The 52,680-nt window shown below is 54.2% G+C and carries 33 protein-coding genes and 1 pseudogene; 21 read left to right on the top strand and 13 right to left on the bottom strand.

Translation table 11 applies throughout. The features are described 5' to 3' along the window. Positions 1-439 precede the first annotated feature (439 nt). Complete coding sequence (locus NATTI_RS0124870; RefSeq protein WP_006093006.1) at positions 440-1,747, bottom strand: tyrosine-type recombinase/integrase; 1,308 nt, start codon at positions 1,745-1,747, stop codon at positions 440-442. Positions 1,748-2,262: 515 nt separating this feature from the next. On the opposite strand from NATTI_RS0124870, the gene NATTI_RS0124865 reads away from it, so the two are divergent. Beyond that, complete coding sequence (locus NATTI_RS0124865; RefSeq protein ID WP_006093007.1) at positions 2,263-3,204, top strand: nucleotidyltransferase domain-containing protein; 942 nt, start codon at positions 2,263-2,265, stop codon at positions 3,202-3,204. Positions 3,205-3,304: 100 nt separating this feature from the next. After that, positions 3,305-3,802, top strand: a complete 498-nt coding sequence (locus tag NATTI_RS0124860; protein WP_006093008.1) for a Cap15 family cyclic dinucleotide receptor domain-containing protein — start codon at positions 3,305-3,307, stop codon at positions 3,800-3,802. Between the two features lie 4 nt (positions 3,803-3,806). On the opposite strand, the gene NATTI_RS27595 is transcribed toward NATTI_RS0124860, so the two are convergent. After that, on the bottom strand, positions 3,807-4,118 hold the full coding sequence (locus NATTI_RS27595; RefSeq protein ID WP_006093009.1) for a Cap15 family cyclic dinucleotide receptor domain-containing protein: 312 nt from the start codon (positions 4,116-4,118) through the stop codon (positions 3,807-3,809). Positions 4,119-4,455: 337 nt separating this feature from the next. Then, on the bottom strand, positions 4,456-5,352 hold the full coding sequence (locus tag NATTI_RS0124855) for a hypothetical protein (protein ID WP_241434436.1): 897 nt from the start codon (positions 5,350-5,352) through the stop codon (positions 4,456-4,458). 92 nt (positions 5,353-5,444) lie between these two features. On the opposite strand from NATTI_RS0124855, the gene NATTI_RS0124845 reads away from it, so the two are divergent. Then, positions 5,445-8,033 carry a PD-(D/E)XK nuclease family protein gene (locus NATTI_RS0124845; protein WP_006093011.1) on the top strand — a complete coding sequence of 863 codons (2,589 nt, stop codon included), beginning with the start codon at positions 5,445-5,447 and terminating at the stop codon, positions 8,031-8,033. Continuing rightward, entirely contained in the window at positions 8,030-10,891 is a 2,862-nt protein-coding gene (locus tag NATTI_RS0124840; protein ID WP_006093012.1) for a UvrD-helicase domain-containing protein, read from the top strand. Before NATTI_RS0124845 ends, NATTI_RS0124840 begins: the two co-directional genes overlap by 4 nt. Before the next feature lie 325 nt (positions 10,892-11,216). Here the strand turns inward: NATTI_RS0124840 and NATTI_RS0124835 are convergent, their stop codons facing one another. From NATTI_RS0124835 to NATTI_RS0124810, 6 genes are all read right to left on the bottom strand, one after another. Then, on the bottom strand, positions 11,217-12,092 hold the full coding sequence (locus NATTI_RS0124835) for a hypothetical protein (RefSeq protein ID WP_006093014.1): 876 nt from the start codon (positions 12,090-12,092) through the stop codon (positions 11,217-11,219). Positions 12,093-12,156: 64 nt separating this feature from the next. Next, positions 12,157-14,283 (bottom strand): BREX-5 system phosphatase PglZ, encoded by a 2,127-nt coding sequence (gene pglZ, locus NATTI_RS0124830; RefSeq protein ID WP_006093015.1) that lies wholly within the window; start codon positions 14,281-14,283, stop codon positions 12,157-12,159. After that, on the bottom strand, positions 14,280-17,975 hold the full coding sequence (locus NATTI_RS0124825; protein WP_006093016.1) for a hypothetical protein: 3,696 nt from the start codon (positions 17,973-17,975) through the stop codon (positions 14,280-14,282). Before NATTI_RS0124825 ends, pglZ begins: the two co-directional genes overlap by 4 nt. After that, on the bottom strand, positions 17,968-18,594 hold the full coding sequence (locus tag NATTI_RS27585) for a BREX protein BrxB domain-containing protein (protein ID WP_006093017.1): 627 nt from the start codon (positions 18,592-18,594) through the stop codon (positions 17,968-17,970). The genes NATTI_RS0124825 and NATTI_RS27585 overlap by 8 nt, the downstream gene beginning before the upstream one ends. Further along, entirely contained in the window at positions 18,591-22,292 is a 3,702-nt protein-coding gene (locus NATTI_RS0124815) for a hypothetical protein (protein WP_006093018.1), read from the bottom strand. The genes NATTI_RS27585 and NATTI_RS0124815 overlap by 4 nt, the downstream gene beginning before the upstream one ends. Next, positions 22,289-23,128, bottom strand: coding sequence for a BrxA family protein (locus tag NATTI_RS0124810; protein ID WP_241434437.1), 840 nt, complete (start codon positions 23,126-23,128; stop codon positions 22,289-22,291). Before NATTI_RS0124810 ends, NATTI_RS0124815 begins: the two co-directional genes overlap by 4 nt. 384 nt (positions 23,129-23,512) lie before the next feature. Here NATTI_RS0124810 and pglX point away from each other — a divergent pair, with 384 nt between their 5' ends. From pglX to NATTI_RS0124785, 3 genes are all read left to right on the top strand, one after another. Further along, positions 23,513-27,742, top strand: coding sequence for a BREX-5 system adenine-specific DNA-methyltransferase PglX (pglX, locus tag NATTI_RS26335; RefSeq protein ID WP_152423986.1), 4,230 nt, complete (start codon positions 23,513-23,515; stop codon positions 27,740-27,742). Between the two features lie 96 nt (positions 27,743-27,838). Further along, complete coding sequence (locus NATTI_RS26330; RefSeq protein ID WP_019992262.1) at positions 27,839-28,360, top strand: hypothetical protein; 522 nt, start codon at positions 27,839-27,841, stop codon at positions 28,358-28,360. Next, positions 28,353-31,262: a helicase-related protein gene (locus NATTI_RS0124785; RefSeq protein WP_006093023.1), complete on the top strand. Its 2,910-nt coding sequence runs from the start codon at positions 28,353-28,355 to the stop codon at positions 31,260-31,262. The genes NATTI_RS26330 and NATTI_RS0124785 overlap by 8 nt, the downstream gene beginning before the upstream one ends. A 234-nt stretch (positions 31,263-31,496) precedes the next feature. Here the strand turns inward: NATTI_RS0124785 and NATTI_RS0124780 are convergent, their stop codons facing one another. Continuing rightward, positions 31,497-32,402, bottom strand: coding sequence for a hypothetical protein (locus NATTI_RS0124780; RefSeq protein WP_006093024.1), 906 nt, complete (start codon positions 32,400-32,402; stop codon positions 31,497-31,499). 120 nt (positions 32,403-32,522) lie between these two features. Here NATTI_RS0124780 and NATTI_RS0124770 point away from each other — a divergent pair, with 120 nt between their 5' ends. Together NATTI_RS0124770 and NATTI_RS0124765 are read left to right on the top strand one after the other, a co-directional pair. Continuing rightward, entirely contained in the window at positions 32,523-33,629 is a 1,107-nt protein-coding gene (locus NATTI_RS0124770) for a competence protein CoiA family protein (RefSeq protein WP_152423987.1), read from the top strand. Between the two features lie 77 nt (positions 33,630-33,706). Further along, positions 33,707-34,600: a hypothetical protein gene (locus NATTI_RS0124765; RefSeq protein ID WP_241434439.1), complete on the top strand. Its 894-nt coding sequence runs from the start codon at positions 33,707-33,709 to the stop codon at positions 34,598-34,600. 294 nt (positions 34,601-34,894) lie between these two features. On the opposite strand, the pseudogene NATTI_RS25915 reads toward NATTI_RS0124765, so the two are convergent. After that, positions 34,895-35,023, bottom strand: a pseudogene (locus NATTI_RS25915) (IS5/IS1182 family transposase); the annotation flags it as partial. A 414-nt stretch (positions 35,024-35,437) separates the two neighbouring features. Here NATTI_RS25915 and NATTI_RS27465 point away from each other — a divergent pair. The 9 genes from NATTI_RS27465 (at position 35,438) to NATTI_RS0124710 (ending at position 48,812) form a co-directional block, all read left to right on the top strand. Then, the gene (locus NATTI_RS27465; protein WP_027119308.1) at positions 35,438-35,848 is read left to right on the top strand and encodes a hypothetical protein; all 411 of its coding nucleotides are present in this window, start codon (positions 35,438-35,440) and stop codon (positions 35,846-35,848) included. A 62-nt stretch (positions 35,849-35,910) separates the two neighbouring features. Continuing rightward, the gene (locus NATTI_RS0124750; protein ID WP_006093028.1) at positions 35,911-37,587 is read left to right on the top strand and encodes a hypothetical protein; all 1,677 of its coding nucleotides are present in this window, start codon (positions 35,911-35,913) and stop codon (positions 37,585-37,587) included. After that, complete coding sequence (locus NATTI_RS0124740) at positions 37,584-38,420, top strand: hypothetical protein (protein ID WP_241434440.1); 837 nt, start codon at positions 37,584-37,586, stop codon at positions 38,418-38,420. The genes NATTI_RS0124750 and NATTI_RS0124740 overlap by 4 nt, the downstream gene beginning before the upstream one ends. Continuing rightward, positions 38,420-39,559 carry a hypothetical protein gene (locus NATTI_RS0124735; protein WP_006065918.1) on the top strand — a complete coding sequence of 380 codons (1,140 nt, stop codon included), beginning with the start codon at positions 38,420-38,422 and terminating at the stop codon, positions 39,557-39,559. The genes NATTI_RS0124740 and NATTI_RS0124735 overlap by 1 nt, the downstream gene beginning before the upstream one ends. Continuing rightward, positions 39,560-40,660 (top strand): hypothetical protein, encoded by a 1,101-nt coding sequence (locus NATTI_RS0124730; protein WP_006065919.1) that lies wholly within the window; start codon positions 39,560-39,562, stop codon positions 40,658-40,660. Then, positions 40,657-42,795, top strand: coding sequence for a VirB4 family type IV secretion system protein (locus NATTI_RS0124725; RefSeq protein WP_006093030.1), 2,139 nt, complete (start codon positions 40,657-40,659; stop codon positions 42,793-42,795). The genes NATTI_RS0124730 and NATTI_RS0124725 overlap by 4 nt, the downstream gene beginning before the upstream one ends. Further along, on the top strand, positions 42,788-46,423 hold the full coding sequence (locus tag NATTI_RS0124720; RefSeq protein ID WP_027119307.1) for an ATP-binding protein: 3,636 nt from the start codon (positions 42,788-42,790) through the stop codon (positions 46,421-46,423). Before NATTI_RS0124725 ends, NATTI_RS0124720 begins: the two co-directional genes overlap by 8 nt. After that, positions 46,420-47,304: a bifunctional DNA primase/polymerase gene (locus NATTI_RS0124715; protein WP_006093032.1), complete on the top strand. Its 885-nt coding sequence runs from the start codon at positions 46,420-46,422 to the stop codon at positions 47,302-47,304. The genes NATTI_RS0124720 and NATTI_RS0124715 overlap by 4 nt, the downstream gene beginning before the upstream one ends. Then, the gene (locus NATTI_RS0124710; protein ID WP_006093033.1) at positions 47,301-48,812 is read left to right on the top strand and encodes a primase-associated protein; all 1,512 of its coding nucleotides are present in this window, start codon (positions 47,301-47,303) and stop codon (positions 48,810-48,812) included. The genes NATTI_RS0124715 and NATTI_RS0124710 overlap by 4 nt, the downstream gene beginning before the upstream one ends. An 82-nt stretch (positions 48,813-48,894) precedes the next feature. Here the strand turns inward: NATTI_RS0124710 and NATTI_RS0124705 are convergent, their stop codons facing one another. Both NATTI_RS0124705 and NATTI_RS0124700 read right to left on the bottom strand, forming a co-directional pair. Continuing rightward, positions 48,895-49,593: a helix-hairpin-helix domain-containing protein gene (locus tag NATTI_RS0124705; protein WP_019992259.1), complete on the bottom strand. Its 699-nt coding sequence runs from the start codon at positions 49,591-49,593 to the stop codon at positions 48,895-48,897. Positions 49,594-49,654: 61 nt separating this feature from the next. After that, positions 49,655-50,098, bottom strand: a complete 444-nt coding sequence (locus tag NATTI_RS0124700) for a hypothetical protein (RefSeq protein ID WP_006093035.1) — start codon at positions 50,096-50,098, stop codon at positions 49,655-49,657. A gap of 1,299 nt (positions 50,099-51,397) precedes the next feature. On the opposite strand from NATTI_RS0124700, the gene NATTI_RS27580 reads away from it, so the two are divergent. From NATTI_RS27580 to NATTI_RS26730, 3 genes are all read left to right on the top strand, one after another. Further along, entirely contained in the window at positions 51,398-51,841 is a 444-nt protein-coding gene (locus NATTI_RS27580; protein WP_081603700.1) for a hypothetical protein, read from the top strand. Positions 51,842-52,095: 254 nt separating this feature from the next. Further along, positions 52,096-52,260, top strand: a complete 165-nt coding sequence (locus tag NATTI_RS26735) for a hypothetical protein (protein WP_162832112.1) — start codon at positions 52,096-52,098, stop codon at positions 52,258-52,260. Positions 52,261-52,313: 53 nt separating this feature from the next. Further along, positions 52,314-52,484 (top strand): hypothetical protein, encoded by a 171-nt coding sequence (locus NATTI_RS26730; RefSeq protein ID WP_006093036.1) that lies wholly within the window; start codon positions 52,314-52,316, stop codon positions 52,482-52,484. Positions 52,485-52,680 lie beyond the last annotated feature (196 nt).

Below are 52,680 nucleotides of genomic sequence, written 5' to 3'. Positions count from 1 at the left end.
CGTGTTCCTGAGTCCTCAATTCAATACTTCAAACACTCACTGATTCAATGACTCAATGAATCTATGAGTCAGCGACTCTTCGCTCTCCATAACACCAAGCAACTCAATGAATCTATGAGTCAGCGACTCTTCACTCTCCATAACACCAAGCAACTCAATGAATCTATGAGTCAGCGACTCTTCACTCTCCATAACACCAAGCAACTCAATGAATCTATGAGTTAGCGACTCTTCACTCTCCATAACACCAAGCAACTCAATGAATCTATGAGTTAGCGACTCTTCACTCTCCATAACACCAAGCAACTCAATGAATCATGGACTCTTTGATTCTTAACTTCCAGAAGTCAATACTTCATTGAACCTTGACTCTGTGACTCATTGACTCAGTCATCAACCGAGGACAGACATTTGGAATGGCTCGACAGATGGGTTGATGTTACGTTCTCTCTCCGAAAGCTGCGTTGAGTTGGTCTCGCATGAACTCTCGTCGGACTCGACGAGAACGCGAGTCAGACAGGTAATTTTGCATCACTACCTGAGGATCGCTACTACCTTGCTCTGCAGCGATTTCGTCGACACCTTCGAGAACGCCTTCGAGGACTGCTGTATAGGTATCATACCAGAATCGACGACAGAGCTGTGGACTTGGTCGTTCACCCTCGATCCGCTCGGGGAGATCTGCTTCCAATGCAAGATTTTGGAACCAATTCCGGATTGTATCTCGGGTCACGTACGGCGTTTCTCCCTGAGGGGAGGGAAACAAGTATCCAGTCCACGTATCGTCTTCCGCTAGCTCGTCGATTCGGGAGTCGAGCACGTCCATTCCGTACAGGAGAGACACCTCACCGGGCCCGTTCTTGCGGCTCTCGAACGTGATGAAGCGGATGTCGTCTTCGGGAACGTCACGGTGGAACTGCGATACATGGAGTGCGGCGACCTCACTCGCTCGAAGTCCCCAGCCAGCTAACGCCACCACGAGCAGCTGTTCTCGCGTTGTCTCCGACGCCTGCATCAGTTTCCGAATCTGATTCGCTGAAAGCGAAGGTGTGGGTGAATCTTCGACTTCCCACTTGAATTCGTCGTAGAGGCCGCTCGCAGGGTTCATCGAGGCGACCCGTCGACCGACCAGATGCTGATACCAGGCGTCGACGACGCGCCGCACACGCTGGAGGGTCTGGGCGCTGTATTCGCGTTTAGTTCCCTCATTCAACCAGTCGAATGCTGCATAGCACGCGTCAACGGCTTCGTAGTCTGGATTCTCTTGATCTCGTTGAATCGGTGTAAGGAGGTCATCTGTCCCGTTTGCCTCTCGATAAGCACGGACGTAGAGGTTCAGTCGCGTTCGGAGCGCGTCGACGGACGACGTCGCAAGGCTATATCGTGATTTCCGCCGGTTGAGGAACTGTTCGAGGGCGTCGATTGTTCCATTATCCATTGTTGCCCATGTGTAGCCCTCTTCATCATCACCGAGCTCGAGGTCCTCGTTCCAGAACTCCCCGAATGAGCGATCGTGATGCCGACGGAGAGCCGCGAGGAATGACCGCGCATCGTGATCCCGAAACCACTGGTGGGTCGGCTTCTCGTCTCTCGGATCGATACCCTCTGCTTCGAGACAGGGGGCAATCTTGTCCCAGTACAGGTCCGTGAAGTCCTTGAGCGAGCACGAGGTCCATCGGACACCATCGAATGATGGCACCCGCTCAGCGTCGGTCTTGCCCTCCTGCTCGGCATCCGATCGACTCATTGTAGCGATCTCTGGGGGATTTGATCGTCTGAAATTGGATTGGTGCAGAATTCGGTTAGAAGCCTAGTCGCGGCCCAGTATGGCGATTCTAAGAGTGGCATATTCGAGTCGTTCAGCGTTTCAATCGGATTCCTTATCAGTGTGTGGGTTGGGCAGACCAATTCAGTTTGCTAAACCCACGATAGATTTGGCGATAAAATGCGCCATACGAATAAACCGTATACTGCGATATGATTCTCTCAAAAATTCCGACTGGAATCGCGAAGGTGATATGCATTCTACCTATTCTGAGGAAAACCGTGCCGAGAGGATTCAATGGGCATGTTATCACTTTCACTCTGTTTCGCTAATATTTAACTATCAAGCATTCGTACCTATCCTTGTCTCCCACTAGAACCCACCTGGAGATAGAATACAGATGATTCCAGACGACATAATACACCGCGCGGATGCCGTCATCCGCAGTCGAGTCGTGACTACACCGTACCTATCGAGTTTAATGGGCAACTGCTAAAATGCCGATTCCTGAAAGCAAATTTAACGACTGGCATGGTACCGGAGCTGACAAGGGATCGGCTGATGCACGGGATAAGACTCGCCGTGCCCTGATGAGCGAACGCTCCCCCCTGGAACAAGCGGACGAAGATTACGAAGTCTATTTACAGGGCTCATATGCGAACACAACTCACACACGGGGATCGAGCGACGTAGACGTCGTCGCGAAAATCACGTCCGCATGGCGCTCTGACCTTGAGGAGCTAACCGATGAGGAGGAGGAACGATACAACGAAGACCACGATGACGCCGATTATGACCACCGTGATTTCTACGATGACGTGTTGACGGCACTCAGGATCAAGTTTGGTCGTTCAGCTGTCACTCCCGGTAATAAGGCAATCAAAATCGACAAGGAGACTACATCATTACTTGATGTCGACGTTGATGTGGTCGCGTGCGGTGAATACCGTGTTTACCAGACGTATCCCGAAGGCGGCGATGAGGACGCGGAAATCGACAAGGGAATGCACTTCATGCCGCAGAACGGCAACGATCGTGTAATCAACTTCCCTACGATTCACCGCGAGAACGGACGGGAAATGCATTCGAACTACAAGGAGACCGTCCGTATATTCAAGAACGCACGCTATTACTACAACAACCATTTCGATACTCTTTGGACGATTAATGCTCACTCGTACGGGATCGAGTGTCTCATCTACAACGTTCCAGAGAGTATCCTAAAGCGGACCAGCCGGTCAGATCGATTCGATGAAACGCTATCGTACTTAGACAATACGGACTTTTCGACCTTTGATCAGGTTTCCGAAATGGAATCTCTATTTGGCGATAGCAACACGCAGTGGAGTACTGACGAAGCAGACGAACTCATAACCCGTCTCCAAGAAATGTGGGACGACTGGTACAGCAAACGGAAGAATGCACAACTTTTCCACTGACCAACCGAATCGCCATCAGCGATACATCGTAATCGGTATCGCTACTGCAGTAATTTACCTTGGAGGAATCAGCGTTTTTGGTCCTGTACTCGGACTTTCGATGGGCGTTGTCTCATCCGCACTCTACTTCGGTTTCACGAGATATCTCTGGAAGTGGGAGTGGTTACACGATAAGGGATTGGTCGCTGTTCCGAACTTGAATGGTACATGGGAAGGACATCTGTACACTTCCGTCGACGCGGACCTCATCCCCGACGAGCAGATCGTCGACAAGGGACGTCAGATTGAGGGACTGACAAAACAGGAAACCAGTATTGAGATTAAACAGACCTGGGATAAGATACGTGTATCATTGGATGGGCCAGAATCCCCCTCACATAGCCGAGCAGCGACGATTTTGGTCAAAGAAAAAGCCTGGCCGACACTCTCGTATAACTACTGGAATGATGGGAGTACCACCAACGAAGAGCTTGACCCACATTACGGGACTGCTATTTTAGAATACGATGAGCACGAAGACAAACTCGAAGGAAAGTACTACAACCGCCCTGATCAGCGGGGAACCCATGGGATACTGGAACTGTACAGAGTGAACTGAGCATTCACTCCGATTTCACGAAGTACATTTCTCCGTAGTTCTCACGGCCAGGACCTGTGTAATAGAATCCCTCTAGTACTGTTTCGTCAGAGTCTGTCTTTAAAGCTAAGTCCGCAGTTCCGTAGTGTCTTGTCATCGAAGACGCTGAATCTGGGTCTGGATCGTTCTCATACTGGTAATTAAGGCTCGGCCAACGCCCATCTTCAGTCAATACGGTTGCGCCAGTACTGTCTGACTCGGAATTGTCGGTCTCCAGGTGGATGCTAATTTTCCGCCATGTCTGAGTGATTCGTAGCGTCGCTGCGACCCGCTGCATTCCGCGTTGGGTCGTTCGACGCGTGAAGCGCCTCATCCAGAATGACGCCCTCATACGAGGTTTTCACATATCCCGTCCACTCGCCGCTGAAATCAGGAACTTTTGACGCTCCTGTTACGCGGGCGATTCTTGTTTTCCAGATGAACCGACTAAACGTCGCTGTAAGAAGAGTAAATCCCACTCCCCAGGAGATCGATACCTGCGACTGCCGGTATGACTGCACTGAGCATTGTTGAAAGCCATCCCACGGCAAGGGCAGCTGCATAGGCTGCGAATCCAAGAATGCCGTATACAGTCGGCCTATTGTCGTTGTCTGTTGAGTAGGTATGCATCCCTACTAATCCTCTTCATAGAAGCGTCTGGCCTCGGTGACGAATGCTCTGGCGTGTTCGACATCCCACTGGGTCGTCTCGTCACCAAACAACGGTTGCATCCCATGCTGTACAGTATAGTCCGGGAACTCTTCTGCAGCGTCGGCTTCGAGTTCGTCGAGAATTCCTTCCACTCGATCGCGAATGTCATCCTTTGCGATTGTGGCAGTCTCGACGTTTGAGAGGAGACACTCGATGAAGTATGACGCAGCGTTTTCTTTCTCAATAGCGCCGTTCTCTGCGAGTGTATTCCTGAAGTTCTTGAAAATACGAACCGTTGGTTTGTAGTTCCCGTTTGTATATTCGTTGTACCTGATGCCCATGATCCGATGACGGCGTGGGAAATTGATGATCTTCGTCCCGTCTGGAGTCCAGAATACAATTCCTTTCATATGGTTTCCTGGCTGGCGTGACCAAAATCGTCGATACTGGAGACAGGGAACGACATCGGCTCCAAGGGGCAACTCATCACTGTCCACTTCGATTGCCTTCTCACCACGTTCGACGTTGCGTGTCCCGTATTGGGCTTGGAGGGTTCGATACACGCCTTCGGCATGCTCCTCGAACATTTGCTGTGGATTTCGACCAGGGGCATGGCTGGCGGCGTGATCAGGGACGTGAGAAAAATCCGCATGGAAGGTGTCTGTCCGAATGACAAGAATGTCTACGTCACCGGAATTGTACACCATGGTCGTGTTCCGGTACGAACCTTGAAGGAGGGTGGCGAATTCTAACCCTTCACTGACACCCTGGAGGCCACCTTCTTCTAGATCATCCCGGAGTTCGCGGTTGGTATCTCGAGCTTCTTCTTGATTTGCAGTTTCTGAATGTGTCCAACGGTTCAGTTTTGCACGAGATATCATCTGTTGTGTAGTCCGATGTGCCTGGTTGTTATCATACTCCCGAATGTCTGCCCAGCGATACATATTTACAATCCACTTGAGTTCGCTAGTCTGTGTCAATTACACGAGCGAAGTCTATCGATTCTCTCTACGAGGAATGCAAGGATTTCGACCTTGTGCTCGTGCCGGATGCGCCGATGGCGAGTGCCCTGAACCGGCGTCTTGATCAACCTCACTTCGGGCCATTCGCGATCACACCACGGCGCCTGGCTGCCCGACGCCGAGAACAGGCCGAAGACCGACTCGCGTTCCTCGAAATCATTCAGACGACTGACCTCAACTGGAAGGAGACATCCTATGCGGTCGGGAACATCCTACAGTGCTGGGAGTATCAGGGGACGGCTGACGCTATTCTGGACTACGAGCAGTTCGCGACGACGGCAACGCACACCGCTGTCGACTGCATAGCAGAGATGGACACGACGTCTAAACGTCTCACTGAGTACAGTATTGAAGCCGACACGTCGGTCGCTGTCGTCGGCTTCAAGCAATTTACCGAACTCGAACGCTCGATCCTTCCCCCAGACTACGAGACGGTCGACCCGTTCACCGAGGAGTCATTCGATCATCCACCCTTCCGAATTCTCGACTCACCGGCTGCAATCGTCGACGCGGTCCTCGATACGGTCACACCGGAGAACGCCGACGACGTGGCTGTCGTCCTCGATGCAGTTAGTCAGTATTCCTCGCTCATTGAGTCGGCGCTGGAAGCTGCAGAGAGTCCATATTACGGTGGTCCGGGGTTCAATGACGATGCTCGTCACCGAGCATTCCTGCAACTCCTTCGAAGTGCCCACGCTGGCCGGGATACGCGAGTAGGAGACGTTCGACCACTCCTGACCCAGCTCGGGATGCCCGTCGACATTGAGCACGACGAGAAGCGTCTCTACGACCTTGATCGTCCGGAAGTAGACTGGATCCTTGAGTTCCGTGATGAGATTCGTTCCCGCACATTCGAGGAGGCCATCGACGAATACGAAGCAGTCACGGACGCCTCTATCGACGCCTTCAGAGAGGAACTCGCGACGCTCGGCCTCCTTGACGACGCCGTCACCGAACCGGCAGTTGACCGTCTCGAGTTCTATCTACAGTCGTACGAAGTGCCTGTGGATCGGGAGAACGAAGGTGTCCTATTGGCAGATGCAAAATCGGCTGCTCACGTCGACCGCGCCGTCGTGTTCTATCTCGCCCTTGACGAAGGTTGGACACATTCGTCGCCTCGCCGCCCGTGGGTCGACCGAGATCAGGAGTTCGAGCGGAACATCCGGCAGTTCCAACTCCTCCTGCAGAACGGCGTCGACCAGTACTACCTCGTGCAGGACACCGCCGGTGGAACGTCCGTCACCCCGTGCCTATACTTTGAGGAACTGTTCGACGAGGAGTTCGACCGATTCAGTGATTTGGACTCACTGCAGCATTCACGAGCGTCTCGAACGACACAGGACGGATTCGAAAAAGAACCACTCGATGTCTCCCCCGAGGAAGTCACCGCACTCAGCCAGTCGAGCCTGAACTCCTACGTCAACTCACCCCGCGATTACTTCTTCAGCCGACTCGTCGACAACCCGGACAAGGATCACTTTAGGGAAGGGAACCTGTTCCACGACTTCGCGGAGTTCTATGTCTCGCATCCGGACGCCATCACGTCTGATACACTCGACGATGTAGCCGCAGCCATTCTCGACGAAGTCGACCCGTTCCTCCGGGGCGTCGACCGGGAAGTCCGACTCACCAAGTACCGTGTCGGTCTCCAGACCATCGTTAAATTCCTGAATGCAAACTCTCCTCACGGTGACGCCCTGGTGACGCCTGACGGTGGTCGGGGAGAGAACTTCTTCGCCGAGTATTACGACCGCCCCATCGATGCGTCGCACACCGAACGCTGGTTCGAGAACACTGATCTCGGGTTGAAGGGCAAGATCGACCTCGTTCACAGCCCGACCCGACTCCTCGACTACAAGAGTGGCTCAAAGAAGTCAGCATACTCGATTGTAAAGCATTCAGCGCTTGATCCACCGAGCGACAAACCGAACTTCCAGGCATTGCTGTATCTCGCTCACCAGCGGACTGAGCATCCGGATGAAGAACTGCAATTCACGTTCTTCCACTTCCTCGAAACGCTTGACGATGTGGTGACTGGGGATAGTTCTCTCGAAGATTGTTTGACGACAGTAACGTATTATCCAGTTACGTACAAAGGATATATCGCGAGACAAGACACCTTCACCGAACTACAGGAAGACGCCGCGAATGACTGTAACAAGACCTTCTCCCAGGTGGAATATGAAGAGTACCTGGCTTTCTTGGATGTACACGAGTTCCCGGAGACGAGGGACAAGGGTGAACTCATGGAATCCGCGTTTGCGCGCCTCTTGACGGAACAGATGAAGGAGAGTGTTGGTGATTACAAGTACGTAAAGAAGGGCTGTAAGCAGGCACTGAGACACCTCCTTCGGATTCGCAATCAGAACTATTTTACTGGCGACGTGGACGCCTTCGAGCAGTTCGTCCGAGATCGCCTTTCGGAGTTGAACACTCGTCGTGCCGGTGATGAGCGCCTCCCGGTTCAGGGACTCGGCGGCGATCCAAACTATCGGTACGTGGACAACCGAGACTGCATCCTGGAGGGTGGTTCGCGATGACCGCGCCGAACGACCAACAGCAAGACCTAATCGACAGCAAACAGGGAATCCACGTCGTCGACGCCGGCGCAGGGACTGGAAAGACGTTCACCGTCACCCGTCGCTACGCCGAAATCGTCGACCAAGACCACGTCGAACCTGAGGATGTCCTCCTCGTGACGTTCACCAACAACGCGGCGACGGAGATGAAGGACCGAATCGTCGCCCACTGTGACTATGGTATGCGTGAACTCTCGGACGCACCGATCCAGACGTTCCACAGCCTCTGTCACGACATCCTCATGAAACACGGTTTCGAGGCACCGACGCTCCTCGGCATCGACGACCGCATCACGGGGTCCACACGCGTCCTCGAAGACGAGAACGTCGAGAAGGCGCAGTTCCGCGAGTTCATCCGTCGGTTCAGCGACGACCATTCCGAGTACAACGACTTCTTCCGCGCTCTCGAGGAACCAGTCGAACTCCTCGGGTTACTCAATCAGCTTGCGGCGAAAGGTGTCTTCCCGACGGCTGATGGCTGGTATCGCAACGGCGAGCGGTATTTGGACGGCGACTTCAAGGCGTTCCGAGAGATCTTCGACGAACTGAATCAGCCCCGAAACGACGGGAACAAGCAGTCCAAGCTTCGCTCGAAACTTGGAGGCTACGGGAACGACAAGTGCTACCTTCCAGACGCACCTGACAAAGAGACGATTCGCGGGGGGTGGGGTGAGAAGCAGGTTCCTGCGGCAGTCGCACGGCTGGTGTTTGACGAACAGCGAGAGGACCTCAAGAACTTCGTTCACGACGTCTACCACGAGTACCTTGAGTTCGCGCTCAGTCGGAACTATCTTAACTTCAGCTTCCTCCAACTGTTCGCGTTCGTCCTGCTCTGTGACGACCACCGACTCCGTGACGATGTCGCGTTCGAGTACGTAATGATCGACGAGTTCCAGGACTCTAGTGAGATCCAGTTCAAACTCGCTCTTCTGCTCGCGAACACGAACAACGTCTGCGTCGTTGGCGACTGGAAACAGAGCATCTACTCATTCCAGTATGCCACCGTCGAGAACATTACTGAGTTCGAATCTCGCCTGGATCGGTTCGTCAACGAACTCAACGAGGATCACGAGCGAGTATCGTGGGCGACCCGCCCGATCATCGATATCGAGCTCGTCGAGAACTACCGGTCGACGCAGGACATTCTCGACTTCTCCGAGCACAGTCTATTGACGCCCGCGGCGAGCACGGACGACGTCGACGAGACGGCCGTGCAAGATAGAATTGTGTCGCTCTCCTCGAACGCATCGCACGAGAACTCTCAGATAGAGGCGATTCAACACGAAGACGAACACGAAGCCGTTCTGACCAAGATTCAGGAGATTGTCGGGAACGACGCGTATCAGGTCGAGGAGGACGGGGAACTTCGTCTACCAGAGTACGGTGACATCGCCGTCCTCACTCGGACTCGTGACTTCGGCCGAGAACTCCTCTCTGTCGCCGAGGCGTATGGGCTGCCGATGGCGTACGAAGGTGGTATCGAGTTGTTCCGGTCTGACCCGGCGAAGCTTCTCCTGGCGTGGCTGCGAATTCTCGAATCCGACGCGGAGCGAGGATGGGCAGTCGTGCTTGAGGAAGCTGGCTACACGCTCGACGAGATCAAACACGTCCTCGATAGTGAGGAGTATCCCGCCAATATGCAGGCGTTCAAGTCGGAGCTTGCGTCACTGGAGACGGTCGGTGGGGTTGCCCAGCGCGTGTTCTCCCAGTACGACTATGACGGGGCCTATGCCGACGTGCTGCTGACGAAGATTCAGTCCGTCCATAGCGCGACGACATTGACACGGGGTGACCTCATCCGATTCATCGAACGCGGCATCGAGGACGGTAGCACCCACGAGGTCCACGCGAGCGCCGGTATGAATTCGGTGACGGTCCAGACCATCCACGCGGCCAAGGGACTCGAGCACCCCATTGTCGTGCTCGCGAACATGAACTCCCATTGCTTCCCACCGTCAGGCGGGAACAGTAATGCGATCACGTTCGACGATCCGATCGGGATACGTCAGCGAAAACTCTACGCCGACGATCATGGGTATCCTCACATTCACGACAACTGGCGGGCCGACGTCCTTCGAAAGTGCCTGCCGCGTGGATACGATGAGGAACGACGCTTGCTCTACGTCGCGATGACGCGGGCTGAGAGCCATCTCGTGTTCGCTGCAGGCGAGAGCCCGAACACGTTCATTGAAGAGCTCCCGGTTGACCTCGAGGAGCTGGAACCCAACGTTCAGGAAGACGATATCGACGAGACGACGCAGGCACACTTGCAGATTTCCGTGCCAACGCCGGACGGCCCGGTCGGACACTCGCCGCACACGCTCATGCGCGACGATGTGTTCGAGGACGTCGACGACGGAAGAGGGACCGCGTTCGGAACGCAGACCCACGAGTTCGCTGAGCGGTACGTACTGGAAGGAGACGTCGAGCCCTCGAACGACGACGAACGTCACATCAGGTCGTTCATCGACTCGCTCGATGGTGAGCTGCGAGTTGAGGAGGATGCGTATCTGCCACTTACTGTCGATGGCGAGCAGGTCACCATCTCAGGAATCGTCGACCTCGTTCATATTCGTCCCGATACCGTCGGGATCATCGACTTTAAAACTGACCTCGGGCGGCACGCCGAGGATGAGTATCGGAAGCAACTCAGTGTGTACTATCACGTGCTGAATGAGTGGTTCTCTAGTCGAGAGGTGACCACAGGGATCTTCTATACTGCACAAGGGAACCGTGTTGATACTGATCCACTCTCGAAAGCGGACCTAGTCGCACTGATTGGTCAAGAACAGCGTTCGGAAGTCAGCGTTGTCGAGTAGTCTTACCGCAAATCCAGATATCCCCTAAACAACGTCTTCGAACATGATTGGACTTTGTTCGGGGACAAATTGGTCGACGGCAACGGATTCTTCAGAGCAGGGAAGAACATCTGCGCACTCAGCACTGATCGAGGTGAACTGAGGCTGTTTGATACTCGTCTGGAGCCATGCAAGCGTTTATACGCTAGAAGAGTCAAGATTAGGTTGACCAATGAGTCTTGATGAGGCGGTTGACGAAGCGCTCGCGACGTACAATATGTCGCGCAGCCAGGAGGCCGAAGAAACGGGCCGAACAGTCGCCACACTCCAAGACTAACGACACTCCTTAGTCGAGATTCCGAATCTTTTCAGCGAACTCTGCTTTCGATAGCCCTGGCGTTTCCTTCAGGTCTGGATACCCTGCGCGTTCGACGGCCTCTTCGACGAACTCGATCCAGAGGTCTTCATGCTGCTCCGCATAGACGATTTTCGCCTCACTCGGGTACATATCCAGCTCGTATGCGGTCAAGTCGATTTCGACAGCGTGTTTCCGCTCAAGCGTTCTCGCGCCGAAGCGGTACAGGTGCTTGAAGAGGACGTTCTTCCGTCGAATGGTCAACAGCCGCTTCGACTTGTTGATGTACTCATTAACCCACTCCCGCCAGTCGTACGTCTCTGGATCGACTTCTATAGACGTTTGCGGCATGGAGAAGTTCGGATTCAGACGCCGGAGGTAGAACTGGACCAGTGCGACAGCCGTCCGGTGGTTGGCGTTCGGAAGTGCATGTTTCAGAATCAGGTTCGAGGCAAGCCGCCCTGCAACGGCTGTTGCTGATCCCTCCCACGACGTCCGATCGAGTACGTCCGGCAGCGCGTCGACGTCGATCTTCTTGTACGCCTCGACAGGAACACCTTCTTCCTCCTCATTCTGAGCGATGAGGGCGCGGTAGATCTCGAGCAGCCGAACGACGATGGTGCTGTTGTCCTCGCTCATCTTCGCGAGTGACTCATTCAGGTTGAAATCGATTTCACGAACGGGCCCACCGCCGACGCGGGACGTATAGATGACGTAGAATTCTTCGTCGATATCGTATGCTTGGACCTTCACTGCGACGTCGTTATCGTAATCGACGATCTGCGAGACGATTTCACCAGGGTCCGGATGTACGAAGTCAAGAGAGAATTGCTTGTCACCGGGATGGTGATAGTAGACGTGGCCCATCTGCGTACACAGTACTCATCTGCGCTTATTAATCAAGTTCACGAGCGAATTGTCTCGTCGTGTGCTATTCTTTCTCGACTCGGAGGAAGTTCAGCATGCATTCCTGCGGAAGGATCCCACCGTGGTAATAGCGGGCGTCGGTAAGCCCACTTTTGCTGTTGTACTGTCGAGGTTTGGCGAGCAATCGAACTGACGTTTTCAGATATTCTGTCCCGGGTGTCTGACCCGTGACTCGGACGCCTGTTCCGGCATCCTCGATGTCGTCTCCAGCGATTCGCCGATATTTGACCTCTCCATCTCCGTCGTAGCTAGAAATCGATTCCATTGTAGTCCCCTTCGGGAGCAGGACGAATCCGTGATCCGTCACGACGTAGATTCGATCCCAGTTTTCGTTCTCTAGCTTTTCTGTAATCAGATCGTAAAGTTCGTCGATGTAACTGGTGAAGTGACTCTCTGGATTGTCGAGTTCATTCTCACCGATGTCGTCGATGTCCTTGTCGTAGTAGGCGATTTGGTGGTGTTGCCACCCGGAATCGCGATCGTCCGGTACGTCCCATCCCTCTCGTTCAAGGACTTTTACTCGGTTTCCTTTGTTGTCGAGACGCTGGCCACCTCGTTCGACAGAGAGCTTCCCGTTCCGGAGTTTGACACGGAACCTGTGGGCTCGCCCCGGTGTGAGTGCAGCCATCCCGAACTTGGTCTCCGATGGAAGTGTGCTAACTCTGGTTTCTTCGGCGATCGAATAGTCCTCTCGAAGGCGGTTGGCCAGCTCCCGAGCGAGGTCTAATCGCAGCGCATCAATCAAAAACAGGGCGACTGTTTCCCCTGTTGCGAGATCCTGCTCGTTGTCAGTCCACCACTCGTAGGCAGCGTCTTTCCCCGCCAGAGGCGATCCAGTCCTGAACGAACTGACTACTGCCTCGCTCATCTCCTCAAGATAGTTCATATACCGCGTCTCTAAGAGCTCGGCGCGAATCTCAGGGAGCGACTCCGTCGCCGGGTGAGAGTTGAGGAGTCTCTCTTGCTCGGGTTCACCTGTGATCTCGAGTTCCAACACCCCATAGTCGATCTTCCAAGTTCCGTCTTCTTGATCGGCATACTGGTCGAAGGGGTCGAATGACTGGGACCGCTCTTCCCAGGCTGCAAACCGCAATTCCAACTCGGCTACTTGTTCGGCTTGTTCCCAGAGCGTCGTCCAGGGAATATCGTCCGGATACACTCCAAGAGCTTCTTGGCGTTCGTTCGCCCTTTCGATACATTCCGTATACCTCCCCTCTTCTAACGATTCGAGCCACGCATCCCACAGAGCTGCATCAAGCGCTCCATCAACCGGACAGGCCGCGAACTCCCACGCATCGTCGGATGATTCGATTACGTCTCCCCAGTAGCTCTCGCTCAGATAGCGCTCTGCCAACCGCTTGCTCTGTCGGGAATCGACAATTCGTTTGAGTGGGTTGATATCGCCGAGGGTGCTACCCACGTTTCCATATCCCTCGGGGAAAGCGTCGACATCCTTTCCCTCGGCGACGAGCCAACGGGCAACGGCCCACTTCCAGACGACGTCCTCGATCTCCTCTGGTGTTTCAGCATTGTCTGCGGGAGCGACGTGCCTGTCTTTTAGCGACTTTTGCACTCGGGCAATCGTTTCATCATCCTTGTCGATTTCTGGCCATCCACCCTCGAGGAGGTGTTCTAAAATCTGGCCCTCTCCCTTTGTGATTATCTCACCGATCAGGTCCCCGTAGCGTGGAATTCCACCGCTTGCGAACTGAGTTTTGATTACATTCGCCGCAGTTTCGCGGTCAGACTCCGTCCCTCGCTCAACATCATAGATATCCCAGGGATTGACCTCATACAGCTCGGCAGTTAGCTGTTCGATCGTGAGTTCGATTTCACCGCCAGTTTCACGGATGTCTCTGAACCAGTCACGATTCTCCTTCGCTTGCGGGATGTACCAGACGTGGGGAGTCTCCGGTTCGTCGATTGCGTTTCTTCTCAATTCGAGAGGGAACTGTTCTGCCTCCGAGAACCCTACGCCGATCCGGTCTGCAGCAGCACGGACGACCTCTCGGAGATGTCCTCCGTCGTCCCACCAGACGACTCGAACAGCTGTCGCGTAGTCGTCAGTAAATTCATCTTCTAGATGAGCTTTCGCCTGGTCTTCGAGTGTCGTCGTCGGTTGCGATTTCATCGGTCTCCCTCCTCTGTATCGATAACCACAATAGTACCGTCACCTGGTTCGGTCACATCTGCCCAGAGCTCGTCGACAGATGGTCCGTCGTCATCTTGGTCATCATCGTCTTCATCATCGTCGTCATCATCGTCCGTTGACTGGAGCTTTGCATCGGCCTGTTTCACCAACGCTTCTGCTCGAGACGGTGTGACGAGGTCTGGTCCACTTAGCGCACGCTTCACCTGCTTCGTGATGAACGCCTCAGAATGTTCTGAGTTGAGTTCCTCGTACCGAGATTCGAGCTGGTTGTAGAGTGGACCATCTGGTTGATCCTCAAGTAGTCCTCGTGCCTCCTCAAGCTGGCTAGCTTCGCTGACTGCGTTCCCGGATGCGATATCGGATTCGGAGATGTCAGCCGCGGATTCAGCGATCTCATCGAGTTCTCTGAGTGACTCGAAATTCACTCCTGGAATCGTCTCGGTGACGGTGTCGATTTCCACGATTATGTCTTGATCCAGTAACGCTTGCTCGACCGCTGAACAGAGCTCCGAGATCGAATCCGCTTCAGGTGCGGTTCCCGTGAGAAGGTGGTAGAGTTCACTAATCTGTGAGGTACGGAAGTCCTGAGCCTCTGTCTGGTGCTTAGTCAGGCTCTCCTTGGATGGGATGCGCGACCCATCGACGGCGTCCTCCATCTTGTAGGTAATCGCAGCATCTGGGTACAGTGATCGCATCGTCTCGAGTGTACTGTTGAACTCATCCCAGAGCGGCTCCTCGCCCTCGAATAATGGTTCAGCTTTGTGGAACCACTCTGCCTGCGTTGGTACTGGCGATTCTGTCAGTACTGCATCGTCAAGTTCGCCACCTGCCATCCCTGGTTCTAATACGTCACGGAGCGCATCCAGTGTGATTTCTTCGTCAAACTCGAGATCCACACGAGCACAGATGTTCCGAATACCCGAACTATTCTTTTCTGCCCATGATGCGAGATTGGAGAGCCAAGCGGTCGGATCGTTCCCTTGTGGAGCGAATCCTCGGAGAGACTGATAGACCGCTTTTAGATTGCTACTTCCCTCAATGTCCACGGGATCGAATCCAATATCGATGTCACGGATATCGGAAAGACGTCGCATCACGCGACCGATTTCGCCCGGGTCTTCGATACGGACCCCATCACGTCTGATCTCGATTTTGTTTGCTGCGGCAAGCGTGATCAGAAGCGCCGCCAGTGCCTCGCGTGGCGTCCCGAGATATTTCCCCCGTCGACCAGCGATTTCTTCGAGGACAGTCTCTCCACTCACTAATTCCTCTCCAGCGTAATCGTTGAGGAACTCTTCAGCCCACCCGTCACTAATCTCTCTCGGAACTGTCTTGACCCCGAGCATTTCTGCGTCGTCGCTTGAGAACGGCCACGTACCATTCCCGTTGAAGAACTCGAAGAGGGTCCGAGCGTCGTCAACCTCCTGCAGCCGTGTATCGAGTGTTTTCCTGTTCTCGAATTTCTCTCTGACAGCATCAGCGAGCACACTATCGATGTTGCTTAGATACGTCCCTCGCGTCGTGTTATGGTCCGGCGTATAGAGCTTCGCGCCATAGAGGAGTTCCTCGATCTCGTCTTCGACGGTCTCCTCCTCCTGTTGTTGCTCGATACGGAGTTCTGCGCTAGCCCCCGGCTCCAATAACTTATCCAACGCAATCAGATGCCGAATACTCTCGCGAAGGCCCTCTGAAAGCTCAATAACGATAAGGACGTCTTCAACGCCTTGGTCACCAACGTTCGCCTCCTGCCATCTTGTTCGTGACTCTTCTATTGTATCCGGGTCAGCCGCTAGTACCCTGGCAACTACACCATCGAAACGAGGTTCCGGTGAGGAGTCGACTTGGTCTAATACAGTGTAGCGGAACGTATACGGGGCGTCGGAAATCCCATCGATATTCCGCGTTCGGAGTGAATCATCCGCGGTCAACCGACCACGATCCGCCTCCCGAAGAAGGTCCTCAATATTGTACCGAACTTGATGTTGAGGAAGCCCTGCTGCCTCCCGGTGAATCTGATCCCAGAACTCGACAATCTCCTTCGACAGGATTCTATACGTCTGCGGTTGGACACTCTCGTCGGTTCGAACGAAGTTGTCCTCCATCAGCGCTTTGAGGGCTTCCTCAACATCGCTTTCGAGCTGATCGATGTCAGTATCTACTGAGCTAACCAGCAGCCGTGTGATGTTCTCCTTCGTTGTTGGGACGGCGTCGACCTGGCCAAGGAGATAGAGAACTTTCGCGACACTCACCCCCATCTCGTCAGTCGTGTTCTCGACTTTCTGGATCTGGTCCTTTGCCCACCCCGGAATGTCCGTTGTTTCGCGCTCAATCAAGTCATAGATTTCATCCCACGCAACGACCGCTCCAGGCTCTTTCTGGGACCAATCAAAGCTGGTGAAGAGAGAACGAACGAGAATCAGCAGCGCTCGTCCCTGAACATACTCTCTGTCCACTTCCAAGTCTTCTTTCTTGAGACTCTGCATTACCTCACGGAGCAACCAGAGGTCGTGTTCACGGAAGGGATACGCCTCTACGGGCTCACCGACGTCGGTGTATTCTGAAGCGTCGGCAAGTTCTAACTCGAAGTCAGGAGCCCGTTCGAGCAGATCGTGTACCGTGTTCGCCCCGGAATCTGACTTTCGGAGCCACCGCTTTCTGACTATGATCTCGGTATCGGCACCCCGGAGCGGAATTTCGTTCGTGTACCACGCCTCAGGATCGACCTCTCCCATGAAATCCTGCTGCATGTCCCGCAGCGACCACTGTCCTGTCCCCAAAATTGGGGGATTAATGTCGGCGATGAGTGTGTCGACCGTCTCCAGGAACTCTCGATAGCGGTGTTGCTGGTCACCGACGTAAATGGCGACTTCGTCGAGCCCGATGAGGAACTCGTACGTTTCGCCTGATTCCTGTAGGTAGCGCTTCGTTCGGTCCAGCCGTTCTACGAGCTCATCAGGTGTGAACGCCTCAGTACTGATCCGTCCCGTGGCTTGCTCGATTGATTCTCTGACGCCATCTTTCGTTGCATAGGGCGTGCCGTCAGTCTCGTCCATCTCGGGAAGTGCTTCATAGAGCCATGGACGGAGCGCAGCCTTGTCTTGTGCTGCTTCCTCTATCGACATTCCATCGTGTTCTACAGAGCGTACGGCTTCCCAGAGCCCATGCTCGATCTCTAGTGTCCACGCCCACTCGAGTAGCCAGAGTGGGTCAGTCGGGTAGTTGAGCTGATTCCCCAGCTCCTCGTAGATCAGGAGAGAGAGCGTTGAGTCACGAACCTTGTCCCGGTCGAGGAGGTTCATGAACAGGGGGACCAGGTGATCGATGTGGGACGAATTGAGCCGGTCTCTGAATTCCTTGAACCCAGAGAATTGGCTCGACAGCTTCGGAGCGACCGTTTCGAGCCCCTCGATCTCGCCGGTCGCGATTCCGATCAGCTTCAGAAGGTGCGTTTTCCCGGATCCGAAGGTGGCATGGACATACCGGAAGCGTGGCTGTGATCCTGTACTGTTGACGACTTCTCCAAGTTCTGTGAGTACTTTTCGAGCGCTATCAGTCTCGTAGAACTCGTCGATGTCGCGTTCGGCTTGGCCGACTTCGTTGACTTTCTGTACTTCTTCGAGTTCTCGCGTCGGCGAGCGAGCAAACAGTGATTCAAGTGTCGTATCAGTCATCGAGATACACCTCCGTGATTTTCTCGTCGATTCTGTGGGCTGGGTAGTAGTGGCGCGCGTCCTCGTTGAAGAAGCTCAATTTCCCGCCTCTAATCGAACCAGGGAACGGGATTCCGATTGTAGTATTCACGTTTCGGCGGTCCATCTCATCGAGCAGCTCTGAGGCGCGGGTGAACGGATAGAGGCTTCCGAGGTTCACCAGCAGAAGGATATGCTGCTGCGCGTTCTCGCCTTTGAGTTGTCCTTCGACGAGTTTCCCGATGAGTTCGTCAGCCAAACTCGTTTCGAGTGTCTCCGTTACTGCGTTCGTGGTGGTCCGCTCAAGAGGCCCGAGATCGAGTGTGGTTTCGAAAACACGCGTCTCGGGCATCAGGTGATCGAGCCGAACACACTCGACTGTGAGTTCGTTGCCGGCCTGGTTCTCGATGCCAGCCCAGTTCGTCAGTGTATCTGGTGTTTCGGGGTCTGCCCACTGAACTAACCGTTCCGTAACCCGGTGTTCAACAGATGGTTCGACTGGCACCATGACGAAGGGATTTCGAATTCCCCGCCGTTCGCCACTTGCGAAGTCGACCAATTCCTCGGTGAATCTCTTGAGCGGGTTTCGCGTCGACGTCATTTGATAATCACACCTCCATCGATCTGTTCAATCGTCGGCTTCCTCGACTTCACGAGACGCTCAAATTGGCCCTTGAGTGCAGATTCATCGCCGAATAGCACACCTACGCCTTCGATTTCCTCGGGTCGAGTCCCACCGACCAACTGCTCTACAGTCTCGTACTTTTCTCGATACGTGTCGACTCGGTCCTCAGTGAGGCTATCCCAATCCGTCGTTGAGGATACCGTCCCGAGCGCTCGTTTCAATGTACGCTCGTCGTGAGTTCCTGGTTCCCGGTTCGTTAACGCACTAATACAGACTTGGATGCTTTCGTGGGTATCTCTGAAGTGCCGAAGTGGGCGGAGATATCCGGACTGGAATCCATCGTGAACGCTGTGCTCAGGGAGCTGTAGGGGCGGGATCAGCCATTGGTGTCCCTCGAGTTCCGTCACTAGTGATTTCGCGTTGGTTTCAGCCACTTGAGCCGACCAATCCTCTTCAAGCGCCGAGATTGCGGTCAACCGGGCATCTAGTGACTGATCGAAGGACTGCCAACCCTCCTGCGTCCACCACTCCCGACCAGACTCGTTTTCGAGCTGTTGGCTCAGCTGGTCAAGTGCGTCGTAGAACGACTGGCTAAGCCAGTCAATCTCCAGCTCTCTGAATCGCAGTAGCCCGTCGAGTTGTAACAGGTAGGATTCTCTGGAGTCCCATCGATCCTCAACCGCAGTCAACCACTCTTCGTCACTCGCCACTTGATCGATTATCTCTTCCCAGTCCGTATCGTCAGCAGCGATTGCGTCGGCGCGAGATTCTGCGCTATCCGCCAGTTCAGAGAGCGCATTGCTGAATGACGCAACCAGAGAGACGAGTGCATCGCTCTCTAATTCCGTCTCTGTACTGACTTCTGTCGTCTCTGCAAGCGTGCGCGCTTGCCTCTTGACCGACTCGTTCAACTCTTCGAGGGCGACGATTCCCTCGTCGACCGTTTGAATCGGATCGATGATTCCAGCATCGATGAACTGTTCCTTGAGAGACGTCGACGACGGTGCCGTACGCAGCTTGATCTCCATCTGCTGAGAGAGCGTCAGCAGTTCATCCGCGGAGAGAGCCTCTCCGTCTTCTGCAATGGGACGGAACTCTCCTGCGCGACACAGCCCCCAAAGGACCGCCGTTACTGCCGGTTTGACCTCTCCGTAGAACGGCGTCTCCTCGGTGATGTTTTCGAAGAGCGCTGGCAGACCCATCTCGTTGTCATGGTCGACCAGCGTTCGACCGACGGCGCCTCGAATCTCTTTCGCAATCGTCCCCATCGTGGACACCTCCGCATCTGGTGTTGGGACATCGATCTTCTGTGCCCACTCCGGGTACTCCTCGTCGTCGTTGAGTCGCTTTAGCTCCGAGAGGTAACTCTGGTCTACCTCGAGCATGACGGGATGGAAGAACAAGGGATAGGCACGGTTGATGCACTCTTTGACCGCAGAATCGAGACCACGCGGTTCCTGAGATTCAACCTTGTACGAGCCATCTTTGAGCGCGCTCGCGAGCTTACTTTTCACCCTATCCGCTGCATCGTCGACGTCTCGGGCTATCGTATCGGGTGTCTCCGTTTCGGCAGTCGCTTCGTGGAACGACCACCACTCGATGAGCTGGCTTCGGAGATTCTCCAATCCATCCTCCTTAACCGACCAGTAGATCGTTCCCTCGTTGATTTTCTTAGAGTCGACATCAGGTCGCACGCCCCGGATAACCACAGTGGCTTCGAGGGAACTCTCGTGTTCGTCCGCCCCATCTAGTGGTTGTCCATCGATGGAGAAGTTGTACGAGATGGGGTAGTTGTCACCGTCCCCACCGTAGGGAACCGACGTTGGGAGATTCAGACGAGGGCTGATGTCCGCCCAGAGTTCATTGTCGAAAGCCGTGATAATCTCATCCCAATCTGGGTTCTTGCGGTTCTTGCGTGCCTCTTCGATAATCTCTCGTTCCTCTCGATCCGTGATTCGAAGGAGAGGACCGTCCTCGGCCGTGTTCGGCCTGATGTACTTGTCGAGGTTCTCCAGTGAATTCTGGACCTGATTCCGGACGGTCGTTCGCGGCTGCCCGTTGAGGTCGTCCATCACCGCCACCGCGATGTTGGCATCGTTCTGTGGGACTGAATCGGGCACGTACGAGAGGAGCAAGACCGCTTTTGCGACCTTGAGGTCGAAATCAGTTGTGTCTTCGTCGGCTTCGATCTCCTCCAGGACTTCGATCTCGTTGGGGATGATGTCCTCAAGCTCGTACTGAATCAGGTCATAGAAGTCGACGAGGCTGATGAGGGACAGCTCGTCTTTGCTTTCGTCGCGCATCCATCGGTCTCGGAGTCCGGCAACGATGGCGAGAATCGCTCTCGCTGTCCCAGAGAAGATCGACTTCGTCGAGTCGGCCAACTCGTTCCGAAGGTTCGAGAGTATCTCCAGGAAGAGCGCCGGCTGGTAGGGTAGGAGCGGGTAGAACTGCACGAACTCATTTTCCTTGACTCGATTGAGAGGTGGCTCCGTGTTCTGCCCGACCTCTGAGTAGACGAACGTAGATGTCGGATGTACCCGCGCCGTTAGTGCTTCTGACTCAACCCAGTCTGCTCCCTCTTCGGTCTTCTCGAGGAGGCGACGCTGAACGATTTCCCCGACGTGATGACTTGGCAGGTGATACTGGTGGGGGAACCGGTCTTTGAGAATCCCGAAGTCGAGTTGCTTCGCGGCAAGTCCTGGTCGGACGTCCTCGATTTGGGACTGCGCCGTCGCGACCATCTGGATGTTCCCCTCGCCGATCGTATCGATACTCTCCGCGAGCGCGTTGAGTTCCGAGAGACGCTGGTAGTCACCACCGATGAAGAGCGTCACCTCATCGACGAGGAGGACGATCTTTACCGGCTTCTCAGACTCCGCCTCAAGGTCTTGCCGATACGACTCGACGGCTTCGACAGCCATCCGCTGCCCGATGTCCTGGCGTTGGATGTCCGCCAACCCATCTGCAGTTCCTGTCTCTCGTTCGACGAGCTCCTCGAGAACGAGATCAGAGAGGGTTCGGTACTGTTGGACGTCGTCCCACGAGTACTGATCCGCGTTGGGAACGCCTTCGTCTTTGAGGACCTCTTTCGTGAGTTCGTCACGCTGATCCCACGTTCCCTGATTCTGGTACCACTCCTCGAAGAATGCGACGTCGAGTCGGTTCGAGAGGCCTCGCGCCTGATAGACTGCTTGGAGGATGATCTCGCTGAAGCTCTGTTCGCGAACACTCTGATACTTCAGGAGGTTGATCGGGAGGGGGACGAGACGGTACTCGTCGAGCATCGAGGACCAGGTATCGAAGAGGTCGCTGTAGGCGCTATCTGAATCCAGCCGATTCCAGACTTCCTCTCTGTCTTCCTCTGCGAGGTCCGCAGACGCGGTGAGGAGGTTGAGGACGGTCAACAGGTGACTCTTCCCGCTGCCGTAGTACCCGTAGAGCCAGTGATTGGCTCCCTTCCGCATCTCCTCGTCGTGGCCGTGAATTCGAGTAAAGAAGTCACGAAGGAAGGTCTCTGAGGCATCTGTGATGTGGTAGGTGTCGAGGTAGTGGCGGTAGAGCTGGTCACGATGAGCGGCTCTGTCTTCGTCCTCCTCGAACTTCCGGTCGATACGAATGGACTCCTCGAAGGTCGCGTCCTGCTTCTCGAACAGGTCGTCCATGGGCGTCATGCCGATCCCTCCGCGAGCATCGTGTAGAAGTCGTCGATGGGTTCGAACCAGACGCGACTCCGAGCTTCGTGGTGTGTCCAGCCCTCATATCCAGCCAGACGCTTGCTTTGCGGTTCCCAGTACTCTTCGGACTGGAACAGGTAGAGCCAGCCAATCGGCTTCGTGAGCCACCCGTCGCCGTTCTGGGCCCAGGAGTAGTAGGCCGCGACCTGGAGGGGCACGTCGCCGACCTTTGGCGGTTGACCCATGGTCTCGGTCTTCCCTTCGAGCACACCGATATCACGAAGGGCAGACCGAAGTCCCTGCACCCATCGTTTCTGTGTTGATTCCGAGTACTCTAGCGGTTCGCCAGCCTTGTCGCGGAAGTCGTCGAGGATGTTGAGAACAGTATCCGTCTCGAAGTTGAGTGCGGAGGGTCCTTGTTTCATCAGTCGGCGGAGGTACTCGTGGACGACATAGCGGGCCAGCCCGTCGTGGTTGACGAGATAGAGGAAGAGGACCTGTGCCTGATCGCGTTCGTTTCGACACTGGTCTATAATCGTCGGAAGCACCGGGACCGATGGAAGCCCTTCACCCGCTGACTGAAGTCGTGCCCGAATAGCGATAAGTGGCTTTTCAGCGCTGTTCCGACTGCTTCGGTTCGCGACTCGCTCGTCGTACCAGATCTCCTTGACCGACGTCCAATCGAGTTCGTCCGCGTAGAGAGATGCGATATCGTGCGTTCTCTCGGCTTGGAGTCCGCAATGAGTCAAATCCGTAGTGATCTTCGATTTGGGGAGTCTCCCAACGAGAGATGGGAGCCACGAATCCAACTCCCCGTTTCGACCTGTAGCCATACTATGACGAGACCGTGGTATCTACTTAGAAGTTCTTGTGAGAGATTTGGGCACAGTTACGTGCGTTCATGTAAAGCTGGCCAATTCAACCCGCTAATATACAGAAATCCTCCAGTAGATGGTTAAATGGCCTGCGGCAAGAAATTCCTGCCGCAGTGCCGCCCTGAATTGGTCCCCGCTGACGCTTCGGCCCTCCAAACACGAAGCGTCAATCGATGTGTTGCGCACAACAATAATATATTTGACGGAGATACGACTGAGAGATTGAATAGTCGCGGCTTGATGTAGACCAATCGTCAACCTCGATACCGGTGGACTCGTGAGTAGAAGGTGGGAAGTTTGATGTAGGTTCATTTTGAGGTAGAAGTCAGAGCAACGGATATCATGTCAAACCATTCTCCTCCCGTGACCAAGGCTCAATTGGATAAAGCAGAACGTGAGCATTTAGAGAGCATTGTTACTGAACTTCGAGACACAGTAGAGTCAGACATCCAATATCAGCTTGAACACGGGTTTGAACTGAATAATAGGGATGGTGGTGGTGAGCTGTCTGGAGATGCTAAGGATAAGCGCAAATCACTTGTAAAGGCTGTCGAGCGAGAGGAGGATGATGGCGTCTGGAAAAAAAAGTTTGAGCGATATGTAATGGGGGTAGGATATACGATAATAAACCGTCTAACTGCAATTCGGTGTATGGAAGTACGGGGATTTATTCATCGACCGGTAACACAGTTTGGGGATTCAGGTACAACGCCCGCTGCGGAGAAACTTGAAAATGAGAAGTATCTAGGTCCTGATGAGGCGAAAGTACAAGCATATATCAACGTTTGCAAGGACTTAGCAGACGAAATTGAGATTTTGTTTGACACGGATTCTCCTTACAGCATCATTGATCCTGATGTCGACACCTTCGAGAAAGTTTGTCGGAAGCTTGATGAAGTACCTGAAGAGGTCTGGCGTGCTGATGATGTTCTTGGTTGGATCTATGAATATTACAATTCCTCCAAACTAGAGGAACTGCGCCGAAAAGGCGACTATCAGGGATTGGACCCAGATGATGTCCCTGCAGCTAATCAATTCTATACTCCTCATTGGGTTGTAAGGATGCTAACTGACAACAGTCTTTCTAAAATGTATCTAGAGTCGAGAGGGGATTTGATATCAACAATCAAAAGTCAGGAGGCGTTGTCGCCTGATGAGCGAAAAAAACGCAACCCATCAATATCGAAGTCTCCCTCCCTTGCAGATTTCAGTACATATCTGGTTCCAACAGAAGAACCAGAGTCTACACCTAAGATTAGATCGCCTGAGGATCTCCGTGTTATTGATCCCGCTTGTGGAAGTGGTCACTTCCTACTTTATGCATTTGACATACTTGAGCGAATCTGGCGTGAAGAGTATCCTGATCTTGACCGTGCAGCAATACCAGAAAAAATACTTAGACACAATCTCTTCGGGGTTGATTTGGATTTACGTGCATGCCAGCTAGCTACATTTAATTTGTATCTCAAAGCTCGTAGCCGAGCAGAAGAAGGAGGGTTAGATGAATTTCAGATGCCTAGTGTTGGAATAGTCTGCGCTGACGCTAATATTGCGAATATTGAGTCTGCACCCGAAGTCTTTGATGAAATTGCCGGTGACCAACCGGACGTCCGTGAAGCTCTGGAAGAAATCTTAGATGCATTTGAAGAGGTGCATGGACTTGGTTCGCTACTTGATGTTAGGGGTACGCTGGAAGAAGAATTCACAATGGAGGAACAGCCAACAATTACGGAGTCAATCAATGGACCTGGAAGTCTTACAAAATTCTTAGAAAATCTTCATTCAAACGTAGCTAAACGCCGAGACGATGACTCGTTCATTGCAAGAGATCTAAAGAGCTTTCTCCGAACGCTGGTCATCCTATCCCAAGATTACGATGTTGCCCTAATGAATCCTCCTTACGGATCAGGGAACCGAATGCCAGATGCTGTCCACAAGTACGTGGAAGAGCATTACAAATACAAACCAGAATTCTATATCAATTTCTTTGAGGTATGCGACAATATCGTGAAAGAGAATGGTCGGATTGGAATGATTGTCCCCCGAACATTCATGTTCAAACGGACATTTGAGGATTTCCGTGAAGATTTCATTGGAGATCGGGGTTCCTTTGATTTCCTTGCGGAGTATGGCATCGGCGTGCTTGATAAGGCCACAGTTCGGACCGCTGGAACAGTTGTCAGAACAAAACAAACTCAAGATGCTTCGGCTGATTTCTATAGACTCCATGACGTGAACAAAGGAAATAAGGAGTCAAAATTCCTTGAATCCGCGTTCTCAAATCCTGTCGATAATTCGGGAATTCAACGTAGATATCGCCGAGATATCAAAGAATTCTCGATGGTTCCCGGTGCTCCCTTATCTTATTGGGTACCCGAGGAAATCCGGTCAATATATGAATTAAACTCGTCATTTGACGCTAGTAACGCACAAACAGATCGAGAAAGTTTAGGGGTAGTCAAGCAGGGATTGGCAACAGCCAACAATGCTCGTTACCTCCGACAATTCTGGGAAACCTCGGAGGATGGTTGGGTTCCGTTTGCAAAAGGTGGTAGTGATGCTTGGATACTTCCTCGGGTCACCCGAATGGTGTGGTGGGGCGAAAATGGTAGAGATGTAAAGAGATATGACGGGTCATATCCACGAAGTGAAGAATATTACTTTAAAAATGCATTAACATATACTAATATAAAAGAGGGTGGGAAACGGTTCGGATATCTTCATGAATCCTCTATATTTGGGACTGCTGGCCAAGCGTTTTTACCGGATAGAGCGATTTGGGAAGCCTTAGCATATTCAAATAGTAACTTGGCCACCTATCTAATGCTCACTCTTACCACGGGGCGTCACTGGCAAGTAGGGGAGGTCTCGAAAATGCCGTGGGATAAGGAACTTGAACAAGTTGATCGTCTGGGTGAGCTAGCCCAGGAAGTCCTTGGTCTGTTATTAAGCCTTCGTGAGTACGATTTTATCTCTCCATACTATACTGGACCATTATTACTCAATTTGTTGGGCCAAGAAGAACCATTGTATGCCAAACACCATCCTCATCGAGAGTTAAAAAATGAAATGTCCATTACTAATCCAGAACTTAATGACAGGGACAAAACCATTTCTGAGTTGGGGATTTCTGCAGCAAAGTACGAATCAAAAATCAAGAAGAAGATTCATGAAAAGGCGTCCCAAATTGATGAAATCTTGTTTGAGCACTTCGAAATAAATGAAGAACGCAGAGATGAAATCCTCAGAGAAATAGCAATTAGGACAAATGAAGATCCAAGAGAGGTACCCAGCTATAATCCAGATGCGATAACAGAACCTGGTGAGGATTTTGAAGAGTTAATAAAGGATCTATTGTTACATATCACACTCAAAATCGTTCGTGAGGACGATGACGGTATAGTCCCCCTCGGAGATCGGGAAATCTCTGAGGACCCACTTATTACTCGTATTGAAGAAGAGTTTGTTCAAATATTTGGAGAGGGAGCTGAGGACAGACTTGCAGAAATTGATCAAATATTGGGTGACAAACAACCTGACGCAGGAGCCTATCCGAATGTCGGGAATTGGCTAATAAATGACCTTTTCGATTATCACCTTAGAAGATTCAATAACCGTCCAATTCTGTGGCGGCTTACAACTGAACGACTTGTCTCGGATCCAGCGGTCGAAGGCTTTGGCTGTCTTATTGATTATCACCAGCTTGACTCAGGCATTTTTGACAGGATCGAGTCAAGATATCTCGAACCCCTAAAAACAGAATACCGCAAACAAAGAAATGTCGCTGATCAGCGGCGGACTGACAGCAATCTAACGACGACAGAACAGGCAGAAGCCGCAGAAAGTTATGAGCAGTATGAGAGTGCACTTGCCCAAATAAACGAGTTTCAGGAGGCCGCTCTTGAATTAGGTTCTTCCCATCTTCCAGGACGGAGTGAGGACATTGCATCAGTGGCAGCTAAGTTGAAGCCACAAGTTGTAAAATTCCGAAAAAGAACCGCTAATCGGCTTGAAACGCTTGATGAACTTGTCAAGCAGATGGATCCTGACGAATTTGAAGACCATTTCAGCCCAACATTCCTCGAACGAGTAAACGAGAACAGAGAGGAATGGCTTGATGCACTTAGAGATCTAGAAACCGCGTGTGAAGCTTACAGCCAAGGTCAAGAGCCACCCGTCGAAGCTCATCTCTATGATCTTTTCCCTTATTTCGATGATCTAGTTGGTTCAACTCACTACGGAAGCAATGGGATCTTCTTCATAAACTATTATTTCAGCAAGGGAGAGAAATTCCTTGACGCTGGTGAGCCCCGTGAGGGTCTTGAAGGTCAAGCTCGCCTTTTGGCAGAACTAGCCGCTGAGACCAACAAGGATGTCGAATTAGGGGAAGAAATCAAAGAGGGATGTAATGAGATCTCAAAGGCACTACCGTCGGATTGGGAGGAACGGGCCTCTCAAGAGGTGCTATCCTCGGGGTATTCGCCAATCAAAAAACACGGAGTCATGATCAATATTCAACCGTTCGCAGAACATCGACTCGTTCCTGAAGTTGTTGAAGATAAAGTTCTGTAGTGAATTGAGACGATAGCAACTCCCCATACGTACAACACTGCTCGGCAACAACCCAGGGAACGATTTAAAACCGCACTACCAAAATATACTGATTAGATGAGAGCTGCCATATTTACGGAAGGCTCGACGACGACAAGCGAGTCTACGAATTCGTACTCTGACTACTTTGAGGGGTCTTTCCTATCTGTGAACACTCTCGCAGACGAGCTCTCAGACTATTGTGACACTGAGATTCACGTCCTATCCGAAATCTATGGCTATGTTGAGGGAGAAAACGCGGTGGAGTCAAAACCGACTGTTGATCAAACTAAGTCCACAGAACAATTTGAGGACTCTCTACTTTCTCAGGTTGGTGAACTCGATGTGATCGTTCTTCTCTTTACTACAGATGTGTTCAAGCAGATAATCACTCCAAACTGGAAGACAATAGTAGAGCAAGCGAAACCGGACTCGATATGGTGCATTGGAACCTCCCGCAGTGCTTTGAATTCAGTCGACCTCGAATCGTTGGAGAGCCAGCATCCCGTTCTCGTCTACCAACGTCGGGGTGTTGCACGCGTCGGAACAGAAACCCGAGAGGAACTGATAGACCATGTCCGTGCTCGATTAAATGACTAGGGACTTCGAATCCGGTGACCGCATCAGACTCAACGGTGACCCAGCAGAAGTCATCCGTACCTACGAAGTCGGGAATCTTCCCTACCTTCGTGTCTACGTTGAGGGTGGCGGTGCGAAAACGGTCTGTCTCGACCACGTCTCCACCGAACCACGCAGTGATGCACTCGATACCCTCGACGATCAGGTGACAGACCTCCACCCCCGACACGAAGCAGTCTCGTCGGAGTGGTTTGACCTCCGAACCGAGGCGCTCCAGCTCAAAATGGCCCACGAGCAGGGGCAGCTCCTGAGCATCTCGAACTCGCTCGTCCGCCTCGAACCATACCAGCTCGCCTGCGTGAATCAGGTGATGCAGAAGCTCCGCCAGCGAGCACTCATCGCCGACGACGTCGGTCTCGGGAAGACCATCGAGGCAGGCCTCATCCTCAAAGAACTCGAAGCCCGCAATCGAGCTAACAGCGTCCTCTTCCTCGTTCCCGCACACCTCCAGAAAAAGTGGATTCGGGATATGGAGCGCTTCTTCGACATCGACCTCACGGTTGCGGACCGCCAGTGGGTCGACGCCGAGCGTCGACGACTCGGCGAGGAGGCGAACATCTGGGACCAGGAGGGCCAGCGTCTAGTCACCAGCATGGCGTTCCTCCGTCAAGACGAGTTCCAGTCCGAGATCGAGAACGCCTTCTGGGACGTCGCCGTCATCGACGAAGCGCACAAGGCCAGCAAGCGGGGCGAGTCTCCCAGCAAGACCTCGCTTATGGCCGAGCGCGTCGCCAATCACTGTGAATCCCTACTGTTGCTAAGTGCGACACCGCACGACGGTAAGGGAGAGGCGTTCCGATCCCTTATCAGCTACATCGATCCATTCCTCGTCGCCGAGGACCAGGACCTCACTCGGGAGACGGTGAACCGCGTCATGATCCGGCGCGGAAAGGAGACCATCTACGACGATAACGGGGAGCGCATCTTCCCCGAACGAGATGTCCAAACGGCCACCGTCTCGATGTCTCCTGCAGAGGAGCAACTGTACGAGCGCGTAACTGAGTACGTCCGTGAGGTCTACAACAGATCTGATCAACTGAACGAGCCCGCCGTCGGATTCGCGATGGCGCTCATGCAAAAGCGGCTTGTAAGCAGCGTAGGCGCGATTCGAGAGACACTCCGACGACGCCTTCACGGGCTGCTTGAACCCGACGAGCGGGGCCTCTCGACCGATGCGACGGCCTACCTCGAAGGCGAGGATTTGGAGGACTCTGACCGTGAACAGGCGGAGCAGGAACTCGAACGTCTCACGGTCGCCCAGGGTGATGAGGCGCTCCAGAAGGAGATCGACACGCTGCAGGAACTCGTCGCCATGGCTGAGGACCTCCCAGTCGACACCAAAGCCCGGAAGGTCAAACGCTACATCGAACAGCTCTTCGAGGAGCATCCGGACGAGAAGCTCATTCTGTTCACTGAGTACCGCGATACGTTAGACTATCTCCTCGATCTCTTCGCCGACGAACCGTGGGCAGACGAGATTCTGACCATCCACGGAGATGTGAGCAAAGACGAGCGAACCCGCATTGAGGACGAATTCAACTACGGGAAGTCGCGACTACTGATGGCGACCGATGCGGCCAGCGAGGGGATCGACCTCCAGCACAGCTGCCACATCATGATCAACTACGAACTCCCGTGGAATCCGAACCGCCTCGAACAGCGGATTGGTCGAATCCATCGCTACGGCCAGGACAAGGAGGTAAAGGTGTGGAACTTCCAGTTCGATGGCACTCGGGAATCCGAGATTTTCGAGCTCCTCCAAGACAAGGTCGAGGAGATTAGATCGAAAGTTGGTGCGACGGCAGATGTCCTCGGGATGCTGGACGACGTCAATATCGACTCTCTCTTGATGAAATCCGTCCAGAACCAGGAACCAGCCTCAGCCACCAAAGAGGAACTCGAGGAGCTGATGGAAGAGCGTGAACAGACGCTCCTTGAGTGGTACGAACGAAGTCTCATCGATTGCAGTACGTTCGACGCTGAGAGTCGACAGGAGATTCAGTCGATCGTCGACGACTCGGAGGACGTCTTCGGAAGTGAACAGGAGATCCGGGAGTTCTTCACCCGAGCGATCGAGGCGTTCGAGGGGTCAGTCGAGAAACGTGGAAACCAGTTGTACGAGGCAGAAGTCCCACCAGAAGTAACTGACAGCGGTCAGCCTGAGACGATGGGCCCATTCACCTTCAGTCGAGATTTCGCCATCGATCACGACGGAATCGAGTACCTCTCCCCGGATGCGGACGTTCTGCAGGCCCTCCGTGATTTGGTTCTCCAGCACGGGCAACACGCAGGGAAGGCCGGAATGAAGCTGCTGCCGTTTGTGGACCAGCCCGGCATCACATTCGTCTACAAAGTCGCCTTCGAAGATGCAACCGGCAAGACGATTCGTGAGCAACTCATTCCCGTCTACGTCGACCTCGCTGGACTCGACGCCCAGCGTTCACTCGGTGAGCGAGTCCTCGATGCAGATACGATTCACGCTCGTCCGGATGAGAGTACGGTCTCTCGGCTACTCAAGCAACGAGGTGACCTCGAGGACGCCGCCGAGAGGTACATCAGTAGTATGGTCGCCGACATCCGCGAAGATCTGCTCGAAACCCGTCAGCAGGACGTTCAGAAAGAACTCTCTGACTTGGAAGCCTATGAGCAAGCAGAACGAGATCGGATACAGTCGTTCATCGATTCGTACGAACAAAAAGCCACAACAGGGTCGGATATGCGCATCGCGATTCGGAACCAGAAACAACGTCTTGAGCAGTTAGAAACCCGGATCGAGTCCCGAAAGGCAGAGCTACGGAAGCGAGAGCAGGTCATCTCCCTTGCGCCAGATATTGAGGCGTACTGTCTGACTCTTCCCGTATAGGTGAGAATGACGGTTGAGTGGCTCCGATTCCTTTTTCGAATGGAAAACCAAGTTCAATTACCAGGAGCCCCTGACATCTATGTCTTCGGCGTCAAGCACTCTGATTTCACGTTAGTCGATTCGATCCCCGACATCCTGCCAGCGGACGTCAGTGCGGTATCTCATGAACGCACTCGTCAAGAGATGGCATTAGTACGAGAGGCGTTCTCGACTAGTTCGTTCAGACATCGGATTTCACTCCTCAAATGCAGTCCGGAGCTCTGACCCTGGAGAGCCAAAGATCTCGTCGAATTCGTCTGGCTGCGTCTCCGCAAACGTTTGGAGGTCCTCTTTTGATGTAATTCCGTATTCAAGAGCGAGATAATCTTTGGTCGCTGCACCGATGTGAGGTAGTTGCGCGAGATCATCCTCGTATTCCAGCTGATGGTTCTCTAACCACTCGTGAGCTTGTGTGAGCGCATCAGCAGGCGTTAGTTCATCTTCTGGTCCGGCCTCGATTGAGTAGCCCTTTCGATACCAAGCGGTTCGGCCGGCGTCTGGGGCGTTACACGAGACAGTCGTAGTCTCGTCTGGTGCAGGACTAATCGTAAGATTGAATCGTCCTGCAGAGACCCACCGGATGCGGTTCGACGATGACTCCACAAGTTCCCATCCTGTGAATGAGTCGCCGGGAGTGAGATCTGCAAGCGGTCCTGTGTCTCCGAACGAACTGCCGGTTGAGAACCCATCGAGATGGTTCGTCGCGATACTGGAGACGACATCGCTGTCGACACCGGTCTCTTTGGCGATGTCCATTGGGTCTGCTGTTCCGAGAAAGTCCTCCACCGTGGTGTAGTCCGCATCGGCAAAGGCGACGAGTCGCTCGCGGTTCATGAGGCTCTCGTGATGGAGTCGATCGTCAATACCAGTTTCTGTAAGATGATGGAGATAGTCGCGGGCGGCCGAGTCAGCAAATCGGACGTGCCCTGTCTCTATCGTTCTCTGTTTGAGTGCGTCAATGAGCGTCGAGAGCGAATACGATGTCGTGAAGAGGGCATTCCACTCCTCTTCGTCGTCATCGAACAGCTCGAGATCGGTTCCCGGTTTGAAGTAAGGAGGCCGTTGCGTGTCCGCAAATTTGAGCAGCGAAATGAGCGTCATTCTCAGTAATACCTGACAAACTCTTGGATAAATAGATACATGTTGCTCGTAGAATTCGCAGGCCCTGCGCAGAGAAAGGATATTATTCTGCCCTTTCACTCTCTATTCAAGGGATAATCAATGCCGTTTCTGGCGCTACATCGAGGTGAGGAAGTAATTCCAAATCAGGTTCAGCGAGAAGATCCGCTTGAATGTCCGAAATGCGGCGATGCGTTGAAAATTCGCCGATCCCATCACCGGTCAGGGTCGTTCGTGGCGCGGCATTTCTACCACGCTACCGAGGAAGAGGCGGACTGTGGGGGCGAATCACCTCCACATCTGCGGATGAAGTCGATCGCGTACTCGAAGCTCACAACGGAGTATCCAGAAGCGACAATTGGGTTAGAACAACCGCTCGGAGATCGCCGAGCAGATATCCTCGTTAAGTTCTCATCCCCCCAGTTTCCCGAGGGTCGGGGCATCGGCGTTGAGGTTCAGCATCGTCACGAAGACAAGGACATTGAGGCAGTCACCGAGGAATACCTCGCTCAGGAATACAGCATCCTATGGCTAGATCGGGACGACTTCTCTGGCTTTGACGTCGACCTCTCCGGTATCCTTACAGTCTGGCCACATAGCGTCCAACACGACTTCTCAGACGGCTATCATGGAATCATTCACTGGCTCCGCCAACCCAAACCGGCGAATCCCTCGGTTGAGGTCGTGTTCCCGGAGGAGTATCTAGCTGATATCAGTGATCTTCTTCGTCGCTCGTGGGAGTATGGGAAGTTCGAGTATGGTGGAAAGTCAGACTGGAGTGATCTGGGATTCTGGTGGTTGAGTGCATCATATGACCCGTTCCAGAAATGGGTCAAGCTTGTCGAGACGCCGGACGGTCGTACAATGCTCCAGTTGGGGAAACAGGTGCGCGGGACAGAGCATGTTCTCGCACCGGTTCAGACAAATCATGGACGAAACCGTGGAAAAGTCCATAGCTTGGCGTACGAGGTCGAATCGGCCGAGGTCACGTCTAGTGGATGGCAGGACGTTAAGAAGGTCTGGCTTGAGAGCGGTCTCCAGAATACGTCCGTGCTGTTGAAGCTCGTTGGGACGCCGAGTGGGGATCTGGCGCTGTCGCTGGGAAAATTCAGGCACCACAGTGACACGAAGGAGTTCATCACGGTTTCGACCGAACACGAGCACAACCTGAAGGAGAGTCTCCACGAACTCGCGAATCTACTCGGCTGAGATGTACTTGAGATTAGAGACTAGGTGATCTTCGACCGCGACTTTTGTTTAAGTAGGTGGGGTTAAGAGTCAATAACATGGACGAACACGATTTTAAGATGGATGAGAGCGATTTGGAGGTCGGTCCTGCGCCGACGGAACCCGAAGCCTCGATGATTACTGACGACTACCAGATTCGGCTTGCAGACGGTTGGACAGAGGAGTCCTTTGAGCGCGGGACGTATGGGTCGAAGGACACGCCCGGCGTCGAAGCACGGTTCGCTGCGGCCGAGAACACCGAGATTCATATTGATCCCGTGGAGTATGAAGTGATCGGCCGTCGACGACGTATCCAAGGCCTCGAAGCCGACTTCGAGTCGCGCCTACACAGCGATGACGTCGCCGCTGAAGCTAACGAGGCAGGTGGACGAGTCTACGAGCCCTGTCTGTTCGCGGTTCGTGCGTACTACGCGCCAATCAGCTCCCCAGAAATCTCGACGTACACGCTCACGACCGACGCAGACGACGCTATTGCAGCAGCCTGCTGGCTCTCGCATGCGACCGACCCAATGAGTCTCGGGCAGGCGATTGAGCGGGTAATGCAGGCACAATCTGGCGGCGACCCCGACCACTACGGCATCGACTATCCGACTGACGAGGAACGCGTCGAGGACGTACTTGTTGCGGATCCGAATCGGTGTTTCTACTCTGGGAAAACAACCCGGAGCCATCTGCTTCGTCTTCCGTTCCGATACGCACCACTTCTTGAGGGTTACCCGGAGAACGCCGAGGCGTTGCCCGCAGTTCCACCACGAGCCGCCGGGTTTGAGGTGGCAGTTTCACACACCGAGTGGAGTGAACGGTCGCTCTCAGAGGAGTCGCTCGAAGCACCGATGAAACGAGTAAAGGGCGGAGTTTACCAGCTACCAAGCCATGTCGCAAAACAGGCCGACGGGTTCCCAGTTGAGGCGATCGGATTCTCGCAGCGGTAGCTCCATAACTCCATCCAGTTGATTGGAATCGGCGGCCGATGCTCAGGCGAGAACAACGTTCACGACCTTACAGTCTGGTTATCTCCTCCGTAGTCAAGGTACAGCACTCGGTTCATACCGTCCGGAGCGCTTCCTTCATGTATGGGCCTCGAAGAGACGATTGATTACCTCGCAGAGGAATTTGACCTCGAGCGAAATGATCACGTCCGAGAGGTCGGTCAGTCGGTTGTAGAGCTCTACGACTGATCAAAACAGTTCTCTGGGCTCTGTAGTTTCGGTACACGGCTGCTGATTTCACGGATATCGGACGCATCGGCGGAGGTTGTAGACGGTAGCTTTGAGCAACATTTCACGGAACTCCAGCCACCAGCTCCGCGCACGCTCGGCACAGCCGTGCGTGCGCTTGATTTTTGAGATCAAAGATGGCCAGCTGAGGACCCCTATCGAATACTGGGCGCGGCCATCAGTATCCAGATCAATGGAATCAGTTCGGATAGCCCGATATTAGTATACATTCAGGAGTTTCGAAGTGCGTTGCATCATTTTGCACTCAAATTGTATATGAGAATATGAATTTCATTACTCGCTGTATATTCACACAGGGATAGAAGAATGTCTTCTAAAACAATTTATTTCTAGAAACATTTAAGAAATACAGAAGATATATGCCCTATCCCGACAGGCTAGCGTTTGGTAATAAATGAGCGACTCGAGGAACCGAAATCGAAAATTCTCACGAACAGGTTGCAGTCGATACAATCCGTTGAACAGTGGCTTCACCGCAAATCTGCACAGCGAGATAGGCCAATACAGATCTAGTAGAGGTCGGGTCTCTCAATGACGACAAGAGATCGTCCTACTAATGAACAACAGAATCCCAATGCTCTTCGACAGCGAGTAGTACGTAGCGGATTCGCTTCGTTCCTTATCCTCTCACTTGTCGCTGTAGATCCCGTTTTGGCTCAAGACAGCGTCGTGTGTGACGCTGAAGGTTTGCCAGACATGATCTCTGGATTCTTCCAGATTACGACTGCGCTCGGAATTATGGGATTGGTTGTGGTCTGGCAGGCTGATTCACTCGTCGAGATGTTCACGATGAACATCGAGCAGAAAAAGAGCCTCAAACAGCACAAGCGGACGGCGATGAAGTCTGCAGTTATCCTCGTGATCCTCGGACCGCTGTATACGGTTGCTGGATCGGCGATGGGGCTTCCACTCGCGGAGTGTGTCGACCTCGTCCCGTGGTAACTCAACGCTACACTCTGGATCGTCTCTGATTCACTCCGCTCGTGCATCACATTCGTCCTCACATGGTTGCGGTGCTCGCTCTCGTTGCCGTCACGCTCGCGTTTGCAGGGGTGACTGCCGTGAGTGCCGACTCTCCACCACGACCGGGCACTGACGACAGTGAGTTTGACGTCAACGAGACGGCGACACTCTGGTCGAAAGCTCCGAATGAGTGTCTCAGTGACGCCGAGTACGAGGAACGATACGATGAACAGCGAACGGCCATGCAGGAACTCGGCAACTGCACGGATATCACGTTCAAAGAACCTCCAGATACCGCGGAACGCTGGACGGCATACGATTACGAGTCACTCGAGGGTGGAAATGCAGAGACTTCGATCTATCCTACCCATGCAGAGCTAACAGATTCTGTCCTTATCGCCGATGCACACGCGACGACGTTCTCGATCCAGCCGTCGACGAGAACACACATAGACGAAAATAGGACCGTTCACTACATCGCACCGGAAGGCGAACTCAGTGGATTCGTCGATTATCGCGTTCGCCTCGACAGCAACTCGTCGATCCAGAACCACGAAATCGACGAAGTTCGCCTCTTACACGATGGCGACGTGGTCGAGACCACAGGAGGGACACACACTCCGACATTCGAATATGCGTTCGATCGTGGTGGCCCGGCAACACTCACACTCGAGGCGGATATCAGCGCTCGAGTCGAACGCGATCGTGGCAACGAGACGGAGGTCATCACCGACCAAGTGACCGTCTCTCAGGACCTCGATGTGGAGGTTTACGATCTGCGGGCGTCGATCTACCACGCATCGTATCCAAACGGCGACAGCGGTGTTGCCATCTATCAGACCCAGCCGTGGCATGGGTACACGCTTTCGGATGATGGTGAGGCGAACGTCCGTGGTGTGTGGCGATACTACACGGCTCGAGACACCAACTGGGACGATCTCATACACTCAAGCCGGGATGGCCAAGAGACGACACACTCCGACGCTCTACCCGTATACGTCCACGCGTATCCATCCGAGCTAGGCCCGCGTTCAGAACCTATCCGCGATGGTCCCAACATTCTTGAGATCTGGGGGTCAGAGAGTTCGTCTCCAGAACCCTCGATTCACGAGAACGTCGACATCGACGTCGTCTCCGAGTCCTATACCCGTTCTTCCGGTCTTGCTCTCCGGTACGATGGCATCGATCGAGATGCTATCAGGGTCGACGGGATTGTTCGCGGTGTCTCAGCAGAAATCGTTGAACCCGATGGAGGGTCGGAACGGGAGATACGCGAGAGTGACCTCTCTGTCGAAATCATCGAATCGAATGCGACTGCAGTGACGTTGCAGATCGAGCTTCGTGATGCTGAGACGGGGGCGCCGATCATGCTCGAGAGTCCGTTCGACAATCCTCGATTCTCACTGATTGGCGCTGCTTCGCGTGAGGGCTACATCACAATCGGCGATCAGGTGGTGCGGACGAACGCAGCTGGCATCGCAGAGATAACTGTTCACCAGCCGGGCATCTACACCGCAGAGTACCATCCCGGTTCGTGGCGCTCGCACAATCCAGCCTATATCGGTGATACAGTCACAGAAACGTGGCATCCGTTAGCCACCCCAACAGGCTGGTTCACACTGTTAGTCGATCTTATCCGGTATGCGATTCCCTTTGCTGTCGCACTATACGCAGCGAAGCGGATCGGCTCTTTCTTGAAAATGAGAGATACGTTATGACAATTCAACAGACACCACTCGATAGACGCACCGTTCTCGGAAGCATACTCGTCGGGATCACTACTGGACTTGCTGGTTGTTCTGCGTTGAGTGATTCTGATGACGCCCCATCAACAGACTCCGGTGGAGAGATTATCCAGAGCGTCGCGGTCGAAGGGGTCGAACTCGTGGTTGAACTCGAACGGGATGCAGTTGACCAACTGAACCTCATCGATCCCTCTGGCGAGTTGTTTGCCCACCAAATGATTGAATCGGGGGTGTCTCGAACAATGCTCGAGATCGGGACGGACTATCCTGTTGGCGAATACGAACTTATCGGGCTTGCAGACGAGGAAACCGTTGAGACGACGTCAGTTACGCTCGAACCGGATCTCGAGTTAACAGAACTCCGGTTGGCCAGGGATTACCCTGAGGAGATGTACGAAGGTGCGAGAGACTCCAGTACGGAAGCAGAGGCGATACTTACTGTGACGAATCGGGGAACTGGGCCGACCGCAGCTACCGCGCTTCGGTTCGAAGGTGATGTCCCCTTCCCGTCACATGAGAGCTACGATGAGGCGGGTGAGAGTGGGATCCACGATCCGGAGAGCGACTTTGGAGCGGATGCAGAGTCAATAGCTCTTCCTGCAGGTGAAACAGTACTGATCTACAGCAACACACTCCCCTTTTCGCCAGCGAGCACACGGTCGAAGTGTGACTCGATCGGACGGGATGGACAGTTCACCGTCCGCCTCTCTACAAGCCATGCTACAGATCACTCCCTTGACTACGTTATCCACTATCTCGGTACCGGTCCTGATGATTGTGAGATCGAAATTGAGGGGCCATTGTAATGTCGTGGTCACTCTCGGATATCGGGATCAAGTGGTTCGAAGATGCAGTTGACAAACTCATCGAATGGTTTCAGGAGGGATTGGCAGATGGATATGATGCCGTCACGGCACAGGTTTTTGGCACGCCAACACCGGAGACGGATGGTGCATTCGTGTTCGGTCAGCCGTCGAACACACCGTGGGAAGAGATCCACGGCAATCTTGTTGCGGGGGAGATCATGCTCGTCTCCCTGTTGTTGCTCGTGATGTGTGTCCAGGGCAGACATACGATCCGAATCTTCAATATCGGCAGTGCGTACGAGACGCGAAAGGCAAAGCGCAGTGCCTGGACAGGTGCGTTCCTGATCGTAACGTGGTACTGGGTCGCTGTGTTAGCGCTCTATCTCGTCGACGGCTTCACCATTGCCCTTATTCCAGACATTTCGACAGTGACTGCCACAATGATTGAATTGCTCCGCTTAACCGTTTCAAACCCAGCGCTTGCTCTCTTCCTCACTGGAGTTGGAGCTATTGCCATGTGGATCTTGCAGGCACTGTTTTTCCTTCGCGAAATTCTGTTGTACATCTTGATCTATGCGATGCCAATCGGTATCGCATTGGCCTATGGGAATCTTCCCGTCGTCTCTCACATCGCCCGCACGGTCTGTATGAAGTTCGTGCCGCTTGCGATCATGCCGCTTCCGGTGGCACTGCTGTTCAAGGGATATGAACTGCTGTTCAGCGAGGGAACTGACTCGGCGTTGATTCCAGATAGTTCGTTCCTGAGCTACCTCATCGCGGTTACGCTGCCACTCCTTTCGATCCTCATCGTCTGGAAGCTGTTCAAGTACGCCAGTCCGATGACGACGAAGATCATCGGAGCGACGACCAAGGGCGCAGTAACAGCTGGCGCAGCCGTTGGGGCCGGTGTTGTTGCAGGCCCTGCTGCAGCAGCCACGACTGCGGCGTGGGGACCGAAAGCGGCCGCTGGCTATACGGCTGCGTCGAAGATGCGCCAAGGCGGTGGCTCATCCCAACAGTCTGGAAACTCGAGCGGCAGCGGAGGACGAACAGACCACGATAACGTTGCGACAGATGCGTACGGCCAGGAAGGCGTCCCGGCGTACCGTCGCACCGAGAACGATCCGGGGTATTACTGAATGACACGAGATCACGATGCAGCTGGCCGTCGAATCATGGACGAACTGGGTGAAGAGAGTCGCATACCGATCTTGAATATCGAGGAGGGGGACGTCTACGTACTCCTTGGCTTCCCGATCGCTGGCCTCCTCTTTGGTGGCCTCACGGGACTCGATGGTGCGATCTTACCGTTCGTCTTACTCGGTGTCGTCCTTGGTGGGTCGATCGTCTACGCGTCACCCAACCATCTCCCGGCGTCGACGTGGCTGGGAGACGTCTACCGCCACTACTGCAAGCGCCCTCGATTTACGTACAGTACGGAGGCCACGGCCGAGTCCACCGAAGCGAGTACCGAAGGCGGGCTCGTGAGCTATACGCCGTTCAAACCGGACGAGCGAACACAGGATCTCACGAACATCAGGCGAGCGTGGCCTGGTGCCGGAGCAATCGAGCGCTCCGATGGTGCGATGGAGGCCTACCTCGAGATCGATCCCGGGAACATGGACTTCGCGATGTCCGGTGACTGGGCGCAGATCCAGCAACTCGGCGAGGAGTTCGCGAATAAGGAACTCGACTTCACGCTCAAATTCCACGCCACAACGCGATCGTTCCCAGTCGAGAAGCTGATCGAGCGAATCGATGGGCGGCTTACCGACAGTGACGTCAAGCAAAACCCGATCTTCAAAGAGTTACTCGAGGAGTATCGCGAGCAACGTCCACGAGACCTCGAGGGAACCCAACAAGTTCGGTATTTCATCGGCGTCGAAGTCGACCCCTTCGAGGTCTACGACCGGTATCAGGACGAACAATCCCCTGCAGAGAAGCTCACCGCGTTTCCGGTGGTCGGTTTCCTGTTCAACCCGTTCGTGACCCGTCGCAACGACATGACCGATGCGGAGATCCGGGCAGCCATGTTCGAGAAACTCGAGAACCGTTGTCATGGTCTCCAGACGGAGTTCATCCAGAAGGCAGCAGGGTGGTCGGCTCATCGGCTGACGACGGTCGAACTGTTCGTCCTTTCGATGGACTTCTGGAACGGCGAGGAACACGAGTATGGAGATGGAGCCGATGCGATCCGTGATCGTCCGGTCGTCGATCATCAACGGAGGATCGATCAATGATCGAGGCACTCCCTGATCCAGGGACACAGGCTGGGCTTTCCCTCTATATCGGTGCAACGGCATTGCTCACGCTTCTCGCGAAGGTGGGGTGGGATCGTTGGCGAGCCGAGGACGTCGAAGAAGTCGAACTCGCAGATCTCCTCGAGGAGACGACCGTGGAAGACGGCCTCGAGGAAGGGCAGATCCTCGACGACATCGCCGAACATCACCAACACGTCGTCGCGCCGGCGGCGATCGAGTGGGATACACGTACTGCTCGTGTCGGTGATCAGTGGACGTCCACACTCTACATCGCCGATTACCCGGATTACCCGAAAGACGGCTATCTGACCGAACTCTTCGAGCTCACGGACGTCGAGTTCGATCTGACGGTCCATATCACCCCGAAGAGTCAGCAGCAGGCTCGAGACGAACTCCAGCGAGTGGCCGACGACCTCCAGGCCGATGCTGACCTCGAGCGTACTGTCCGTGGGAGCTATCTTCAGGAGCGAGCCAACGAGGCGCTGTCGACGTACAAGAGCGTTGAGAACGGGAGCCGGGTGTTCGAGCAAGGCATGTTCATTACGGTTCGAGCGGAGTCACGTGACGAGCTTCGTGACGCCGTCCGGACAGTTCGGAGCCGGCTTCGTGAGCAACCCGCTGGGCTCTCGCCGAAGACAGCAATTTGCAAACAAGACCTCGCCATCCAGGCTGCAGCCCCAATCGGTCCCAACCCGTTCGGCCGGGAGGCCACAGCACTCGGTGGTGCGGTCGGTGCGTTGCTCGCGTCGCCACACAACGCCACAATCCTTGAGGACGGCGGCGTCGAGTTTGGCGTTCATTGGAAGAACCAGAGCCCTGTTGTCATCGACCCGTTCGCTCGAGAGAATGGCTATGCGATGTTCACGATCGGTGACCCAGGCTCTGGGAAATCGTTCGGCTCGAAGCAGAACTTCATCCGCTCGATCGAACAAAGCGAGGACCGTATCGGGATCATCCTCGAGCCGTTGAACAACTGGGCCGGCGTAGCCGAAGCACTCGGTGGCGAACGAATCACGATCGGCGGCGATATGGGACTGAACCCGCTCGAGATCAAGCCGACTCCCGAGCGCGTTCAGAGGGCAATGGGCAAGGACGCCAGCCCGTATCGCGAAAAGCTCGATAGCGTGATGAGCTTCCTCTCGAACTACTTCGCGCTCCGGGGAATCACACTCGGTGACCGCCGGACAACGTTGGAGACCGCGATCGAGCGTGCCTATTCACGCAACGGAATCACCGACGATATCGCGACTCATCACAACGAGAGCCCGACGATGCGGGATGTCCTCGATATCCTTGAGGAGATGGTCGAGACGCCGACGGAGTACGTCGTGCGGACTGACGAGGAAGCGTCGAAGATTGGTGAAGACGCGACGTGGCTCATCGATCAGCTTCGACCGTTCGCGGAAGACGGCCGGTATGAGAATCTGGGTCGAGAGACCGAATTTGACATCCGCGACGAGAAAGTGATCTATCTCGACCTCGCCCAGCAGGAGGGCAGTCTCGGTGGGAGCACGAGTCTCGTCATGCAGTTGCTGATCTCGCTAGTCTACGAGCGTGCGAAAGAGACGGACAAAGAGGTCGTCTTCGTCATCGACGAGGCACGCTACATCATGCAGGACGCGGCGAGTCTCGAGTACCTCGAGATTGTCTTCCGCCACCACCGACATCACAACCTCTCGATCCGACTCGTCACCCAGACCGTCGACGAGTTCTTCCAGCATCCAGAGTCCGAGGCGATCATCGACCAGTGTGCGATCAAGCAGTTCCACCACCTCGACGGGATGGATCGTGAGTGGGCCAACGAGTTCGGCCTCAACTCGGCACAGATGCGCTTCGTCCAGGAAGCCGTTCCTGGCAACGATCGGACGGGCTATTCGGAGGCGCTCGTCGGTGTCGACGGTGAGTGGCGAGGAATCGAAGTCCGAGCGATGGAGGACGAGACAGCTGTGATCGACTTCGATCCGAAATCTCAGTCACAGACTGAGTTGCCAGGCCGTTCAGCAGACACATCCACAGAGCTATCTATGAAGACTGACCCAACAACCTCACGCCAGGTCTCAACTCCACCACAGACTGATGGCGGTAAACACGGAGGTGAATCGAACCATGAGTAACAACGAGTATCTGAAAGTGACCCCGACGTCGGGACCACTCCGTCGGTCGGATATTCCAGCCGCTCTTGAGAGCCTTCATAAACTGTCGAACCCAGCGGCAGAGAGTTTCTGGAGCCGGGTGAGTCCTAGAGTGGACACAGCTCCACCGACGTTCGAATTCCTCGCCGTCTCTGCAGGCCCTGATGCACCAGTAGAGTTCTACTATGGGGTCAACCAGGAAGAACACCTCAACACGCTTGAAAAGCGCCTCCGGTCGATTTACCCAACCACATTCACGGTTATGCGAACGGAACTCGATCTCGAGGCGGTTCTCACACCTGAACCCGACTTGGCGGGGGAAGATCTCGAGTCTGAGGAACAGGGAGCGTTGAATCGAGAGAATCCTCGAACTGATTCGGGAGAGAGTGATTTGGAAGGTTTCGATGAAGGTGAAATAGAAGACGAAACCCCGAAGCCCTCACCACTGGGGGTCGAGTGGCTCGGTAAAACTGGCCGCAAAAAAGACTGGATGACGACCATCGCGCCGTTTGTCGTCGACGAACCCGATGAGGAATACGAATCAGAGCGACCACCGCTTTCGGCCGTTGTTGAGGTTCTCCATGAGATGACCGCACCCACTGTCTATCAGATTCTCTGGCAGTGCAAACCTGACTGGCGGGATGATGCTGAAATCCGAAAAATGGATCTCAAGGAGGGACGCGATACCTGGGCTGAAGACCTCATCGGCTCGTGGCTCGAGCCTGTCGATGCAGATCCTGCAGATCGAGAGCTGTCTCAGGAGACCAAAAGCCGTATTCAGAGAATCGACGGCAAACACCCACGTCGAACGTTCACCGTCAATGCTCGAGCCGTTGCAATGGCTCCTGACGACGATGTTGAGATCCGGGCAGAACTCGAGCAGCTGAAGGCAGCACTCGATCCACTCGATGGCCCGTTTTACGAACTCCGCGGCCGGCGTATCCGAGAGAAAGGATTCCTTTCGAGGCAGAAAGAAAAACGAGCTCAACGCCATCTCGAGCGAGTTCTCAACGGAGAGATGATCGCCGGTAGCGGGAAGAATCGGCCAGATTTCGTGTTCAATGCGGACGAACTCGCGAACGTGATCGTTGTTCCGAGCGCCGATGACTTGACCGTTGAGGGCTCTCGAGGTGCGCGTTCAGAGCAGCGCAGTCGCAATCCACTGCCACGACCGAATCCTGATTTGATGGCACAGTTCCGTGAGGGGATGGCGATCGGATATGCACTTGATGAAAATGGTACCATCCAACCAGACCCGATACGGATTCCGCCAAATCTCTTAACGAGACACTACGGCCGATTTGCATCAACTGGGGGTGGAAAGTCGAAAGCCATCATCAATGATGCGCTGTCTCTCAGAGAGACGACAGGTGGGCCGGTTATTATCGTCGATCCGAAAGGCGACGGGATGTGTGCGAACTATCTTCGTTGTCACTACGAACGGTTCAGCGGATTGGACAACACCTATCAGTTCTGCGTTCCGGACACCCTCCCTGCTTTCTCTTTCTTCGATATTCGTTCGACACTTGAAGCTGGGTGGAGGCGCGAGGATGCGATCCAAGACAAGGTCGATCACTTCCACGACATCATGCGGATGGTTATGGGTCGCAAACAGTATGAACAGGCGTTCGTCGCCAACGAGATTCTCAGCTACCTCATCAAGGCGCTCTTCGACGAGGAATACGGTAGTGACGCCTTCGGCCTCGATGATCTCTTTGCGGCTGCACTCCAGATGCAACGCGAGCGGATAGTTCCTCCTGTGGCTGCCGAGAACCAAAATGTCGAGGAGTCGCTTACGCGCCACTTCGAGAAAGATGATCGGCAATTCCAGGTGTCGATGGACGCCGTCGGGAATCGCCTCGATAAACTCAGAGAAGACGCGCACCTGCGACGTATCTTCAGTCACGTTCCGGAACAGGGCGATCACGGCGACTACGTCGACAACCGATTCGACTTCCGCGAGTTCCTCGACGAAGATGCCACGATCTTGTTCGACTTAGGTGATCTCCGGCCGGAGGCTCAGCGAGCAATTACACTCCTCCTGTTGAGCAATCTCTGGGACGCGGTGCGGGTGCGTCGACGTGATGGGGAGACAGACTACGAGAATCTCACCAACCTCATCATCGAGGAGGCAGCCCCCGTCGCCTCGACGAAACTCGTTTCCGAGCAACTGCTTCCCCAGGGTCGGTCGTTCGGCCTGAGCATGGGACTGGTGATGCAGTTCCCCGGACAGGTCAGGAATCGAAGCGAGCGTGCCTACGACGAGGTCCTCAACAACATCAAAACGAAGCTTATCGGGAACATCTCCATCGAGCGCGACCTCGCCGAGTCGCTGGCCCACGAAGACCTGAGTCCGACTGACCTCCGAAATCGGATCAACACGCTCCCCAGTGGGGAATGGATCGCGCAACTCCCGAGTCCGTCATTCGGGGAGACGGGTCCAGCCCCGTTTTCGGTGAAGCCGCTCCCGATAGCAGCCGGCCATCCAGAGAGCGGCTCGTCGCTCTCTGTCGAACAGGAGGACCACTTCGAGACCGTGGCCCTCCCTCGGCTGTCGGAGCAAACACAGAGCCAGTACGGACTTGCTGAGACCTCTAGCGAATCAGAGGCAGCCGACAATGAAGGATGGGGAAGTAGGCCGAACGATGCACGGTCGATATCCGCAGAATCGGCTAGCCCTGTGGACTCGACGCAGTCGTCGTTCATCGGACAGGCAACCAGTGGTTCAGTAGCCGACGACGAGGGAGAGAACAAAGCGGACACCACCAACTTACTGTTTGGAGATCCCGAGTCAACTGCGTCAGAAGAGCCAACCGGTGAAGAGGTGGAGACAGCTGTCGACGAGAACGGATCATCGCCATTACAGTCGCCAGTACAGGCTGGTGGTGTAACCGTCCCAGATGACGAGCTTCGACGACGCGGACTCACTCATGACGACGTCCGATTCCTGACTCGCATCCTCGACGTGATGAATGGTGACGCCCCGGACCACACACTCTTGGATTCGATGAGTGCGTTCAAGAACGACTTTGACGACCTGGACGTGCAACGGCTCGTCGATCAAGACCTGCTGGAGGAAGGACGAGCGTGCGGTCGGAAGTACTACACCGTACTCCCGGCAGGGCGGGAACTGCTCGGCCAGAAGCTCAAGGTCGGCCCTGGTCAGGGGGATATCGGTGAGAAGACGCCGCACAAGGTCGGTGTGAAGCTGCTCGGACTGTGGTTAGAAGCCCGCGACGATGTCGAGAAGGTCGAACCATACTACGAGTACGATGAGGATACGGTGTTCGACGTTGCCGGTCTCGATACTGACGGAGAACTCGTGTGGGTCGGTGAAGCCGAACTCGCGAGCAACAACAAACACGCGCCGGTCGACGACTACGACAAGCAGAGTCGGGTGGACGCAAACGCTGTCTGGGCGTTCAACAGACGTGAGACCGCCGTCGAGGTGTTAGACCATCTCGCAGAGGCCGACCGAATAGAAAGCAGTGTGAGCGGCCGTGCAGCCCGATCGTTCTCCGACATTCGAGAGGCCGTTGAATCGTTCGATGCAGCTGGGCTGACGACGATTCGGAGCTTCAACAAACTTGATCAGGAGTTCAATTCATGACGTGGCGCCAGGCGACTCCCGAGGAGATCTACAGGTACTACGCCGAGGAGTTCCCCCCGTACCGTGACGAACTCCCGTCGTTCATTACAGCGAAGGGGCCAAAACAGTACGCGCTTGCGTTTCGAGAACCCCACCCGGTACGGAAAGATGGAGTCCCAGACAAGGACTTTATCCGACGGGATACGTGGCAGACGAACGTCTCAGGTGAGCGGATCACGGCGGCGTTCCACGACTTCGATGACGTCCTCGAGTTCATCCGCCATCCAGCACGAAACGATCCACTCGATCGGAGTGACTTCGCGCTCGCAGATCCCGACTTGCTTGACAAACCAGACCCGTGTCCTGATGCGGTCTACTACGCCCTCGATCACTGGGAACGGCCGTGGGTGCTCCTCGTCGATATCGACGCGAAAACGATAGCCCGAAAACGGGCAGCGCAAGCGAGATTGGATGAGGAATCTATGGGGGATAGCGAGGAGCTGCTCGATACCGCGGGAATTCTCGAAGCAGACCCAGCAGGCTACCCGTATTCTTTCGAGGATATAGAACGGGCCATCGAGTACGGCTTCGAGGTGCGAGAGATCTTCGAGGACGACTTCAACGCCGAAGACACGATGGTAGTGTACAGCGGCCAGGGCGTTCACGTCTATCTCCTCGATACTGATCCCGCTCATCGGTACGACGCCAAGAGTCGAGAAGTGCTGAACGACCTTCTGCAAGACACCTACGAGATACCCATCGATCCCGTGGTTACCGCCGATCGTCGGAGGGTCGCCCGGCTACCCTACTCGTTGCACGCTGACGTCTGTAGTATCGTCACGCCGATCGAGAGCCCGGACTTCGACGTTCGGTCTGCGACACCGGAGGTGCTCCAGTCATGACTCAGTCGACGCCTGTCAAGGACGAGCGTACCGCCTATCGCGTTGCGACGCTCCCGCTGGAATACGGCACGACGCGGATCAACCAGCTGTTCACGCGGGGCTACAATCGCTACATCGTCGACGACGAAGATCAACCAGAAGACCTGTTGAACGACCTCGAGCGATTCGGGACAGCCGCGTTCAAAGAAGACATCAGAGCCAATGCCGCAGAAGAGCCCTTCGTCGATGAACCGGGAACACTCGCCGTGCTCGCGACGTTGAGTGCGATCTGCGTCAAGGCACACCCGAAGTTCGAGCACGCTCCATCGCGAAAGGTGCAGGTCCTCTACGATATTCGCGAACTCTACGTCAACAATCTCGCCTCTCTCCTTCGAGAGTTCGGCGATGGGAGTCTTCAACAGGATATAGCAGAGGTGCTGTACGCGAAAGCCCCCGGAGAGGATGGTCCGCACCCCGGTCGTGTTTGTACGGGAGTCAAAGAAATGCCCGAGTTCGGTGGTGGGTTGTACCTCGAAATCCCGATGGCTGCGGCGTCGAGGAACTGCCTCGTTCACGCCGACACTGAGACAGGAGAGGATGGGGAACTGCTCACTCGCGTTAAGAACAACCACCTCTACGTACCAGTCGGCGATTTCGATACGAAGTATCGCGAGTACGCCAGACGCGCGTTCAAAAAGCTCCTGCGAGTCCAAGAAGAGAACCTCTCGGAAGACCAGCTCACGTGGCTGACGACAAATGAATCGGCCATCACAGAGCGTATCGACCGCTTCATCGAGACAGGACACCACGAACGAATCTGGCGAGACTGGGACCCCGGTGAGCGAACTATCCGTGTGCTACGGGACGCGATTCGAGACGCTCCAGACGAAGTCACCACGCTGGGAGAGTTCCACTCGGCGAAGGAGCTGTTTGAAGCAGTGGAAGCGTACGATCCGGAAGCGAACTGGAAGCGGGACGTATGTAATCGCATCTCGAGTCCCCGGAGTCTTGGAAATCTCCTTGCATCCCAGCGCGACCACCGGAGCCTCACTATCCGGCAGCACGGAAATACGAACCACTATCGGATTCAGGAGTCTTCGCGAGGCGTCCAGCCACTCACCGTCGAGTCAATCGAAGACCTGTTTGAACTCCCCTGTATGGCGAACATGGCCGAACGCCTCCACGAGAAGAAACCAGTCCGAAAAGACCTGTACAACTTCGCCCGGATGGTGATGTGGCTGCCACAGTACCTGGATAGTGACCTCGAGACGATTGTCGCGGATCTCAAGAGCGTCTTCTCGCGGTGGCCCTGGTACGACGAACAGGTTACTGACTACCAGATTCGCTATGAGTTCTCGAACACGATCGGTGGCGACACCCCGCTTCCGATGAACTGCGACAACGACGATATGCAGCGATACTGTATCGGGCAGGAGCAGTGCCCATACTCCATCTGGGGAAGTCTCCCATTCCCAGACGAGATGTACGACCAACTGGATGAGGTAGGATCTACGGGAGAGGAGTTCTAGCTCGGCTGGAAACCACTTTTGGTGGTATTGTATTCCTGTACGAGCGAGAGGCGTGGCGGCAGGCTGTCCATCGTGCAGGACACTATTCGAATTTCCCCTTCATTTCCTCCTCGAGGTCGTCGTGCCACTGCTTCCCGACGACGGCTTTAAGCGTTGATTCCTTCCAGAGTTCGTAGAGTTGTTGGTGATTCTTAATTTTGTGTTCCAGCAAGAGGTACTCTGCCGTTCGTTCACTGACGCCAGTAAACTCGGTCAAGTCTTGCTCAAACTCGACCAGATGAGTTTCCATCCAGCCTACCGCGTACCCGACCGCTTCCTCGACTGTGTCCATTTCACGCTTCAGCACACGCTCTTCTTTCTTGCTCTGCTGCGGGTTATGCTCGCCTGCCGGCGGGAGAATACCACGAACCTCGTAAGTTCGCGGCTGGTCACCACCGCGCGTGGGAACCGCTTTGATGACAACGGAGTAATCCGATGGTGATGTCCACGAGATCCGATCGGGGGTATGACGGCGGATGTTCCACCCTTCAACATCATCGACCACATCCGCTTCGGTAAGATCTGGCGGCGACTCGACCTCTGTACCAGACTTAAATCCGACGGGAGTAGCCTGCTCACGTGCAGTCTCGATGAGTTGTTCTGCTTGTGATTCACCGATTCCAAGCGTATTCGACAGTTCACCCGGACTGGCAACTGCGACTTTCATTGGATCGTCGAAGCCGTAATCTTCGAGCTTGTGACGTAAATCACTCGACGAAGTTAGTCCGTCGATGTTTGACATACTGGGACGTGCCTAGCACGGACATATCGTTTTTTCGGACAGTCAACGTGTTTCTCGCGCCCTACACAACTTTCAGAGTGGTATCGGTTGGACGATAGACTTCGCCTTTATTCTGCAGTGATTCAATGGTAGATGACGCCCTCTCCTTATCCATCTCAAATCGGTCTCGCATCACCAACAACACATCTTGCTCAGGTGCTCCAGCAGCATCGGGATACTGCTCACCGACGCGTCTGATTATGCCCTTGATGTTCTCTGAAGTAGCTGGCTCATCCTCGTCGACCGCGTCGTCTATATCGACTGGGTCGCCTAGATTGCTCTTGGCGTAGGGGTTCGGATTCTGTGGCTTCCCCCGCTCAAGCATATCCTCACAGAGGCTCACAATTCTATTTGCAGCGGTCGAGTCACCGTCTGAATATTGGTCACGCAAGCGTTCGACGTACGACTCCCAATCCAAATCGCTCACATCCTCCCACTCCCACGGCATCAGAACGTCGAGGAACATATGTCCTCGCCGGTGACGATGTTCGTCACATACCGGGACTAAATTGGTGGGCTCACCAGACCCCCCGTATCGCGGGGGAACTATCCGATGAACTGCATCAGCGGACTTGTCGCAGGCAATACACTCTCCATCATGCTGGTTGAAGACAACCTCCCGGGTCTCGTCGGTGATTTTGTCGTATTCGTCGTCTGGGACAGCTTCGTATCCACGCGGACGAACCCATTGTTCCTGAGACATGGAAAACCGTTCACCACATTCTGGACACCACTTTTGTCCCCCCTCTCGCCACGACTTACAATTTGGCCAAGACTGCTTCTGACGGTCCCCGAGATCCAGTTCTTGCGGGCTTAGCAGATTGCCGCACTCACATTTGTAGTACTCATGTTCGGTTCGACGAAGGCCATGACCTTCGGCGTTCAGTATGATGAAGACAAGATGGTTGTGGTGCCTTCCCCCAGACTGCTTGTACGTCCCAAGTAGCATCTACCTTAGAGCTACAGTCCAGCACGGATTAATCATGCTCTATATACAGATTCAGGAATCCAATGACCAAGATAGGAGAGAATCTAGTGAAACCCGCAATTCACTTTTGGTCGGTCTCGAACGTGAACTTCTCAGACTAATCAAAAATGAGTCTTCAGTGATAGGAGATCACTCCCAACCATCGTCTGTTTCATCGCCGAAAGCACGAAACGGATGAGGGCCTCAAAGAGGACTGGCCGTTGTCTTGGACCAGCCGATCAGGCGGTTCTTTTTCGTCTTCTATGAGTGAACTGCCATATATATTATATTTTAATAGAAGAGGCGGTCCGAAGAGGTTATAATTTCCGTCATGCGCTTTTCAGACCCCATATCGTCTATATTCAAACGATGTGGGTAGATCTTCCACGAGCTGCAGCAAACCATCGTCAACTGCTGGAATTGGTCGTTGGCGAGTGCGACCAAGATGTGATACTGATTCTTTCAAATTCGAGGTTCTCACCACCTCGTCAAGCACAATTACTCCGGATAGCCGCGTTTGAAGATCGTCGAGGACATTTTTACTTCCTAGGAACCGCCCGACGAGCCTATTGTTGGATCTAAGCCTGTTTCGTCATCCTCTGCACCTCGATAATTGTCCAAAGGAAGGCTAGGGTACACTAGTGCAAACGCCGCTGGCTCTCTCCGGCCGAGGGGCCATCAGACGACAAGAGTCCATGGCAAATATATCAGATATCACTCATTGGATAATGATGCGATTTGCAGTGGAGTTTGTCACCCCCGAGAGGAGCGAGGGGCTATCACGCCCACTCAACAACCATGTCTTCAGAACACGAGCAACAGCGATCACGACCAACTGGCGAGCAAACTAAACAACCGAGCGAAGAACCGTGGGCAGATCTCGAGCTGACGCTCCCACATACCAGAAGTCCGACTGCCATCGTCTCACTCGTCGAGTGTGCACTCGTCGAACTCACCCATGAAGAAGTTGGTGCGGAGTTCGTCTCGACTAGTGTTGCAGGAGTGAAGCGGACACAGTTCATCGCCGTCGACGACGTCGGTGAGGAATTCAAGAAGCGGTATCTCGACGAACGACTCGGTTGGCACGAAGCAACAGTTAGCCGCAAAGCAGTTCGCGACGAGCTGGTCAATCGCCTCTCACAGCGGTCGTCACTGATCGATGAGGTAGGTCAGAATGACGTCGTCACCGCTCAAGATAGATTCCAGGTGAAACCAGTTCGGGAACTTCGAGTTCAAAAATAGATTCTTAACCAACACGAACCCAATTATCACGCCTGTTGTTGGTTAAGTCTAATTGATGATAGAGGCATTCCAGTCTACACTACGGTGGGAACGATTCCTCGAAGCAAAACCGACACCGACAGCCACACAAGGACGAGCATGTCCAACAGCGAGTCCCCAGATGATGTCCCTCGTTCGAGGACGCGTTTCGCGGTGACGATGTCGAACACCGCGTCTACGAGACAATCCCCAGACTCGTGATCCGATGACACCGAGTGTTATTACCAGGCGAGCTAATCGTGACGACGCCGACGCTGCTGTCGGTATTTGTCCGAACAGGCCAATTGACGCCTGCTGAGGCACTCACCGTCCTCGAGGACATCAGCATCACTCGAAGTTGGAACGCGAACAGCTACGTCCGCGGCACGCTCATTACTTAAAAGATGCCTAGCGGCAAAACCCTCATACCACTGTGATCGGAAGCGACACACAAGTGACGTCCTACAACGACTCCTCAGCGACGGTCGACAAAGAAGTCCGCCGACTGTACGAGCGGTATCAGGCGGCCGAGAGCGACGCCAAACGTCACGAGATCGCCCTCGAGATGGGGAAGCTTGACGGACGCCGCCACGCAGACATTTACGCAGCGCTCGAAGACGAGTGACTCAACAGGCTTCTCAGTGCCTCCTTAGCTATCGACGGCTGTTTTACTATCCAGTGACGAGCCCCCGTAACCAAATGACCATCACGACGTGTTTTGGCTTGGTCCATGATCTAATCGACAGTCAAGCCATGAACCGTGTGGGACGAACAGGACACCCTCGATAGCCTGTTTTTCTGCGCTAGAAGGCGTGCAGCGC

Source organism: Natronorubrum tibetense GA33 (assembly GCF_000383975.1).
In the GTDB taxonomy this organism is placed as follows: domain Archaea; phylum Halobacteriota; class Halobacteria; order Halobacteriales; family Natrialbaceae; genus Natronorubrum; species Natronorubrum tibetense.
Note: the sequence above shows the minus strand (reverse complement) of the source record. Positions and strands in the feature narration are given on the sequence as shown.

Coding starts and splice junctions, on each gene's coding strand:
- NATTI_RS0124870 (WP_006093006.1), bottom strand. CDS start 1,747: ATGAGTCGATCGGATGCCGAGCAGGAGGGCAAGACCGACGCTGAGCGG.
- NATTI_RS0124865 (WP_006093007.1), top strand. CDS start 2,263: ATGCCGATTCCTGAAAGCAAATTTAACGACTGGCATGGTACCGGAGCT.
- NATTI_RS0124860 (WP_006093008.1), top strand. CDS start 3,305: ATGGGCGTTGTCTCATCCGCACTCTACTTCGGTTTCACGAGATATCTC.
- NATTI_RS27595 (WP_006093009.1), bottom strand. CDS start 4,118: ATGCAGCGGGTCGCAGCGACGCTACGAATCACTCAGACATGGCGGAAA.
- NATTI_RS0124855 (WP_241434436.1), bottom strand. CDS start 5,352: ATGATATCTCGTGCAAAACTGAACCGTTGGACACATTCAGAAACTGCA.
- NATTI_RS0124840 (WP_006093012.1), top strand. CDS start 8,030: ATGACCGCGCCGAACGACCAACAGCAAGACCTAATCGACAGCAAACAG.
- NATTI_RS0124835 (WP_006093014.1), bottom strand. CDS start 12,092: ATGGGCCACGTCTACTATCACCATCCCGGTGACAAGCAATTCTCTCTT.
- pglZ (WP_006093015.1), bottom strand. CDS start 14,283: ATGAAATCGCAACCGACGACGACACTCGAAGACCAGGCGAAAGCTCAT.
- NATTI_RS0124825 (WP_006093016.1), bottom strand. CDS start 17,975: ATGACTGATACGACACTTGAATCACTGTTTGCTCGCTCGCCGACGCGA.
- NATTI_RS27585 (WP_006093017.1), bottom strand. CDS start 18,594: ATGACGTCGACGCGAAACCCGCTCAAGAGATTCACCGAGGAATTGGTC.
- NATTI_RS0124815 (WP_006093018.1), bottom strand. CDS start 22,292: ATGACGCCCATGGACGACCTGTTCGAGAAGCAGGACGCGACCTTCGAG.
- NATTI_RS0124810 (WP_241434437.1), bottom strand. CDS start 23,128: ATGGCTACAGGTCGAAACGGGGAGTTGGATTCGTGGCTCCCATCTCTC.
- pglX (WP_152423986.1), top strand. CDS start 23,513: ATGTCAAACCATTCTCCTCCCGTGACCAAGGCTCAATTGGATAAAGCA.
- NATTI_RS26330 (WP_019992262.1), top strand. CDS start 27,839: ATGAGAGCTGCCATATTTACGGAAGGCTCGACGACGACAAGCGAGTCT.
- NATTI_RS0124785 (WP_006093023.1), top strand. CDS start 28,353: ATGACTAGGGACTTCGAATCCGGTGACCGCATCAGACTCAACGGTGAC.
- NATTI_RS0124780 (WP_006093024.1), bottom strand. CDS start 32,402: ATGACGCTCATTTCGCTGCTCAAATTTGCGGACACGCAACGGCCTCCT.
- NATTI_RS0124770 (WP_152423987.1), top strand. CDS start 32,523: ATGCCGTTTCTGGCGCTACATCGAGGTGAGGAAGTAATTCCAAATCAG.
- NATTI_RS0124765 (WP_241434439.1), top strand. CDS start 33,707: ATGGACGAACACGATTTTAAGATGGATGAGAGCGATTTGGAGGTCGGT.
- NATTI_RS27465 (WP_027119308.1), top strand. CDS start 35,438: ATGACGACAAGAGATCGTCCTACTAATGAACAACAGAATCCCAATGCT.
- NATTI_RS0124750 (WP_006093028.1), top strand. CDS start 35,911: ATGGTTGCGGTGCTCGCTCTCGTTGCCGTCACGCTCGCGTTTGCAGGG.
- NATTI_RS0124740 (WP_241434440.1), top strand. CDS start 37,584: ATGACAATTCAACAGACACCACTCGATAGACGCACCGTTCTCGGAAGC.
- NATTI_RS0124735 (WP_006065918.1), top strand. CDS start 38,420: ATGTCGTGGTCACTCTCGGATATCGGGATCAAGTGGTTCGAAGATGCA.
- NATTI_RS0124730 (WP_006065919.1), top strand. CDS start 39,560: ATGACACGAGATCACGATGCAGCTGGCCGTCGAATCATGGACGAACTG.
- NATTI_RS0124725 (WP_006093030.1), top strand. CDS start 40,657: ATGATCGAGGCACTCCCTGATCCAGGGACACAGGCTGGGCTTTCCCTC.
- NATTI_RS0124720 (WP_027119307.1), top strand. CDS start 42,788: ATGAGTAACAACGAGTATCTGAAAGTGACCCCGACGTCGGGACCACTC.
- NATTI_RS0124715 (WP_006093032.1), top strand. CDS start 46,420: ATGACGTGGCGCCAGGCGACTCCCGAGGAGATCTACAGGTACTACGCC.
- NATTI_RS0124710 (WP_006093033.1), top strand. CDS start 47,301: ATGACTCAGTCGACGCCTGTCAAGGACGAGCGTACCGCCTATCGCGTT.
- NATTI_RS0124705 (WP_019992259.1), bottom strand. CDS start 49,593: ATGTCAAACATCGACGGACTAACTTCGTCGAGTGATTTACGTCACAAG.
- NATTI_RS0124700 (WP_006093035.1), bottom strand. CDS start 50,098: ATGTTCCTCGACGTTCTGATGCCGTGGGAGTGGGAGGATGTGAGCGAT.
- NATTI_RS27580 (WP_081603700.1), top strand. CDS start 51,398: ATGTCTTCAGAACACGAGCAACAGCGATCACGACCAACTGGCGAGCAA.